The 54072-nt window shown below is 31.5% G+C and carries 51 protein-coding genes and 1 other RNA gene (2 of these 52 cut by a window edge); 22 read left to right on the top strand and 30 right to left on the bottom strand.

Annotated elements, in window-relative coordinates; all coding sequences use genetic code 11:
* On the bottom strand, nt 1-1274 hold the 5' portion of the coding sequence (locus tag D1815_RS08185; RefSeq protein WP_118386580.1) for an ATP-binding protein. 943 nt of this gene lie to the left of the window's left edge; 1274 of the gene's 2217 nt are visible here — the first part of the coding sequence; its start codon is at nt 1272-1274; the stop codon falls past the left edge of the window.
* A 202-nt stretch (nt 1275-1476) separates the two neighbouring features.
* On the opposite strand from D1815_RS08185, the gene D1815_RS08180 reads away from it, so the two are divergent.
* Nucleotides 1477-2103 (top strand): hemolysin III family protein, encoded by a 627-nt coding sequence (locus D1815_RS08180; protein WP_118386579.1) that lies wholly within the window; start codon nt 1477-1479, stop codon nt 2101-2103.
* 45 nt (nt 2104-2148) lie between these two features.
* On the opposite strand, the gene D1815_RS08175 is transcribed toward D1815_RS08180, so the two are convergent.
* The 4 genes from D1815_RS08175 to D1815_RS08160 all read right to left on the bottom strand — a co-directional run bounded on the left by D1815_RS08175 (nt 2149) and on the right by D1815_RS08160 (nt 4913).
* The gene (locus tag D1815_RS08175) at nt 2149-2949 is read right to left on the bottom strand and encodes a hypothetical protein (RefSeq protein WP_118386578.1); all 801 of its coding nucleotides are present in this window, start codon (nt 2947-2949) and stop codon (nt 2149-2151) included.
* A gap of 125 nt (nt 2950-3074) precedes the next feature.
* Nucleotides 3075-3503 carry a DUF4268 domain-containing protein gene (locus tag D1815_RS08170; RefSeq protein WP_027392945.1) on the bottom strand — a complete coding sequence of 143 codons (429 nt, stop codon included), beginning with the start codon at nt 3501-3503 and terminating at the stop codon, nt 3075-3077.
* A gap of 1 nt (nt 3504) precedes the next feature.
* Complete coding sequence (locus D1815_RS08165) at nt 3505-4182, bottom strand: ZIP family metal transporter (protein ID WP_342667683.1); 678 nt, start codon at nt 4180-4182, stop codon at nt 3505-3507.
* A complete protein-coding gene (locus tag D1815_RS08160; RefSeq protein WP_027392943.1) occupies nt 4182-4913 on the bottom strand; it encodes a cyclopropane-fatty-acyl-phospholipid synthase family protein in 732 nt (243 codons plus the stop codon). The genes D1815_RS08165 and D1815_RS08160 overlap by 1 nt, the downstream gene beginning before the upstream one ends.
* Before the next feature lie 71 nt (nt 4914-4984).
* Here D1815_RS08160 and D1815_RS08155 point away from each other — a divergent pair, with 71 nt between their 5' ends.
* Entirely contained in the window at nt 4985-6130 is a 1146-nt protein-coding gene (locus D1815_RS08155) for a class I SAM-dependent RNA methyltransferase (protein ID WP_118386577.1), read from the top strand.
* Nucleotides 6131-6149: 19 nt separating this feature from the next.
* On the opposite strand, the gene D1815_RS08150 is transcribed toward D1815_RS08155, so the two are convergent.
* The gene (locus D1815_RS08150) at nt 6150-6875 is read right to left on the bottom strand and encodes a DUF6048 family protein (RefSeq protein ID WP_027392941.1); all 726 of its coding nucleotides are present in this window, start codon (nt 6873-6875) and stop codon (nt 6150-6152) included.
* Nucleotides 6841-7344, bottom strand: a complete 504-nt coding sequence (locus tag D1815_RS08145) for a DUF6452 family protein (protein WP_027392940.1) — start codon at nt 7342-7344, stop codon at nt 6841-6843. Before D1815_RS08145 ends, D1815_RS08150 begins: the two co-directional genes overlap by 35 nt.
* 225 nt (nt 7345-7569) lie before the next feature.
* Between D1815_RS08145 and D1815_RS08140 the strand changes: the two genes are divergently transcribed.
* Together D1815_RS08140 and D1815_RS08135 are read left to right on the top strand one after the other, a co-directional pair.
* Nucleotides 7570-7770, top strand: coding sequence for a hypothetical protein (locus D1815_RS08140; RefSeq protein WP_118386576.1), 201 nt, complete (start codon nt 7570-7572; stop codon nt 7768-7770).
* 260 nt (nt 7771-8030) lie between these two features.
* Entirely contained in the window at nt 8031-8741 is a 711-nt protein-coding gene (locus D1815_RS08135) for a hypothetical protein (protein WP_118386575.1), read from the top strand.
* On the opposite strand, the gene D1815_RS24095 is transcribed toward D1815_RS08135, so the two are convergent.
* Nucleotides 8738-8869 carry a DUF4372 domain-containing protein gene (locus D1815_RS24095; protein WP_369899412.1) on the bottom strand — a complete coding sequence of 44 codons (132 nt, stop codon included), beginning with the start codon at nt 8867-8869 and terminating at the stop codon, nt 8738-8740. The two genes, D1815_RS08135 and D1815_RS24095, sit on opposite strands and share 4 nt — an antisense overlap.
* A gap of 224 nt (nt 8870-9093) precedes the next feature.
* On the opposite strand from D1815_RS24095, the gene D1815_RS08125 reads away from it, so the two are divergent.
* Entirely contained in the window at nt 9094-9981 is an 888-nt protein-coding gene (locus D1815_RS08125) for a hypothetical protein (protein ID WP_118386573.1), read from the top strand.
* Nucleotides 9982-10596: 615 nt separating this feature from the next.
* Nucleotides 10597-10896, top strand: coding sequence for a DUF4468 domain-containing protein (locus D1815_RS08120; RefSeq protein WP_147404337.1), 300 nt, complete (start codon nt 10597-10599; stop codon nt 10894-10896).
* 58 nt (nt 10897-10954) lie between these two features.
* Here the strand turns inward: D1815_RS08120 and rlmD are convergent, their stop codons facing one another.
* Entirely contained in the window at nt 10955-12367 is a 1413-nt protein-coding gene (gene rlmD / locus D1815_RS08115) for a 23S rRNA (uracil(1939)-C(5))-methyltransferase RlmD (protein ID WP_118386571.1), read from the bottom strand.
* Nucleotides 12368-12692: 325 nt separating this feature from the next.
* Between rlmD and rocD the strand changes: the two genes are divergently transcribed.
* Complete coding sequence (gene rocD / locus D1815_RS08110; RefSeq protein WP_118386570.1) at nt 12693-13970, top strand: ornithine--oxo-acid transaminase; 1278 nt, start codon at nt 12693-12695, stop codon at nt 13968-13970.
* A gap of 59 nt (nt 13971-14029) precedes the next feature.
* On the opposite strand, the gene D1815_RS24090 is transcribed toward rocD, so the two are convergent.
* Complete coding sequence (locus D1815_RS24090) at nt 14030-14464, bottom strand: DUF2752 domain-containing protein (protein WP_035085146.1); 435 nt, start codon at nt 14462-14464, stop codon at nt 14030-14032.
* Nucleotides 14451-14729: a CD225/dispanin family protein gene (locus tag D1815_RS08100; protein ID WP_027392936.1), complete on the bottom strand. Its 279-nt coding sequence runs from the start codon at nt 14727-14729 to the stop codon at nt 14451-14453. Before D1815_RS08100 ends, D1815_RS24090 begins: the two co-directional genes overlap by 14 nt.
* Before the next feature lie 159 nt (nt 14730-14888).
* Here D1815_RS08100 and D1815_RS08095 point away from each other — a divergent pair, with 159 nt between their 5' ends.
* A complete protein-coding gene (locus D1815_RS08095; RefSeq protein ID WP_158594485.1) occupies nt 14889-15092 on the top strand; it encodes a hypothetical protein in 204 nt (67 codons plus the stop codon).
* Between the two features lie 6 nt (nt 15093-15098).
* On the top strand, nt 15099-15650 hold the full coding sequence (locus tag D1815_RS08090) for a Smr/MutS family protein (protein WP_118386568.1): 552 nt from the start codon (nt 15099-15101) through the stop codon (nt 15648-15650).
* Between the two features lie 2 nt (nt 15651-15652).
* Here D1815_RS08090 and D1815_RS08085 read toward each other — a convergent pair whose 3' ends face one another.
* Nucleotides 15653-16213, bottom strand: a complete 561-nt coding sequence (locus tag D1815_RS08085) for a hypothetical protein (RefSeq protein WP_027392933.1) — start codon at nt 16211-16213, stop codon at nt 15653-15655.
* Entirely contained in the window at nt 16203-17336 is a 1134-nt protein-coding gene (locus D1815_RS08080; RefSeq protein ID WP_147404339.1) for a hypothetical protein, read from the bottom strand. Before D1815_RS08080 ends, D1815_RS08085 begins: the two co-directional genes overlap by 11 nt.
* Before the next feature lie 292 nt (nt 17337-17628).
* Here D1815_RS08080 and D1815_RS08075 point away from each other — a divergent pair, with 292 nt between their 5' ends.
* The gene (locus D1815_RS08075) at nt 17629-18777 is read left to right on the top strand and encodes a cysteine desulfurase family protein (RefSeq protein ID WP_027392931.1); all 1149 of its coding nucleotides are present in this window, start codon (nt 17629-17631) and stop codon (nt 18775-18777) included.
* A gap of 388 nt (nt 18778-19165) precedes the next feature.
* On the opposite strand, the gene D1815_RS08070 is transcribed toward D1815_RS08075, so the two are convergent.
* The 3 genes from D1815_RS08070 to D1815_RS08060 are packed head-to-tail and all read right to left on the bottom strand — an operon-like array spanning nt 19166 to nt 24136.
* Nucleotides 19166-19915 (bottom strand): GLPGLI family protein, encoded by a 750-nt coding sequence (locus D1815_RS08070; RefSeq protein WP_118386566.1) that lies wholly within the window; start codon nt 19913-19915, stop codon nt 19166-19168.
* Between the two features lie 29 nt (nt 19916-19944).
* The gene (locus D1815_RS08065; RefSeq protein WP_118389924.1) at nt 19945-22407 is read right to left on the bottom strand and encodes a TonB-dependent receptor; all 2463 of its coding nucleotides are present in this window, start codon (nt 22405-22407) and stop codon (nt 19945-19947) included.
* Nucleotides 22408-22420: 13 nt separating this feature from the next.
* Nucleotides 22421-24136 carry a M23 family metallopeptidase gene (locus D1815_RS08060; protein ID WP_240337550.1) on the bottom strand — a complete coding sequence of 572 codons (1716 nt, stop codon included), beginning with the start codon at nt 24134-24136 and terminating at the stop codon, nt 22421-22423.
* 153 nt (nt 24137-24289) lie between these two features.
* On the opposite strand from D1815_RS08060, the gene D1815_RS08055 reads away from it, so the two are divergent.
* The 4 genes from D1815_RS08055 (at nt 24290) to rny (ending at nt 26675) form a co-directional block, all read left to right on the top strand.
* A complete protein-coding gene (locus D1815_RS08055) occupies nt 24290-24580 on the top strand; it encodes a hypothetical protein (RefSeq protein ID WP_027392928.1) in 291 nt (96 codons plus the stop codon).
* 8 nt (nt 24581-24588) lie between these two features.
* The gene (locus D1815_RS08050) at nt 24589-24879 is read left to right on the top strand and encodes a cell division protein ZapA (protein WP_027392927.1); all 291 of its coding nucleotides are present in this window, start codon (nt 24589-24591) and stop codon (nt 24877-24879) included.
* Between the two features lie 55 nt (nt 24880-24934).
* A non-coding RNA gene (gene ssrS / locus D1815_RS08045) (6S RNA) lies at nt 24935-25054 on the top strand.
* A gap of 55 nt (nt 25055-25109) precedes the next feature.
* The gene (rny, locus tag D1815_RS08040; protein WP_027392926.1) at nt 25110-26675 is read left to right on the top strand and encodes a ribonuclease Y; all 1566 of its coding nucleotides are present in this window, start codon (nt 25110-25112) and stop codon (nt 26673-26675) included.
* A gap of 35 nt (nt 26676-26710) precedes the next feature.
* Here the strand turns inward: rny and D1815_RS08035 are convergent, their stop codons facing one another.
* From D1815_RS08035 to D1815_RS08020, 4 genes are all read right to left on the bottom strand, one after another.
* Entirely contained in the window at nt 26711-27127 is a 417-nt protein-coding gene (locus D1815_RS08035) for a hypothetical protein (protein ID WP_147404297.1), read from the bottom strand.
* Nucleotides 27128-27178: 51 nt separating this feature from the next.
* The gene (locus tag D1815_RS08030; RefSeq protein WP_027392925.1) at nt 27179-27550 is read right to left on the bottom strand and encodes an STAS/SEC14 domain-containing protein; all 372 of its coding nucleotides are present in this window, start codon (nt 27548-27550) and stop codon (nt 27179-27181) included.
* A 113-nt stretch (nt 27551-27663) separates the two neighbouring features.
* Nucleotides 27664-28050 (bottom strand): STAS/SEC14 domain-containing protein, encoded by a 387-nt coding sequence (locus D1815_RS08025; RefSeq protein ID WP_027392924.1) that lies wholly within the window; start codon nt 28048-28050, stop codon nt 27664-27666.
* Between the two features lie 266 nt (nt 28051-28316).
* Nucleotides 28317-30872: an ATP-dependent Clp protease ATP-binding subunit gene (locus tag D1815_RS08020; RefSeq protein WP_118386565.1), complete on the bottom strand. Its 2556-nt coding sequence runs from the start codon at nt 30870-30872 to the stop codon at nt 28317-28319.
* Between the two features lie 390 nt (nt 30873-31262).
* On the opposite strand from D1815_RS08020, the gene gyrA reads away from it, so the two are divergent.
* Nucleotides 31263-33812 (top strand): DNA gyrase subunit A, encoded by a 2550-nt coding sequence (gene gyrA, locus D1815_RS08015; protein WP_027392922.1) that lies wholly within the window; start codon nt 31263-31265, stop codon nt 33810-33812.
* Between the two features lie 25 nt (nt 33813-33837).
* The gene (locus D1815_RS08010; RefSeq protein WP_118389922.1) at nt 33838-35112 is read left to right on the top strand and encodes a tetratricopeptide repeat protein; all 1275 of its coding nucleotides are present in this window, start codon (nt 33838-33840) and stop codon (nt 35110-35112) included.
* 81 nt (nt 35113-35193) lie between these two features.
* Here D1815_RS08010 and D1815_RS08005 read toward each other — a convergent pair whose 3' ends face one another.
* From D1815_RS08005 to D1815_RS07995, 3 genes are all read right to left on the bottom strand, one after another.
* Nucleotides 35194-35604, bottom strand: a complete 411-nt coding sequence (locus tag D1815_RS08005) for a hypothetical protein (RefSeq protein ID WP_027392920.1) — start codon at nt 35602-35604, stop codon at nt 35194-35196.
* A 165-nt stretch (nt 35605-35769) separates the two neighbouring features.
* A complete protein-coding gene (locus D1815_RS08000; protein WP_240337549.1) occupies nt 35770-38781 on the bottom strand; it encodes a hypothetical protein in 3012 nt (1003 codons plus the stop codon).
* A 113-nt stretch (nt 38782-38894) separates the two neighbouring features.
* On the bottom strand, nt 38895-39617 hold the full coding sequence (locus D1815_RS07995; protein ID WP_118386563.1) for an outer membrane lipoprotein-sorting protein: 723 nt from the start codon (nt 39615-39617) through the stop codon (nt 38895-38897).
* A 91-nt stretch (nt 39618-39708) separates the two neighbouring features.
* Between D1815_RS07995 and D1815_RS07990 the strand changes: the two genes are divergently transcribed.
* The 6 genes from D1815_RS07990 (at nt 39709) to D1815_RS07965 (ending at nt 46972) form a co-directional block, all read left to right on the top strand.
* On the top strand, nt 39709-40599 hold the full coding sequence (locus tag D1815_RS07990; RefSeq protein WP_118386562.1) for a DUF72 domain-containing protein: 891 nt from the start codon (nt 39709-39711) through the stop codon (nt 40597-40599).
* A 207-nt stretch (nt 40600-40806) separates the two neighbouring features.
* The gene (locus D1815_RS07985) at nt 40807-41193 is read left to right on the top strand and encodes a hypothetical protein (protein WP_027392916.1); all 387 of its coding nucleotides are present in this window, start codon (nt 40807-40809) and stop codon (nt 41191-41193) included.
* An 82-nt stretch (nt 41194-41275) separates the two neighbouring features.
* Nucleotides 41276-42385 carry a DEAD/DEAH box helicase gene (locus D1815_RS07980; protein ID WP_027392915.1) on the top strand — a complete coding sequence of 370 codons (1110 nt, stop codon included), beginning with the start codon at nt 41276-41278 and terminating at the stop codon, nt 42383-42385.
* 219 nt (nt 42386-42604) lie between these two features.
* Nucleotides 42605-45085: an ATP-dependent Clp protease ATP-binding subunit gene (locus D1815_RS07975; RefSeq protein WP_162897348.1), complete on the top strand. Its 2481-nt coding sequence runs from the start codon at nt 42605-42607 to the stop codon at nt 45083-45085.
* A gap of 62 nt (nt 45086-45147) precedes the next feature.
* The gene (locus D1815_RS07970; RefSeq protein WP_027392913.1) at nt 45148-45597 is read left to right on the top strand and encodes a hypothetical protein; all 450 of its coding nucleotides are present in this window, start codon (nt 45148-45150) and stop codon (nt 45595-45597) included.
* Nucleotides 45598-45619: 22 nt separating this feature from the next.
* Complete coding sequence (locus D1815_RS07965; RefSeq protein WP_027392912.1) at nt 45620-46972, top strand: DUF5458 family protein; 1353 nt, start codon at nt 45620-45622, stop codon at nt 46970-46972.
* Between the two features lie 52 nt (nt 46973-47024).
* On the opposite strand, the gene D1815_RS07960 is transcribed toward D1815_RS07965, so the two are convergent.
* From D1815_RS07960 to D1815_RS07930, 7 genes are all read right to left on the bottom strand, one after another.
* Complete coding sequence (locus D1815_RS07960; RefSeq protein ID WP_118386561.1) at nt 47025-47399, bottom strand: response regulator; 375 nt, start codon at nt 47397-47399, stop codon at nt 47025-47027.
* The gene (locus tag D1815_RS07955) at nt 47396-49597 is read right to left on the bottom strand and encodes a PAS domain S-box protein (RefSeq protein WP_118386560.1); all 2202 of its coding nucleotides are present in this window, start codon (nt 49595-49597) and stop codon (nt 47396-47398) included. Before D1815_RS07955 ends, D1815_RS07960 begins: the two co-directional genes overlap by 4 nt.
* A gap of 152 nt (nt 49598-49749) precedes the next feature.
* Nucleotides 49750-50145 carry a hypothetical protein gene (locus tag D1815_RS07950; RefSeq protein ID WP_118386559.1) on the bottom strand — a complete coding sequence of 132 codons (396 nt, stop codon included), beginning with the start codon at nt 50143-50145 and terminating at the stop codon, nt 49750-49752.
* Between the two features lie 121 nt (nt 50146-50266).
* A complete protein-coding gene (locus D1815_RS07945; RefSeq protein ID WP_118386558.1) occupies nt 50267-50722 on the bottom strand; it encodes an Imm26 family immunity protein in 456 nt (151 codons plus the stop codon).
* A 123-nt stretch (nt 50723-50845) separates the two neighbouring features.
* Nucleotides 50846-51466 (bottom strand): hypothetical protein, encoded by a 621-nt coding sequence (locus tag D1815_RS07940; RefSeq protein ID WP_118386557.1) that lies wholly within the window; start codon nt 51464-51466, stop codon nt 50846-50848.
* 6 nt (nt 51467-51472) lie between these two features.
* Nucleotides 51473-52216 (bottom strand): hypothetical protein, encoded by a 744-nt coding sequence (locus D1815_RS07935; RefSeq protein WP_118386556.1) that lies wholly within the window; start codon nt 52214-52216, stop codon nt 51473-51475.
* A 2-nt stretch (nt 52217-52218) separates the two neighbouring features.
* Nucleotides 52219-54072, bottom strand: partial view of a DUF6531 domain-containing protein gene (locus D1815_RS07930; RefSeq protein ID WP_118386555.1) — the final stretch only. 2277 nt of this gene lie beyond the right edge of the window; the window shows 1854 of its 4131 coding nt (coding positions 2278-4131); its start codon lies beyond the right edge, outside the window; it ends in the stop codon at nt 52219-52221.

Here is a 54072-nt window from a genome sequence, read left to right as displayed (position 1 = left end):
GATTCCATTTTAGTTACTTGAAGTACATCATTAATTAGGTTAAGAAGATGATCAGCAGAAAATTTCATTAATTTTATAAATTTGTGATTTTCTTCATCCTTAATTCGTTCCATAAGAATAGATGACAAACCAACTACACCATATAAAGGTGTTCTTAGCTCATGACTTACTGTGGATATAAATTTTGTTTTTACCGCTGCAAGACGATCAGATTTTTCTTTTGAAATTTTTAATTCTTTATTTCTTAACGCTAATGATTCTCCAAGTACCTTTGTTTTTCTATGATTATAAATGAAAAAACAAAATAGGATTAAGCATAATAAAAGTAGTGATAAAGTAAAAATAGATACAGTTTGTGATTGTTTTGCTTTTTGAGTTTGAATACTGTTATTTTTATTGCTTACTACTAATTTTTCTTTGAATTGATTAGTTTCTAATTTCTCAGTTTCTAATGCTGTTTCGTGATGTTTGGTATATTTTTTAAGAATTGCGTACGCTCTATCTTGTCTTCCAATTTTTACAAGTAGTTCTTCATATTTTTTATAAATGGTCATTGCTTGTCTAAACATTTTGTTTTTTTCTGCAATGGTTGCAGCTTCTTCAAAATGCTTTATAGCACTATTGTAGTTATTATGAATTTTGTAATATTCACCAAAGCTGAGATATGTTATTAACAGTTCGTCAATATATTCGGAATTCTTACTGAAATATTTTTGGCATTTTTTTAATAACCGATAAGCTTTTCTATAATTTCGAGTTTTTAGATAGATATTGGCTAGATTTAATTCTAAACTGTGTTTGTAGTGACTGTTTAGATTCTCGGAATTTTCATAAATATGCTTAATTCTTTTTAATGCTCTAGATGGCTTATTAAATCCTTCTAGATAGACTAAAGCTATATTGTTATTGACATCGATAGTTAATTCAGAATGACCTTCTAACTCTTTTATAAATAGTTCTGCAATTTTATATTCTTTTAATGCTTTTTTATATTCTTTGTTTAGAAAGTGTATTTTTCCTAAGAGATTATAAGAATATCCTTTTAGATAATATTCCTGTTGTGTATTGAATTTAGAAGAAATGTCAATAATATTTTCAATTAGCATTACGCTATTAGCTCTGCCAATTGAATTTAGGTGTTCTTCTGTATGAGTAATGGTACACTCCAATTCTGGGAATGACATTTCTTCATATTGATAGGCATAAAGATTAGGGAAAAATAAGTTAAGACACAGGAAGCATATAAAATGCTTTACTATTTTAATACTTTTCATTATTCAATACGGATTTGGGGCGTTCAAATATATAAAAAAAAATGAAATTAACGGCTTAAATACATTTAATATACGTTTAAAGCTTATTATTTTTATTTTTAACTTAATAAAAATAAGTTTATTCCTACTTTTTTTAAAAATATTTAATATTAACTAATATTGGTTGCCCTCAAAATTGATCACTTTGTTATTTTTGTCATCTATGAAAGTACAATCAGCTGTAGAGGAAAGATGGAATTGGTTGACACACGCTGTTGGCTTTCTTTTTTCTTTTTTAGGTTTGATTTTATTGATGTTTAGTAATACTAACAAAACATCTTATAGTACATTTTCTGTTTTAATATATTCTATAGCATTGATAATTCTTTATTTTTCTTCATCTGCTTATCATTATACTAATGATATTATTCTCAAAAACAGGTTTAGAGTAATGGATCATGTTAGTATCTATTTATTAATAGCAGGAACTTATACTCCTATAACTTTGATTACTTTATTAAATAGTAAAGGATTGTTACTTTTTACCTTAGTATGGTCATTGGCTGGTTTTGGGACAATCTTAAAGCTTTTTTTTACAGGAAAATTCGAGATTGTTTCTGTGATGCTATACTTATTAATGGGATGGTTAATTGTATTAGATATATCTACTTTGATTGATATTGTTGGTTATGAGGGAATTATGTGTTTGATTTATGGCGGATTAGCTTATACTGTAGGTATAGTTTTCTATGCTTTTAAGAAGTTGTATTTTAATCATGTAATCTGGCATCTTTTTGTATTAGCGGGTAGTATATTTCATTATATATTTATTTTAGAGTATATCATATAAAAAATAGGATAAACCATATTTTTATGGTTTATCCTATTTTTTAAATCATCCTCTACATCCTCTGATTACTCCAAATACGTAATCATCAGCTGCTTCGTTAAATTCATCTCCACAGTTTCTATCACCACTTCCGCCGCTAGCATTATTTACATTACTGCATTGATCGTGATCCATGCAGTCTTTAGTCCATGCACTTGGAATCCACCATCTACCGCAATCTCCTCCGCATCTTCCCATACATCCGTAGTTGGTTCTTGGTTTACTTCCAACTTTAACTCTGTCTTTATGATTCCCTCTTGAATCGTCATATTCTGCATTTACATAGGTGTTTTTTCTTATACAGGTAATGCCTTCATTTCTGCTTTTTAGAGCATTAGAATTGGAGGTAGATTTAATCTCTCTTTTACTGTATACGTAATCTGATGGAGATTTACTCCAATACTCAATAAGAGCAAGTAATGTATACTCGGCCATAGATATTTCTCCTTTCTTTGTATCCAACAAATATTCAGAAATAACTCTTCCGGTATTTAATAAGCCTTCTTTTTGCGTTTCAGAAAAGTTGTTATTATGACCATCAATTGAGATACCTTCATTTTCATAGTTAACAGAAGCTTCGATTGTATTCTTGTCAATCATTAAGACAACCATAAATTGTAGTTCAGAAATTGCTTTTACTGAATAGTCGATGTTACTATTGTTAGTGTAAAGTTTACCCGAAAAATGATTTTCATTCTCAATTTCGAGCCCAATTTCTTGTGCTTGTGGAGAGATATTTTCTTGAGTACATTGTACAAATAATAGTGCACATAGCAAGATTGCTATAGAGCTAACATAATTTTTCATAATTATTGAGTTTGTGTTTTAGTTAATCCCAAGATATGAAAAACTATTCAAAATAATTATTTGATAATGTTTTAATACTAAAACTAAGAATTTGTTATAAATTAACCCTTGTAGTTATTATTAATCTAACTTTCAATAAAATCTTTGTATTCCAAAAAGAAAGCTTCAAGTTTATCCATGTGATTGTTTAGAAATACCATGGCTTCTTCCCAAGTTTTTCTATTATGGATACTTACGTTAGCTAATTCAATATATACTCTAGAAATAATTTTACCATTTTCTAATTCATATAATTCATCAAAAATTATATCGTTAATATACTCTTCTTTAATTATATTTTTTAAACTTAAAAGTTTATCAAAATAGTAAGCTTTTATTATGTCATCATGTGGTTCAATATCAATAGATACTTGAGCAAATTTTGTAGTAAAGGTAAATTTAAGGGTTACATCTTTGATTTTTGTGTTATATAGCAACCACTTTCTTGGATAGTTAGTACCAAAAGTGGTCCAAAATTCTTGTCTTATTTTTTTTGATTCTTCTTTACTAAACATTTTAAATAAAATATGCGCTAGCTGTAGCGGCTAGAATAACCATAAGTTTGGTGATATTAAATTTATGTCCTTCATTGCTTTCAAAAAGTATTGTGGTAGAAACGTGCAAAAATATACCGATAACAAGCGCTGTGATTTCTTTATAAAAGTTTTGAAGAGTTTCAAAATGTTCAGAGAGAAATGTTCCTAAAGGTGTCATTAATGCAAAGAGAAGAAGGATCAGTAGGATAATAGGTTTTTTTATTTCAGTATTGATTAAAAAGGTAGTCAATATCATCGCTATAGGAATTTTATGAATGATAATTCCAATAAGAATACCTTCTGTATGATGAATAGGAAATCCTTCTAAAACTGCGTGGATTCCTAAGCTTATAAAAAGTAGTTTGGGAATTTGAGTAGTTTCTTTATGAAGATGTATATGACCATGTTCGGCTCCCTTAGAAAAGTATTCTAATACTTTTTGAAGTAAAATACCAATCATAATCCAAACGCCAGTTTGTTTGGCATATTGATGATCTTCAAATACTTCTGGTAACAGGTTGAATATGGTTATCGCTAAAAGAAAAGCTCCGCTAAAAGCTAAAAGTAATTTTAACTTTTTTTGATTATTAGGCCTAAATATATATACTATTAAGGAACCAATAAAAATGGCTGATATGGATAATATATAATTATACACTATTTAAATATAAGAATAAGTCGAGGAGAAGTGGTTTTATGAAATTTTTCAAGTTGGTAATTACCAAAGATATCTAATAGATCAACTTTAGCTTCTTCAAAATAATTTTGAAAATCATTTAAAGTTAATGCTTTTACCCTTTCTGTAAAGAAAAACTCTTCATTATTATCAGTGAACTTTATTTCTTTAAATATATATCCTTCTTTTACATATCGTTTTATATGAAAAACAATACCCGAAACCTCTTTGGTTTCTTCTGGGATAAGATGATCAATAACATAATCTACATTCATAAAATCTATAACCCCTAATCCTTTTTCGTTTAGATCAGATTTTATAGCTTTAATAGTATTAAGATTACATTCTTCTTTTTCAAAATATCCAAAACTTGTAAAGAGATTAAAAATAGCTGAAAACTCTTTATTAAAAGGTTTAGACATATCGTGTACTCTAAATCTTAATGTTTCGTTTTCGAATTGACTAGCGTATTCAATACTATTTTTTGAAAGATCTACTCCAGTAACATCAAACCCTAGTTGGTTTAAATAAATACTGTGTCTTCCTTTTCCACAAGCGAGATCCAGAATCTTTTCATCTGGTTCTAAACTAAGATAACCACTTAGATTATCCATGAATTGTTGTGCCTCTGTATGACCTCTGTCTTTATATAGTATATGATAATATGGTGTATCAAACCAAGATGCATACCACATTGTAGAATCTTTTAGCATAGGGCGCAAAATTAATGTATTTTTGCGGTTTAATAATAGCGAATTAGAATATAGTGAGTAATTCATTTAAAATGGTAGCCAAAACCTTTTTTGGTTTTGAAGAAGTATTAGCAAAAGAACTACGAAACTTAGGAGCCCAAAAGGTAGAAATAGGTAATCGTATGGTTAGTTTTTATGGCGATACTGGTTTTATGTATAAAGCAAATCTTTGTTTAAGAACTGCTTTGAAAATATTAAAACCTGTTGCTGCTAAAAAAATAAGAAATGAAAAAGATCTGTATTCTTTTATACAATCCATTCGTTGGGATGAATATCTTGACACCAATGATTCTTTTGCTATTTATGCAACTGTTAATTCCACAATTTTTAGACATTCACAGTTTGTTTCTTTAAAATCTAAAGACGCTATTGTAGATAAGTTTAGAAAAGAAACGGGGAAAAGACCTAGTGTTGATACAGACTATCCCGATCTTACGATTAATATTCATATACAACAAGATTTGTGTACCGTTTCATTGGATAGTTCCGGAGGTTCATTACATCACAGAGGATATAGAACAGCCACTAATATTGCACCAATAAATGAAGTTCTAGCTGCAGGCTTATTATTACTGTCTGGATGGGATGGGCAGTGTGATTTTCTAGATCCAATGTGTGGAAGTGGAACATTGGCTATAGAGGCAGCAATGATTGCGTGTAATATTCCTGCTAATCTGAATCGAAAAGAATTTGCTTTTGAAAAATGGTTGGATTGGGATATGGATTTATTTGAAAAGATTGAAGCTGCTTCTTTAAATAAAACGAGAGATTTTAGTCATACAATTAAAGGGTTTGATAAAGCTCCTTCGGCTGTTAGGAAAGCAAAGAAAAATGTAGAAAATGCCAATCTTACTGATTTCGTTAAAATTGAAGATGCTAATTTTTTTGAAAGCTTTAAAGATGGAGATAATAAACTACATATGGTTTTTAATCCTCCTTATGGCGAACGTTTAGAATTGGATGAGGAGAAGTTTTATGCTCAAATTGGAGATACGCTTAAACAGAATTATCCAAATACTAATGCCTGGTTTATTACTTCAAACATTGAGGCGTTAAAATTTGTAGGGTTAAGACCTTCTAGAAAAATAAAGGTGTTTAATGGTAAATTAGAATCTCGTTTGGTTAAATATGAGATGTATGCGGGTAGTAAGAAAGCTAAATTTCAGAATAAACCGTAATATTTTTAGAAGTTAAATGTTACCTTTTTCTTTTAATAAAAGGAATCAAATAGCTTATCGTGTAGGTGTAACCTACACCAAATTCACTAAAATCATTAGTCCTTCCGTATCCTGGAATAAATAGATTCTCAAAACCTGCAGGATCTTCTTCATTTACCAATCTTCTTAAGGAAACGCTCGCTCCTAAATAAAGATTGTTTAGTACTTCTACTTTAAGCCCTAAAACAAATTCTATCCAACCAGCAGTTAGGTCCTTGGATTCTCGTCTTTCATTTCTGAAATTTTCAGGATTATTATCTAGATCGAAGAAATCCGTTCCGGTAAATATGTTGTAATTATTTAAAGTTTGATCAAACGTTGTAAATCCGTATCGAAGTCCAGCATAGATGTTGTTCTGCATTCCATACCAATTTTTATAGGTATTATAGTCAATTCCAAGTCTGATATAACTTCCAGACCCTTCTACTTCTATATTGGTTTCATCTCTTAATAAGGATTCATTACCAATTTCTGCAGCCAAATAATAGTTTTTATAAACTCTATAATCTGCATTTATTTCAAACCCAGAATAATCGTCATTGACAGCAGTTCTAATTAATCTACCAATATCTACTCCAACCCTTAATCCATATTTTTCTGATGGGGGCAACGTGTCTCTTGCAGAAATATTAGTTTCTTCTTGACCTAAAATAGTACCTGAAACCAGGAGACTAATGAAAAATAAGTACGTGTGCAGCTGTTTCATCTGTTACATTATCTTCTTCTATGATTATACTTTTGATCCAATTTTCATCACCATCTTCCACAGCAACACTAGCAGTAAGTCCATTATAGTTAACTTTAAAACCGCAAGCACTACTAACATATTCTTCTACAGGTGTATATTGAAAACTAACTACATCTGTATTAGGAGTATCAGAGTCAGAATCAATGATAAACTCAAAATCTGTTAATAAACCTCTTGTTCTTAGAGGAATCATTATGGAATCTTGATTCGTTTCGTAATCAATAATGTTAAGAAACCCAGGAGACCCTATTTGTAATTCATTTGGTTGTTTGATATCAGATACTGTACCGTCTTCAATAAATTTAATAATTAGTAGAGGGGTAGTTAATGTATCTTCGGCACAGATATCATCTCGTTCGCAGCTGGAACTAAGATATATACCAACGATTCCGAGAATAATAGGAATAAAAGCTTTATGTAACTTCATTTATGATCTTTTTTCTAATAAAACTACGTTTTCCACATGATGTGTTTGTGGCGACTATTCTAAAATAGAAATAGTCTTAATTTTTCCTTTTAAATCCTTTGTAAATGCGACTTAACAAAGGTTTGGTAAAAATATTTTTTGTTTAAATTGTCCTAAAAACCCTAAAAATAATTAGTTTTAGGGTTATATTTCCGCAATTTTTCCGCAATAACCCGCAATTAATAAATGAGAGCTAGAATAACTTTAGATGGACGTAAAAATGTCGAAACTACAAAAGGTTTCCCAATTATAATATACGTGACCAAAAATAAAAAAGAAAAACCAATAAGGACCGGTTATTTCTCTAAAAAGAAAGACTGGGATAATTCTAATGCGTTGCCAAAAAAATCACACCCTGATTACATTGGGTTGGTTAATTATTTGTAAATCAGAAAAATAGAGGTAATAAAACTTTTAGAAAATGATAGGGTTAATAATTTAGCATTTGATCGTATTATTGATATTTTAAAAAATAGTAGTTCTGGAGTTTTTTACAAAGACGGAATGGATCTAGCAAACCGATTAAATAATCGATCCTATAAAATAGCGTTAAATAGTTTTCAAAGCTTTTTTCCAGATTTCACTTACGAACAGATTGATACATCGGTCGCTAATGATTATAAAAAAGACTGCTAGTTACTCCAACATTGAATAGTAAAAAAACAAGAAGCCCTAATGGTGTGATTAGTTATTTAAATTCACTTATTACTATTTGGAATAAATCAACAGATCATAAAAATCCTTTTTCTGGTGTAAAGCCAAAAAAACAAAAAACAAAAAGCAAGGCTTTAACGGTTGATGACTTACTTAAGATTAAGAACAATGATTACGCATCGCATATGAATGCTAGAGGTGGAGGGATTAAGAATTATTTAAATTACCTTATGCTTTGTTTCTATCTTGGGAGAATTGACTTAGGGGATCTGGTTAATTTAAGATATGACGAACATGTATCTAATGGCAGAATCGAGTTTAATCGATTCAAAGGAGGGACAAATGTTTTGGTATCAAACTATATATTTCCAGAAGCTTGGGAGCTATTACAAAAGTATGATTGTAAACCTTATTTAATACCATTAGCTTTAACTAATAATTATAATACTTTTATTCCTAATATGAGTAGGTATTTCGCAAGTATACAAGAAAAGCTTAAGCTATCAAAAAAGCCCTATTCTAAAGCTCCTAGATATAGTTTTATAACTAGGGCTCAACAAATTTTAATAGATGAGCGTATAACTATAAAAATAGTGGGTCACTCACAACAGTCCACTCATAGTATATATAAGGATGAATTCCCTTTTCATGTTAGGGATGAGGCACATAAAAAGATTATAGATTTGAACTACAATCATCTTTAACATTTATTTAGCTGTCCGAAACTCATAGCTACTAATTGGTCATAAGTCGTATACTTACTGCAACTTTTGTCACTATTGTGTTGAGCGGTAGAACGATGAAGCAACCAAGGCGGAACTAAGTTTAAAATTTGACTAATGGCTGATCATTATTTTTAGTCCACCTGAAGAGTCCCATAAAATGTATTTTTTATTTCCAAATCTAAAATACTGGATTCTCAGGCTACTTTTTTAATACGACTTTCGGATAGTTGAGAACAATTTTATAGAAATTGAGGGGAATTTTTAACATTAATAAAGGGTAAAATTCTGTATATTAGGCCAGTAATGACATTAACCAATAAATTATTACACAATGAAAAACTTTTTTAGAATTAAAAAATTGACTAGTATTTTTTACTTAACGTTGATTATTAGTATTACTAGCTGTACTAAAGAAGAAGAAACTACCACAAATCCGGAAAATAATATTGTTCTTTTGGAGGGCAATGAAATAAGCCAAAAAACTATTGATGATATTGTTGCTGAAATGAAATCAATAGGAGATTCACAAGGAAAAACAATTGAGTTTGAGTTAAAACATCTTACTAAACCAGACTATCATAAGTATTTTAAGATTCAGGAATTGACTCAAAAAATTATGATATTTAATAATGCAGATAAACCAAAATCTTTTCTTGCTAAGTCAGGAGATAATTACACTGTAACATGTACCTATGGTGACGGATCAACAGAAACCACAGAATGCGGTGCAAGTGTTCGTTGTGCGGGCGCTGCTACTTGGGATTGCATTGATAACGGGGGTTGCGCTACTGTTTGTAATGCTATGATGACATATACTCCGGCTTGGAATAAAATCACTGCTGAAAAAACTACAAAAGAAAAATCTATAGATGAAGTCCTTAAGCAAGTGGAACAAAACACTATTGCAAAAAAATCAAAAGCAAAGGCAATTGCAGTTACAATTAATTTTGATGGAGATAAGTTCTGGTTAAAGCAACTTACAGAAGTTGACGAAAAATCAATTGAATTAAGTGATGGAGTTGCTGATGACGACCCAAAATTAGTAGGAGGCTGGCAAGTTGATTGTTATAATGGCGATGGACAATTGCAGTGGTCAGGAACTTATAATAGTAGAAATGATGCAGGGGCAGCGGTAATTTTGTGTACAGATGGTGGAGGATGTGCTAATGTTTGTTCAGTTCAAGCGATTTACTTTCCAGGTGATGATCTCACCTTATAATCTTAATTATAACCTAAAGACTGTCTTTTCATGGACAGTCTTTTTTATTTGAAAACATCTGAATAATTATAAGAAATATATATAAATTCAAATTTTTAACAAAAATCGAGGTAACAAACCTTGTGTTCTATACACTTATACTTGTAGAATACAATATTCGCTAGTATACAAGAAAAGCTTAAGCTATCAAAAAAGCCCTATTCTAAAGCTCCTAGGTATAGTTTTATAACTATGGCTCAACAAATTTTAATAGATGAGCGTATAACTATAGAAATCGTGGTTCACTCACAACAGTCCAATCATAGCATATATAAAGATGAATTCCCTTTTCATGTTAGGGATGAAACGCATAAAAAGATTATAAGTTTAGATATAAATCAATAAAGGTTTATATTATTCTTAACCCTTCACTTTCCAAATATTTTGAACAGGTTGATTTATTCGATAAAAATTTGAGTATTGACCATATACAACTAATGGTAAATTAATATAATTTTGGTTAGAATTTTCCCCGAATTATTAATTTAAAAAAATATAATGAAAGTTAAACACCTTTTTACCCTTCTAGTTCTAATTGGAAATTTAAGCTACGGACAAAGTAGAAAAACAAAAAAAATGATTCAGGAAATTAAAAAAGAATGGAGCTTAGATGAAAATGATAAAATATCATACAAAAGGATAGTGGAAATTCCTGAACTAACAAAGAAAGAAATCTATAATAAGGTACTTAGTTTTTTAGTTGAAAACCAAATTGAAAACTATGAGTTAATAACTCAAAATGATGATGCTGGATTAATATTAGACCAAGGAGTATACTCTGGTATTCATAACAATGGTAGAGGAGGTATGTTTTTAGTTGATATAGACTGTAAATATTCTATTAAAACTGAAATAAAAGAAGGAAGAGTTCGTTAGTTCTAGTTTTAATTAAAATCCGCAATATTTCCGCAATACAATAATGTGTAATTAGGCTTTAACTTCTCTTTTCAAGTAGTACCACATTTTCTACATGGTGTGTTTGTGGAAACATATCTACAGGTTGCACTTTAGTAACCTTATATGCACTATCTAATAACGACAAATCTCTAGCTTGTGTTGCACTGTTACAACTAACATACACAATCTTATTGGGAGAAATGTTAAGTAACTGTCCTACCACATCCTTATGCATTCCATCTCTTGGTGGATCAGTAATTACAACTTCTGGTTGTCCATGAGTAGCTATAAAATCCGAAGTAAATACTTTTTTCATATCTCCTACGTAAAATTCTACGTTATCGATATTATTATGCTTAGCATTTTCTTTTGCATCAGCAATAGCTTCTGGCACAGCTTCTACACCAATTACTTTTTTTGCCTTTTTTGCTACAAATTGAGCAATAGTACCCGTTCCTGTATATAAATCATATACTAATTCATTTCCCGTTAGACCAGCGAAATCTCGTGTTACTTTATACAATTCATAAGCTTGCTTGGAGTTGGTCTGATAGAAAGATTTCGCGTTAATTTTAAAACGTAAACCTTCCATTTCTTCTTCGATATGATCTTTTCCGTGATAACAGATTACTTTCTGGTCATAAATTGTATCATTTCCTTTAGAGTTAATTACATATTGTAATGATGTAATTTCTGGAAATTCAGAAACTATGTAATCTAATAATAAGGTTCGTTTTTCTACATCTTCATGAAAAAATTGAACTAACACCATAATTTCTCCGGTAGATACAATTCTCATCATAAGAGTGCGAAGGAAACCACTTTGCTTTCTCGCATTATAAAATGATAAATCATTTTCTGTAGCAAATGTTTTTATTTTATTTCGAATAGCATTACTAGGATCCTCTTGTAAATGACATTTGTCTATATCCAAAATTTTATCCCACATTCCAGGGATGTGAAACCCTAGAGCATTTCTATTTTTAATTTCTGTGTCACTTTGGATTTCATCTAATGTTAACCAACGACTATCACTAAAAGAAAACTCCATTTTATTTCTGTAAAGGAATTGATCTTCAGAACCTAGTATTGGAGTTACTTCTGGTAACTCAATTTTTCCTAATCTAGTTAGGTTATTTATAACTTCCTGCTCTTTATAGTTTAGTTGATGCTCGTACCCCATAAACTGCCATTTACACCCACCACAAGTACCAAAATGAGAACAAAGAGGTTGGACACGTTTGTCAGATTTTTTATGAAAAGTAGTTGCCGTTCCTTCATAAAAAGCTTTTCGTTTTTTAGTGGTTTGAATATCCACAACATCTCCAGGTACTGCGTTATTTAGAAATATGATTTTTCCATCAGGAGCTTTAGCAATACTTTTTCCTTTTGCACCAGCATCAATCACTTCTATATTTTCAAAAACTTGCCTTTTATTCTTTCTTGCCATAGCGCAAAAATAAGAATAGAAACTATATACTTATTAAATATTCAATATATCTTATGAAAAGAATAAAAAAAATGAACCAAATTGATATTTCCATGTCCATTATTCTAAAGACTTCTAGATTGTAAATTCTTCAATTAATAGCAATATTATTTTGAATAATTAAAAATAGAATCTATTCCAAGCCTTAAAATTAAATAATAAATAAAGATTTAGTAATTTGCGACTCTCTTAGGGATGATTTCTCTCCCACGCTGAATTTTCGAGTCTTTTCGAAAGGATAAAGGTATAGAAGGAATGGTTATTTTATCAATTTAAATTATTAAAAATGGCTGTTTTAGAAAAATTAACTTCTCAACAAGCAATCGATTTAGAAAACAAGTATGGAGCTCATAACTACCACCCTTTACCAGTAGTTTTAAACAAAGGAGAAGGAGTATATGTTTGGGATGTAGAAGGAAAGAAGTATTATGATTTCCTAAGTGCATATTCTGCGGTAAATCAAGGGCATTGTCACCCTAAGATAGTAGGAGCTATGATGGAACAAGCTCAGACATTGACATTAACTTCTCGTGCATTTTATAATGATAAGCTAGGAGAGTATGAGAAATTTGCTTCTGAATTTTTTGGTTTCGATAAGCTGTTGCCTATGAATACAGGTGCAGAAGCTGTGGAGACCGCTTTGAAAATTTGTAGAAAATGGGCATATGAGAAGAAAGGTATTTCAGAAAATGAAGCTCAAATAATTGTTTGCGAAAACAATTTTCACGGTAGAACTACAACGATTATTTCATTTTCTAATGATCCAGTAGCACGTAAAAACTTTGGACCTTATACATCTGGTTTCATCAAAATTGAGTATGATAACTTAAAAGCATTAGAACAAGCGTTAGAAAATAATAAGAATGTTGCAGGTTTCTTAGTAGAACCAATACAAGGAGAAGCTGGAGTTTATGTACCTTCTGAAGACTATTTGTCAAAGGCTAAAGGTTTATGCGAAAAATACAATGTACTTTTTATTGCAGACGAAGTACAAACTGGTATAGCTAGAACAGGTAGGTTGTTAGCTACTTGCGGTAATTGTTCTTGTAGTGATAAAAACTGTTCAGGTACACCAAATGTTAAACCTGATGTCTTAATACTTGGTAAAGCACTTAGTGGTGGAGCATATCCGGTTTCTGGTGTTTTAGCTGATGATCATATTATGGAAGTAATCAAACCAGGTAATCACGGAAGTACTTTTGGAGGAAATCCTGTTGCTGCAGCGGTTGCTGTTGCTGCTTTAGAAGTAGTAAGAGATGAAAAGCTTGCAGAAAATGCTTTTGAACTTGGTGAATTATTCAGATCAGAAATGAATGAGTATATCAAAACATCGAGTATAGTAAATCTTGTTCGTGGTAAAGGATTGTTAAACGCAATTGTAATCAATGATGATGAAGAGAGTGAAACAGCATGGAATATTTGTGTAGCTTTAAAAGAAAACGGATTAATAGCAAAACCAACTCATGGTAATATCATAAGATTTGCTCCACCATTAGTAATGACAAAAGAACAATTGCTAGAATGCGTGGCAATTATAACAAAAACGTTAAAAGAGTTTGAGTAAAACTTTTTTGATTGAATTAAAATAATAAAAAGAGTAGGAACAAGTTTTCTGCTCTTTTTTTATGGAGCTAGATGACAAAAAGGTGCACTACTAACATTACGCAATATCCAATAGGAAATAATAGAAATAAGAATGATATATGTGAAGTATTTGTTATAAGTCCAATCTTCGACTTTTTTATTTAAAAATCGTTTAGCTGTATAGTTATATAGTTTTATAAATAAAACTATGGCTAATATTACAAATAATAAATTATGTTGTAAAGCATGTAAGATTCTACCATTTAATAAATCATGAATTGCTCTTTGACTGCCACAACCGGGACAGTGGTACCCTGTTAGAGAATGGAAAGGACAACTGGGAAAAAAACCTTCACCAGCACTAGAGCCAGGATCATTTAAGTAGTAATATCTTATTAAAAAAAATATAGGTACTAACGCTAGTAAGTACCCATATTTTAAATATTTGTAATTTGTTTTTTTAGAAATTTCCATTAGCACCTAGAACACTAAATAATGCTACTCCATATACTAAAAACATTACAACCCAAATTAGAACTCCACCTATAATCCCTATAAGTCCCCATAATTTAGCATTTTTTGAGGCGGCAACAGCCCCTTCATAATCTCCTGCATCATATTTGGAATTTACTTGAGTTGAATAAATAATACTTACAATACCTGTGATTAGACAACATAAAATTGTAGAGATAATTGCTAAGGCAAGGTGATTGTTAGGTCTTGGTTGATTAGCTTCCATATAAATAAACTTAATTAGTAATTAATTTGTAATAAAAAAATGTAAAATGGGGTATTCGATAAATTTACGAGGTACAATATACACAATTTGAGTATTCCAGAAATTAATGTTTAGAAAAAAACTAATATTTGATACTTTTGCGTTATGAATAAATTGAAATTGAAAAAGATTATAAGTTTTCTTTTAATTTTAATAGGAGCGTTTCTTTTAATAAGTGAAATAGCTTCTGCAAAAAAGAATTATTATCTACAAGCCGGTGGTATCATTTGTTTGATGAGTGGAGTGTTTTTAATTAATGCAAAAGTTACATCTAGGTTTCCAGAAAATACTACTGAAAATCAAGAAATAAATGAAAAGGAATAGAAGGATATGATAAAAGTTGGAGATGTAGTTTCAGTGTTGGATGAACCGATATCAGGCAAAGTTATTTCAGTTGAAGGAAATGAGGTTACTATAGAATCTAATGATGGATTTGATATGATGTTTTCAGTAAATGAATTGGTTAAAGAAGAATCCGATAATTTGATCGTTCCATCTTATGAAGAAGTGCAAAAGAATCTTCAGCAAAAAGAGATTTTTAAAAAGAAATCTAAAAAAAAGATCTTAAAACCTAAAGAAAGAAGTGTTCCTTCGATGGAAGTAGATCTTCATATTCATAAACTAGTAAAGTCTACAAAAGGATTGTCTAACCATGATATGGTTACCCTACAGTTGGATACAGCAAAAAGACAATTAGATTTTGCTATAAACAAACGTATTCCTAGTGTTGTATTTATTCATGGAGTAGGACAAGGAGTGCTAAAAGAAGAACTACAATATTTATTTGGTAGATATGATAATATACGTATTTCTGATGCGGATTATAAGAAATACGGGTTAGGTGCTATGGAAATATATATCATTCAAAATCCAAGAAATTAACCCTAGTTTGGTATTATGACATTGTCTAAACCTAGTGTTAAAGATTGTTTTCTTATAGCAATTCCATTTCCCTCTAAGGTGATATCTTTTAGTGTTACTGTTCGAGAGTATGTTGTCTCTGTAGCAGAAGTAGTAAGTTCTTCATAACTGATTTCTGCAGTTCCATTAGAACTTATTAGCTCTTGTGTTACAGTAATGCCACTTACAGGAATACTATTACAAAAATATTCATCTCCGTCAATAGAAGTGTTAAATTCTCTATATATAAACTGATTGTTAGTAGTATTTAGTGTAATTACTGTAGCTTCATCTAATGATATCTCAGAAACGGCTGTAGGATTAATTTCAAAACTAGTATCTGTAAAGTTTAGAGATAAAGATCTATTTATACCTTGATCAATTACAAAAAACACAAAAGTATTGTCATTTTCATTAGAACAATTTTCTAGATCGCCAGTTAAATCATCAACAGAAACTTCTATTAGATCACCTTCGCTGCAACCGATTAATAGCAGTGAAAAAAATAAAAAATATAGTCTTTTTATCATCATTCTAATCTTCATTTTTTGGAGTGGTTATAGAGATGGTTTCATCTCTAAAACCAAAAGAGAATTCATCGTTAGTAAATTGGTCATTAACTTCATTTAGAATAAGATTATCTATTGATAATGTAGTTCTAAAAATAGTAATAACCGTATTGTCAAGAATAGATGGGTTATCCACGTTGGTATTTGCTTCGTCGTTATCAGGATTATCGGCATCGAGATAATTTGGGATTCCATCACCATCAGTATCTTCATTCAATGGGTCGTCATTTGCGCCACTAACTTCATCACGAGTCAAAATACCATCATTATCGTCATCTGGATCTAAATAATTCGGAGTTCCATCTCTGTCAGTATCGTCATCTCTGGGGTTTCCATTACCATCCACATCTTCATCTAGTGTGTTAATACCATCATTATCATCATCAGTATCAAGATAGTTTGGTGTTCCATCATTATCAGTGTCTAGAAAACTTTCATCATTAGGGTCACTATTAATTAACTCTACACTCGTTAACACGTTGTCATTATCATCATCTTGATCTTTAAAATTTGCGATTTGATCTCCATCAGTGTCATACCCGTCCTCAATCCCTAAATCATCAGGAGTTTGATCTTCATTTCCAATGGCGTTATTGTCGCCATCATCATCCAGATAATTAGGAACACCATCGCCATCTGGATCTGCTTCTGGGTCAATTCCGTCCGGGGACTCTTCGGTAGATTCTAGTCCGTCATTATCATCTTCACTAACAATTTGATTGATGATAGTGGCTTGACCACTTACGCTTAAAAGTTCTTCTGTTACTATAATGTTACTATCAGGAATATTACTACAATAATAATCCGAAGTAATCGTATTATTAAATTTCCTGTATATTAAACCATTATCAGTGTCTTCTAGATCAATAATAATAGGGTTTTCAGTTTCAGTAGTTTCAGAATATGTAGCATCAATAAAGTTATAGGATATAGATTCATTGATAGAAGTATTGATCTTAAAGAAAACAAACTCATTGGTTGTAGCTCCTTCACAAAGTTGAAGATCAACATCGTCAAATTCAAAACTTGTTACAATAATATCACCATCATCACAAGAAGCTAATACTAGAAAGGTAAAAATATATAAAAGCTTTTTCACTGTTTGCATTTTGAAAATTAATAACAAAGTAACGTTTCGTTATAGAAACAATAACGTATTAAAAGTTTTTCTTTTTTATAAAGACGAATGAAATTTATAAATGTTCATTCTAATATTATTTTTGTACGTTTCGACAAAAATAATGGAATTGAAAGATTATAACGCTCGGTGTGGAAAATAATTTTATTTGAATTAGATTTGCGTTGTTATAATAAGGATATAATAAAATGAGTACTCTGTTACTGTGATTATTGTATTTTTTCGCCAATCATCAACTAAATTTTTATATTTAATGCAAAAGGTTTATTTCGATAGTGCAGCAACTACACAGTTGCGTTCAGAAGTAATTGATAAAATGACTACTGTATTAAGAGAAGATTATGGTAACCCTTCTTCTACTCACGGATTTGGTAGGTCTGCAAAAAATCATATTGAGCAGGCTCGTAAGAATATAGCTAAATATTTAGGAGTGAAAGCTTCTGAAATTATATTTACTTCTGGAGGAACAGAAGCGGATAATCTTGCTTTGAACAGTGCGGTAAGAGATTTAAATGTAAAACATATTATTACTTCTAAGATTGAACATCATGCAGTTTTGCATACTGTTCAAGAGATACAAGCACATGCTGAGATTGCAGTTAGTTACGTAGATATTACGTCTGATGGATCAATAGATTATAAACACTTGGAGAGCTTATTGTCTAATGCTTCTGAAAAAACATTAGTTAGTTTGATGCATGTGAACAATGAGGTTGGAACAATTTTAGATATTAATAGAGTAGGTGGTTTATGTAAGGAACACGAAGCGCTTTTTCATAGTGATATGGTACAATCTATTGGGCATTTAGATGTAAATCTAGGTGATCTTCAGGTAGATTTTACTGCAGTAAGCGCGCATAAATTTCATGGTCCTAAAGGAGTTGGTTTTGCATATATTAAAAAGAATTCAGGGCTTAAACCATTGATTTATGGAGGAGAGCAGGAGCGTGGCTATCGCGGTGGAACAGAAGGAGTGCATAACATAGCAGGAATGGATGAGGCTTTGAGATTAGCGTATGCACATATGGATGAAGAGAAAGCATATATTTCTGATCTAAAACAATACTTTGTAGATCAATTAAAGGATCAGATAAAAGGAGTTAAGTTTAATGCTAATTGTTGTGATTTAGCTCATAGTACTTATACCCTCATTAATGTTTGTTTACCTATATCACAAGAAAAAGCCGGTATTTTGTTGTTTCAGTTAGATATTAAAGGAATAGCTTGTTCTAAAGGTAGTGCTTGCCAGAGTGGTAGTGGAAAAGGATCACATGTACTTGCCGAAATACTTTCTGAAGAGGATATGCAGAAACCTTCCGTTAGATTCTCTTTTTCCAGATATAATACAAAAGAAGAAGTGGATTATGTGATTAGTGTACTGAAAGAGTTTTTGGAAAGTTAATAATATTAAATATGAAAAAGGAGCGTAGTATTACGTTCCTTTTTTGTTTTAAACTACAATAAAGGAGATCCTGGGGCACAAATATTCCATTGAGGCACCCAACCAATACATAAGTATAATTTACCATCTAAAGAGGTTGCTTCTTCACAAGAATTTCTGTTACTACCACTATTAATTGATTTCTGAGAAGTTTTACTAATAACCTTAAAACTATTGTTTTTTAATAACTTTTACGTGAATAAAGTTTTTAATAAAATTACTATAATCCCCATATTTTAAATGCATTGGGAGTTCTTTTTTTGTTTAACAATGCAGAATATTCCCTAAATGTTACTGTGTGGTTTGCTTAAATTTTTGTTAAAAAAAATCATCTAAAATTATTCTTTTGTTAGTTTTCTTTATTGATAATTACTTCTCTGCCGTCTTTAAGTTTTACTGTTCTCGGACGTTCTAGTTTTTCTTTTAATAATATAAAATCTTCTTTATTTAGAATATTTTCTTGAGATGGTTTACGAATTGGTGGTTTGGTATTAAGCTGATTAGTATAAGTTGTGAATATTAATAATTGGTTACCAATCTCTACCTGAACAATAAGACCTGGAAGCCCCCAGTAACTTCTAGGGCCTGCTTTGATTGGAACTTCATTGGTGAACCAAACTAAAACCTTTTTTCCATATTCGTTAATCGTCTCAGCTGATTTACAATTAAAACCAAAAATGTTTTGTGTTTTTTCTGATAACTTCCATTTATAATTAGGTAAAGAATCTTTTACTAGAATATCTTTTCCGTATAATAACCCCCTGTAATTTTTGTAGTCCAATAGCAGTTCTCTTGTTTTATGGTTTTTATATCTTGAAGAAACTCTTTCTAATTTTGAATCTTTGTTGTGATCAGAAACATTTAGTTTATCATATAATGGTAAATCTTCTGTTTTGATATAAATAGATTCTCCATCTCTATAACGCAATATGAAGTCCGGGGTGATTTTTTTCTTACTGTTATTAATTTCTTCTCTTACGATATCTAATCCATGTCCAGCTAATGAATAATATTCTTTATAACCAATTTCGAATGTTTGAGCGGTCAAAAAGTAATTAGAAAAAAGTAAAAATATACTTGCTATTAATGTTGTATTCATTTTATTCGAGAATTGTTGTAAAATTTGTTTTAAAACTTCATCCCTAATCTTACATTGAAAACCCTTTGGGTTAAAAAGTTAGGAATAGCAAATTGACGCTGAGAAGCTGCATCTCTTACAAAAGTATTGGTAATAGAGTTAAGGTTGTCAAAAAGATTGAAAATTTCGAATCCGACATTCAATTCTCTAAATTTATTAAAGAAACTCCCTTCTTTACGTCTTATTTTTTGATCCACAACTATATATGAGATTCCTAAATCAGCCCTTCTGTAATCTCGCAATCTAGTCTGAAATTCATATGGATCTGCATTAGAAGGAGACCCGCCAGGTACACCAGTTTGGTATACTAAATTAAGGTACATTTTTAGGTTAGGAATTGTTGGTACATAATCCTGAAATAAAGCTCCTATTTTTACTCTCTGATCCGTTGGTCGATCAATATATCCTCTATTGTCAAGATTTTCTTCCGTCTTTAGAAGACCTAAACTAAACCAACTTTCAGTTCCAGGAACAAATTCTCCATTTAACCTAAGATCAAATCCTGCAGCATATGCCTCTGCGTTATTATTAGCACGATATCTAATTCTAACATTTTCGATGGTATATGAATTTACATCAGTAAGTTTTTTATAGTATAATTCTGTAGTAAGCTTAAAAGGACGATCCCAAATATTAAAACTATAATCATTTCCAGCAACAATATGTATAGATTGTTGCGCTTTTACATTAGGTTGAACAGTTCCTTGAAGATCTCTTAATTCTCTATAAAAAGGTGGTTGATGATACCATCCTCCAGAAAGACGAAATATCATGTCTGATTTCCAGTCTGGTTTAATGGCAACTTGTGCTCTTGGGCTAAATACTGTTTGAGAAGAACTACTTATACCATCCCCAGAGATATTCCAATTATGTGCTCTTACACCAACATTTGCCCAGATTTCATGCTCTTTTATGTTTGTTCTTAAGCTATATTGAACAAATCCAGAAAATCTATCGATATTTACCATATTAGTTGCTCTTACACTCGTAAAAGGGACTATAGGGCTAGCATTAGGATTGTAGGGTTGATCATTTACAAAAGTCCCAGGAGGACGAATTGAAAAACCTGCCGAATCAATAACTTCATATTCCTGAATTCGATCTCTGATATCTTCAGAAGTGTATTTTATTCCCCAATCAAACTGATGTTCATCGGCAGTATAGGTTCCTTTATGTTCTAGGTTGAAAATTAAAGCATCAAGGTCATTTCTTGCGTGTGTTAATTGTGAGCCAACACCTTCGCTAAATTCTACTTCGCCTAGGTCCTCTCCACCAATATCAGTGTTGACAGAACCTAAGAAATATGCTGCAAAAATATCAAAGTGTTCTTGCTCTTGGGTGTGATAAGCGGAACCAATTAATTTTAAAGTTAAATTGTCATTTGCCCTATATGTTCCTTTTAAAGCACCAAAATATGTTTCATAACGATCTTCTTCTTGCCCGTCATAAAAAACCGTTAAGGCAATAGGGTCTGTGATAGGTCCAAAATTAGTTTGACGTGTTAGTGGTTCGTAATCATATCTGTTTATTGCAATATTACCTAAAAAACCAAGCTCAAACTTTTTAGAAAAATTATATGAAAGATATGTCTGAACATCCGCAAATCTTGGTCTAAAATTGGTTTCCGTTTGTCTAGCATCTACGAGTAGACTATTGTCTCGATATCTTACTCCAACGACTCCAGCGAATTTTTTATCTTTTGTAATTCCTCCTGCAGATATGCTACCACCCAATAAACTTAGATTAGCTGATAAGTCAAACCGTGTTGGTCTGCGATAGGTGATATCTAATACAGAAGAAAGTTTATCTCCATATTTTGCTTGAAAACCTCCTGCAGAGAAATCTACATTTCTAACCAAATCGGTATTTACAAAACTTAAACCTTCTTGCTGTCCAGATCGTATCAAAAAAGGTCTGTATACTTCTATCTCATTAACATATACTAGGTTTTCATCAAAATTTCCTCCTCTTACAGCATATTGAGTACTCAATTCATTATTAGAACTTACTCCTGGTAAGGTTTTTAGTAAGCCTTCAACTCCTGCATTAGCAGAAGGGGTGATGCGTATGGTCTCTGGATCTAAAGTAGTAATACCTTCTACTATTTTTCGTTCTCGACCGGAAATAACCACCTCACTAATTTGTTCAATATCTGTTTTTAATATTGGATTTAACTCGTAAGTCTGATTTTCTTTTAGGTTTATAGTAAACGTAATGTCCTTTAGCCCTACGTGACTTATTTTAATGGTAATATCTTGATTAGAGGGTATGTTTAAGATGTATACACCGTTTTTGTCTGTTCTAGTTCCAGAATTTTCAAAAGATACATTGGCACCAGATATTGGTTGGTTGGATTCGTCCAAAACCACACCCTTAACAATTGCGTCTTGTGCTAATATATATTGATTAAAAGAGACTAGAAAAAAAACAAAAATAAAGAGGAGATTTTTCAAAGAGTATATCTGTTTATGGTTTTCTAAAGAATATTGTTTCAAATGTAGTATTATTTCCTACTTTATCTAACACAATAAGTTTAAATTTATTTTCTGTTTCTGAAATTATTTTATCTTCAAAATTATAAATAAGCATTCCTGTTTTGTAATCGTATTCCATTAAAATGAACTTTCCGTTAATGGTAGCTCTGTAACTTTTGATACCAGAATCGGTATCATCAATTTTAATTTTTAAAAAATTCGCTTTAGACATCCATTTTTTATTGGCCACATTTATAGGAACGATTGTTGGTTTTTCTAGATCTGTAAATAAGGAGTAGCTACCTAATGTTCTAGTTCTAGTAGAAAAACGATTATTTTTTTTGTTTGTTCTAACGTGGTAATGTTTGTTGTTGTATCCTAATCTTCCAATATATAATTTCTTCTTATCAGCTGGACTATAATTGGTGACATCAAAAACAATAGTCATATTTTTATGTAATGGAATTTCATCTTCATGAATTTTTATGGTATCGCCGTTAGTCTCAATATCTAAATACGCTTTTTCGTACAAACTACCTTTTGGAATATATAGGTCAAAAATCCCAGAGTTATACGTAAAATTTTCTGTTGGTTTCACAAGATGAGGAGTTTTGATAATCTCTTCTTTGGTGATGTGATCTATCTGTTCTCCTTTTACCGGAATGCTAATTTCTGTTGTATTGTTTTTGAAATCTTTAACGAAGACTTTTAATGTGTATGATAAGCTATCTTCAATAGTAAAAAAACCTTTATTTGTTACATTTTTATAGATGGAAAGTGGATTGTTTTTTTCAATAAAAAGTTTGGTTATTCTACTTCGATTCTTTTTGTAGTGCTTATAATCAATTAAGCGATTGATATAACGAGTTTCAGAAAAAGAAAACCGTTTCATTTCCATGGAAAAGTTTTCTTGCCCATTTAATTCTGTTGTTATCTTATAAACTCCATTTTTATTGGCAGCTAGATTTTGTTGATCTATTGTAGAGACACCAATCCCTATTTTTCCTAAAGCTTTTATTCCTTCAGCCTTAAAATCACCATTATCCATAGGTATTAACCTTAATTTAGTTGGTTGTTGGTTTCCATTGGAGTGCGAAGTGTCGTCTAAACTGTAAACCCATACACCATTGATTGTTGGTTTTTTGGTATCTTTTATGTCAATACCAAAGGACATTGGGTTCATAGGTCTTGCTTTAGCATCTCTTATTTCAAAATGCAAATGTGGTCCACCACTACCACCAGTATTTCCACTAAATGCCAGCACATCACCTTTTTTTACAGATAGTGTACCTGCTTTAGGAAAAAGTTCTATTTCATAGGATTCTTTAGCGTACTGTCTTTTTTTTATGTAAGCTTCTATTTCTGGGGAGAATTTTTGTAAGTGTGCATACACTGTAGTATATCCATTAGGATGCGCTATATAAATAGCTTTTCCGTATCCAAAATGAGAAATCTTTATTCTGGTAACATTTCCCGTTGCTGCAGCATATACTTTTAATCCCTCTTGACCTTCAGTTTTTAAATCTAAACCAGAGTGAAAGTGATTAGATCTTAGTTCTCCATAAGTACCCGAAACAGCAAGTGGGATGTCTAGAGGGTTGATGAAATAATCAGTTGGAATGTCTTTTTGGCAATATCCAATCGTAAAATTGAAGATTAAAAATAATATAATAACTCGCATAGAAGGTAAATGTAAATATTTAGACATTAAAATTAAAATGATGTTTAATTAAAAACTAAAAGGCTATAAACGAATTACTTGATTGACTAGATATTGTTGCTATAAAATTAGTTTAAAAACTATTGGGTTTTTTCAATTGGTATGTTAACTTTGTGTAACGAAGTATTGCGTAAAATTATAATGAGTGATTTAATTGAAATTGTTGATTCTCTTGAGAATAGGATAAGTAAGTTGCTTCATAAGTATGATTTACTTAAGCAGCAAAATGCCGATCTGAAGGGAAAGATAAAGAATTTAGAGGAAAATTCTGAACTCCAAGTTGATCAATTAAAACAATGGGAAGAGAAATTCAGTGCACTCAAAAATGCAAATGCGATGCTGGGCAGTGATAAATACAAAAGGGAAACCAAGCTCAAGATAAATGCCTTAATAAGGGAGATAGATGTGTGTATAGCGCAGTTATCAGAGTAATTAATACTATGGCGGATAAATTAAAAATCAAACTTTCGGTTGCGGATAGAGTATATCCATTAACGATAAATCCTGATCAAGAAGAGGGGTTACGTAAGGCAGCTAAAAAGATTGAGGCCATGATTAAACAGTTTGAGCAAAGTTATGCGGTGAGAGATAAGCAAGATGTATTGGCGATGTGCGCTTTACAGTTTGCTGCACAAGTAGAACAAAAGGTTATAGATAAAGATAGTGATGAAATAAATGTTTTGGGCAGATTAGGTGCTTTAAATGATTTGTTACAAGATCATCTATCTTAGACGTTCATTAAAATAAATAAGGTTACTGCCTGCACTAGTTATTATTTTTTGATAAACTCAACAAGAATTATTTTAAAAAGGGTGAGTTTAAGTTGTAAAAGCAAGCCGTGCTGATTTTTCAGTGTCACGGATCCTTGATCAGCTTGTTAGCCCTAAACCTGTTTTTACAGAGTTTATACAAAACCCAAACTAGTGCAGGCTTTTTTTATATATAAACACTAACTAGGATTATGGATAATATTATATTTTTGATTATTGCGGCAGTTGCGGGATTAGTGATTGGCTTTGTCATTGCTAAGGTATTAGAGCGCAATAAAGCTTCAGAAATTATCAAAAGCGCTAAGAAAACTTCTCAAAGTATTATAAGAGAGGCAAAGAGTGAAGGAGAGACAATTAAGAAAGATAAAATACTTCAGGCTAAAGAAAAGTTTATCGAATTAAAATCTGAGCACGAAAAAGTGATTCTGTCTCGAGATAAAAAGATGGCTGAGGCAGAAAAAAGAACAAGGGATAAAGAATCCCAGGTTTCTAATGAATTATCTAAAGGTAAGAAGCTTAATGCCGAATTGGACCAGAAGGTTAAGGATTATAATCATCGTAATGATTACCTTGAAAAGAAGCAAAGTGAATTGAAGAAACTTCATAAAAGTCAGGTGCAGCAATTAGAAGTGATATCTGGATTGTCTGCAGAAGAAGCTAAGGATCAACTTGTAGAGTCTTTAAAAGAGCAAGCAAAAACTGATTCTATGGCTCTGATTCAGGATACTATTGAAGAAGCTAAGCTTACTGCACAACAAGAGGCTAAAAAAGTAATAATAAATACTATTCAACGAATTGGAACAGAGGAAGCTGTAGAAAATTGTGTTTCTGTATTTAATATTGAGAGTGATGATGTAAAAGGTCGAATTATTGGACGAGAAGGAAGAAATATTAGAGCAATAGAAGCTGCTACAGGTGTAGAAATCATAGTAGATGATACTCCAGAAGCTATTATATTATCTTGTTTTGATTCTGTAAGACGAGAAGTAGCACGTCTTTCACTTCATAAATTAGTAACGGATGGTAGAATACATCCGGCACGTATTGAGGAAATAGTAAAGAAGACTAGAAAACAAATTGATGAAGAGATTATAGAAGTCGGTAAAAGAACCGTTATTGATCTCGGTATTCATGGGTTGCATCCAGAACTGATTAAAACGGTGGGTAGAATGAAGTATCGTTCTTCTTATGGTCAAAATCTTTTACAACATTCAAGAGAGGTTGCCAAACTATGTGGAGTAATGGCTTCTGAGTTAGGTCTAAACCCTAAATTAGCTAAAAGGGCTGGGTTGTTACATGATATAGGTAAAGTTCCAGATACGGAAACAGAAGTTCCACATGCTATTTTAGGAATGCAGTGGGCAGAGAAGTATGGAGAGAAACCAGATGTGTGTAATGCAATAGGGGCACACCATGATGAAATAGAAATGAATGCACTTATTTCTCCAATAGTTCAGGTTTGTGATGCAATTAGCGGAGCAAGGCCTGGAGCGCGTCGTCAGGTTTTAGATTCTTATATACAAAGACTGAAAGATTTAGAAGATATAGCGTTTGGATTTAATGGAGTTAAAAAAGCATATGCTATTCAAGCTGGTAGAGAGCTAAGAGTTATTGTTGAAAGTGAGAAAGTGAATGACGAAAGAGCGGCTAGTTTATCATTTGAAATTTCTCAAAAAATACAAACAGATATGACATATCCTGGTCAAGTAAAAATTACTGTGATCAGAGAGACTAGGGCAGTTAATATTGCAAAGTAGAAAAAAGTTTTATGTTAAAAAGAGCATCAATTGTTTTAATTGGTGCTCTTTTTTTGTTGGTCTATTAATAGTAGATCTTCTTTTTTTTGTCCTAGAATTTCATCTTTCCAAGTTAGTGCAGATTCTAAATTTTCAAATTGTTTAAAATCTTTTTTAAAAAAAGACTTTTCGTAACTAGTTAGTGTCTTTTGTTTTGGATCATTGGATACAACTGCAAACCCCATAAGATTGGTGACTTCGGCAGTTTTTATATAAATAATAGGGTCTACAGCATAGGAATGAACTCTATGGGTTATATAAACAAAAGGTGTTTTTTTAAAATGTTTCTCTGCTATTTTAATGAGGATTGAATTTTTTAAAGTACATACCACTATTCCTTCATTCATAACCGCAATCATGTAGTTATGATAAATATCCAGTTTACAAAAATCTAAATTATATGATCTAATCATTGGGGGAGTTTAGATGTTGGGTTTAACAAGGATAAAAGTATTTAATAAAATTTATTCCTTTTTTAATATTTCATTTTTCCACTCTAAAGCATTGTCGATACTGGAGAAATACTTCAGTTTCTTTTCGAAAAATTTACTTTCGAGTTCTGTTAATTTTTTTTGTCTATGATTTTTAGATACCACTGCAATACCAACAAGGGTATCTATCTTGGTAGTTTCATGGTAAACTGTGGGGTCAACTGCGTATGTGTTAACTCTGTTAGAAATATACACAAACGGTTTATCCTTGAAGTATTTTGTTACAAATTCCAATAGTAGTTTGTTATGTCTTGGCATAACTAAAAACCCTTCTGAAATGGTGTTTTTTAAATAATCTTCCCGGATTTCCACCAAAGCGAAACCTAAATCATAGTGTTTTGACATTTTAGGTAAAACGATACTATTATTTAAGTATGGTTAATTTTCCATTAAGTTACAATAAAAGTATTGTTTTTAAAAATTAAAATTTAACTACCCAATGTATCTTCGGGGAAATTTTAGTAAAATGATTTTTCGTATTTATCTAGTAATTCATTTTTCCATTGTAGCGCAGATTCTATATCATCAAAACGTCTAAGCTCTTTACTGAAGAAGGCTTTTTCAAGTTTTGTTTGTTTTATTTGAATGGGGTTATCTGACACAACTGCGAAACCGATTAAGTTTTCAATTTTAGCAGTTTCTAAGTATATGGTAGGATTTACTGAATAAGAATTGATTCGATGTGTTAAGTATAAGAAAGCTTTATTCTTATAGTGTTTTTCTACCATTTCTAAAAGAACATCGTTGTGCTCTGGTGATACTGTTACGCCTTCGTTTATAGTAACCTTTATATAGTCTTCGAATATTTCTATAAGACCAAAATCCAATAAATAGGAAGTAATCATTTTGGGGTATTTTTTAGGTAGAGCAAATATATATTTTCAGAAATTAAAAAGTAAGTGTTTTTTAATTTTATTTGGGATTTTTCCCTTGTCATTTTGTTTCTAATTTGTTCTTCAGGTGAACTTCTTGTATCTCCTTAAGAACGTGCTGGTTTTTTAATTGATTTTGTTTGATAGAAGTTAGTTAGCTATGTTGTAATTATTCATAAAAAAAACTCTGATATATCTATTATACCAGAGTTTTTTTATAAATAATTTTTAATTGTAACCTAAGATTCTGTCGACTCTTCAGCTTTCTTTATTTTTATAGTCAATTCATTGGAATCATCATCAAGATCCATAAATATACTGTCTCCTTCTTGTAGCTGAGCGCTAATAATTTCCTCAGCTAAAGCGTCTTCAATATATTTTTGAATAGCTCTTTTTAATGGTCTTGCTCCATATTGTTTGTCAAATCCTTTTTCCGTAATATAATCCTTAGCTTTTTCACTTAGAGATAGATCATATCCAAGACCTTTAATTCTTCCGTAAAGTTTTTCTAATTCTATGTCAATAATTTTATGGATATCCTCACGTTCAAGCGCGTTGAATACAATAACATCATCAACTCTATTCAGGAATTCTGGAGCAAAAGCTTTCTTTAAAGCATTCTCAATAACTCCTTTGGCGTAACTATCTGATTGAGTCTTCTTGGCACTAGTCCCAAAACCAACACCTTGTCCAAAATCTTTTAGTTTACGTGCACCAATATTAGAAGTCATTATAATGATCGCATTTCTGAAATCAATTTTTCGACCAAGGCTATCTGTTAGGTATCCGTCATCTAATACTTGGAGCATCATGTTGAATACGTCAGGATGTGCTTTTTCAATTTCATCTAATAGAATAACAGCGTACGGTTTTCTTCTTACTTTTTCGGTAAGTTGTCCACCTTCTTCATAACCCACATATCCTGGAGGTGCTCCTATTAATCTAGAGACCGCAAACTTTTCCATATATTCACTCATGTCAATACGTATTAGCGTATCTTCACTGTCAAAAAGTTCTTTTGCGAGTACCTTGGCTAATTGCGTTTTTCCAACACCAGTTTGGCCTAGAAATATAAAGGATCCAATAGGTTTATTAGGATCTTTAAGCCCTGCTCTATTACGTTGTATTGCTTTAACTACCTTAGATACAGCTTCGTCTTGACCGATGACTTTGCCTTTTATAAGATTTGGTAGTTCGGCAAGTTTATTGCTTTCGGTTTGAGCGATTCTATTAACCGGGATTCCTGTCATCATAGAAACTACATCAGCAACATTTTCTTCGTCTACAGTTTCTTTATGTAGTTTAGAATCTTTTTCCCATTGCTCTTGAGCTTGACTTAATTCTTTTTCAAGATTTTTTTCATCATCTCTTAATTTAGCAGCTTCTTCATATTTCTGCTTTTTGACTACGCTATTTTTTAACTCCCGTACTTCTTCAAGCTTTTTCTCTAAATCCAAGATTTTCTTAGGAACATCAATATTTGTAATATGAACTCTAGATCCAGCTTCATCCAAAGCATCTATGGCTTTGTCCGGTAAAAACCGATCAGTCATATATCTATTGGTAAGCTTTACACATGCTTGAATTGCTTCATCAGTATAACTTACATTATGATGTTCTTCATATTTTTCTTTGATGTTGTTTAGGATTTCTATAGTTTCCTCAATGTTAGTTGGTTCAACTATAACCTTTTGAAAACGTCTTTCTAATGCACCATCTTTTTCAATATATTGTCTGTACTCATCTAATGTAGTAGCACCAATACATTGAATTTCACCTCTAGCTAAGGCAGGTTTAAACATGTTAGAGGCATCTAAACTACCAGTTGCTCCACCGGCACCTACAATGGTATGAATTTCATCAATGAAAAGAATAATATCATCATTCTTTTCTAACTCATTCATTACAGCTTTCATTCGTTCCTCGAATTGTCCTCTGTATTTTGTTCCAGCTACTAAACTAGCTAGATCTAAAGTAACAACTCTTTTGTCAAATAAAATCCTAGAAACTTTTCTTTTAACGATTCTTAGAGCTAAACCTTCCGCTATAGCAGATTTTCCAACTCCAGGTTCTCCAATTAGTAGAGGATTGTTTTTCTTTCTTCTACTTAATATTTGAGAAACACGTTCTATTTCTTTTGTTCTTCCAACAACTGGGTCTAGTTTCCCTTCTTCTGCCATTGCAGTTAAATCTCTTCCGAAATTGTCTAATACAGGAGTCTTAGATTTTTTGTTAGTTTTAGCACCACCAGTTGGAGAATTAAATGGATTCTCTTTTGAAGTGTCTCCAGCCATATCATCATCATCAGAAAATGATTCGGCTTTTGGGTTTTCTATAAATTCTTCTTCGTTAGCAATCATAAATTTAAATTGATCTTTAACATTATCATAATCTACCTTAAGCTTGTTTAAAAGTTTGGTAGTTGGATCGTTTTCGTTACGTAAAATGCACAGTAATAGATGTGCAGTATTAATAGAGGAGCTCTGAAACAATTTTGCTTCTAAAAAAGTTGTTTTAAGGGCTCTTTCTGCTTGTCTAGTTAGGTGTAAATTCTTTTTTTCATTTGTAGCAACCGCTACATTAGGATTTGCGGGGCTGAGAATTTCAACTTTTCTTCTCAAATTTGTTAAATCAATATCTAACGCATCAAGTATACTAATTGCTTTTCCACTTCCATCACGTAATAGTCCCAACATAAGATGTTCTGTACCAATAAAGTCGTGCCCTAAACGAAGTGCTTCTTCTTTACTGTATGCAATTACATCTTTGACTCTTGGTGAAAAATTATCATCCATATAATTAGTTTCTTTCTTTTTCTGTATTTCTTTATTACTAAATATAGTAATTTTTTAAAATTAAACTGACAAAAACTATTCCTTTTAACCATCATTAACAGGAAAGCTGACATAATAGCCCTTAATGTCATATTTTCAGTAAGTCTAAAAATAAAATTAAAATCTCCCTCGAAATTTAGTAAATATAATCTTGGGTATTCAGATTTTTGAGTAAATAGACAAAAAATGCATTAATAATCAAAATCTATATTTATAGACTTATTAACCAAATTGGTCGTTTAAGTTGTTAATAAATTACGTATATTAGGAAGGGTATTGCCTGTTAAAACCGTCTTAATTTACTTAAATTAGCGCGTTAAATAAAATCAATTTTAGAATAAAATAATTTTTATGGCAGAAGGAGAAAAGCTAATACCTATCAATATAGAGGATGAAATGAAGTCTGCGTACATCGATTATTCGATGTCGGTGATTGTATCACGTGCACTTCCTGATGTTAGAGATGGTCTTAAGCCAGTGCATAGGAGAGTTCTATATGGTATGTATGAGTTAGGCGTTAAAGCTAGTAGTGCTCATAAGAAATCAGCGAGAATTGTAGGAGAAGTTCTTGGAAAATATCACCCACATGGTGATACTTCCGTATATGATACTATGGTACGTATGGCTCAAGAGTGGAGTTTACGTTATATGTTGGTTGATGGTCAAGGTAACTTTGGTTCTGTAGATGGAGATAGTCCAGCAGCAATGCGATATACAGAAGCAAGAATGCGTAAGATTTCGGAAGATATGCTTGCTGATATCGAAAAAGATACTGTAGATCATACATTTAATTTTGATGATACACTACAGGAACCAACAGTATTACCAAGTAGGGTTCCGGGATTGTTAATTAATGGAGCATCAGGTATTGCTGTAGGTATGGCAACTAACATGCCTCCTCATAATTTAAGCGAAGTTGTAGATGGAACTATTGAATATATCAATAATAATGATATTGAAATAGATGAACTTATACAGCATATTAAGGCTCCTGATTTTCCTACAGGAGGTATAATTTATGGTTATGATGGTGTAAGAGAAGCTTTTAAAACAGGTAGAGGTAGAATAGTAATGCGTGCCAAAGCTAGTTTTGAAGAGGTTAATGGAAGAGAGTGTATTATTGTATCTGAAATTCCTTATCAGGTGAATAAGGCAGATATGATTAAGAAAACTGCCGATCTTGTAAATGATAAGAAAATAGACGGTATCTCAACTATTAGAGATGAGTCTGATAGAAAAGGAATGCGTATCGTTTATATTTTAAAAAGAGATGCGATACCTAATATTGTTCTTAATCTTCTTTATAAGTATACAGCATTACAATCTTCTTTTAGTGTTAATAATATCGCACTGGTAAAAGGAAGACCTCAGTTGTTGAACGTAAAAGAAATGATTCATCATTTTGTAGAGCATAGACATGAAGTTGTCGTGCGAAGAACGAGATATGAATTAAGAAAGGCAGAAGAAAGAGCACATATTCTAGAAGGATTAATTATAGCATCAGATAATATTGATGAAGTAATTAAATTAATAAGAGCATCTTCTAATGCAGAAGAGGCTAGAGAAAAGCTTATTACTAGATTTAAGTTATCAGAAATTCAGGCAAAAGCGATTGTAGAGATGCGTCTACGTCAGCTAACAGGTCTGGAGCAAGATAAATTAAGAGCGGAGTATGATGAGTTAATGAAAACAATTGAAGATCTTAAGGATATTCTTGATAAAAAGGATCGTCGAATGGATATCATTAAAGAAGAACTTCTTGAGGTTAAAGATAAGTATGGTGATGCACGTCGTTCTCAAATAGAATATGCCGGTGGTGATCTAAGTATAGAGGATATGATTCCTAATGAGAAAGTAGTTATAACTATTTCTCATGCAGGATATATTAAAAGGACATCTCTAACAGAGTATAAAAAACAGAATAGAGGAGGAGTTGGTCAGAAAGGAAGTACAACTCGTAATGAAGACTTCTTAGAGCATTTATTTGTTGGTACAAATCATCAGTATATGCTGTTTTTTACTCAAAAAGGAAAATGTTTCTGGATGAGAGTATACGAAATACCAGAAGGAAGTAAGACTTCAAAAGGTAGAGCAATACAAAATCTTATCAATATAGAAAATGATGATAAAGTAAAAGCATTTATTTGTACACAGGACTTAAAAGATGAGGAATATATTAATTCTCATTATGTAATAATGGCAACTAAAAAAGGTCAGGTAAAAAAGACTTCTTTAGAACAGTATTCTAGACCACGTACAAATGGTATTAACGCTATTACTATTAAGGATAATGATGAACTATTAGAAGCTAAATTAACTGATGGTAAAAGTCAAGTTATGTTAGCTGTTAAATCCGGAAAAGCAATTCGTTTCGAAGAAGAAAAAACTAGACCAATGGGTCGTGGTGCTTCTGGTGTAAGAGGAATACGCTTAGCTGATGATAAAGATGAGGTAATTGGAATGGTTGCTGTAAATGACATGGAAAGTAACATTTTAGTTGTTTCTGAAAACGGATATGGAAAGCGTTCTAAATTAGAAGACTACAGAATCACTAATAGAGGAGGAAAAGGAGTAAAAACGATATCTGTTACGGATAAAACTGGAGAATTAGTAGCAATTAAAAATGTTACGGACTCTGATGATCTGATGATTATAAATAAATCAGGTATTGCTATACGACTTTCTGTAGAAGATCTTAGGGTTATGGGGCGTGCAACGCAAGGAGTTCGTCTTATCAATTTAAAAGGTAAAGATTCTATTGCTGCTGTAGCGAAAGTTATGCACGAAGAGGACGATGTTGAAGATATTGATGAAAATATTGAAGAAATTGATATATCTTTGCAAAATAATAGTGATGCTAATGATGGCACAACTATTGATAAAACAGAAGAAGAAGAATAAAAAGAATCCCGTAAAAACAAAAGTAATGAAAACTAAATTTGTCGTAGCATTTTTTTTAACTATCAGTGCTATTGGATTTTCACAAAAGAAAGCACTAAATGCGGCTAAAAAAGCATTAAAATCTGGTGATCTAGAAGTTGCCAGTGATGCATTAAAAGCTGCTGAAGGGCAGTTAGAAGCTGCAGATGATAAGCAGAAAGCACAATATTATTTTCTAAAAGGACAGGTTTCTTCGGCATCATCCGATAAGTCTTTAGATAAGATTGAGCAGGCAGCCAATGCTTATACGAAAGTATTAGAAATTGAAGAAGCTTCAGGTAGTAAAAAATATACTACTCAAGCTAATACAGGAATACAAACTTTGCGCCAGTCTTTAGTAGAACAAGCGGTGGCGGATCAGAAAGCAGGTAAGAATAAAGATGCTGCTGATAAACTGTATTTAGGGTATAAGACAAAAAAGAGTGATACGTCTTATTTATATTTTGCTGCTTCTAATGCAGTAAATGGTAAGGATTATGATACAGCACTTAAGTATTATAATGAATTAATTGAAGTTGGTTATAAAGGAGTTGAGGAACGTTTTATGGCAACTAATAAAGAGACAGGAGAAGTAGATCCATTTGATTCAAAAGAATTAAGAGATTTTTCTGTAAAAGCAGGAACGCATATCAAACCAGAAGTTTCTAAAACGAAATCAAGACAAGCAGAAATAACTAAAAATATAGCTCTTATTTATATAGCTCAAGGTAAAGATGAGGAGGCTATTAAGGCAATGGAATCTGCTAAGGCTCAAAACCCTAATGATCCTGCTTTAATGCAAGAAGAGGCTAATATGTTTTACAAATTAGGTAATTTAGAAAAATACCAAGAGTTAATGAAGGCAATAGTTGCAAACGATCCAGAGAATCCTAATTTGTTATATAATTTAGGTGTAAGTGCATCACGATTAGGAGATAATGAACAAGCAATTACGTATTATAAGAAAGCTTTAGAGATCAAGCCTGATTATTCTTCTGCTCAAATAAATATTGCTGCTATTATTTTAAGTGGCGAAACTGCTCTTAATGAAGAAATGAATAGTCTTGGTGGATCTAATGCAGATTATAAAAGATTTGATGTTCTTAAAAAGCAAAAGCAAGATTTATATAGAGAAGCTGTTCCTTATTTGGAAGGAGCTCTACAATCAAAACCTGATAATGTAGAAGCTGTTCGTACGTTAATGCAGATTTTCTATCAACTAGATGATCCTAAAGCGGATGATATGAAAAATAAATTAAAAGCTTTAGAAGGCGGAAACTAGGCTTCACTAAAGTATTTTAAATAATAAAAAAAGCGGATCAAAATTTTGATCCGCTTTTTTTATTAGAATAACACATATTGCTTAATATGTCGTAATTGGTTTGTCTAATAATTGAATATTACTTTGTAAACGTTCTCTAACGATATTCATCATTCTTTTGTTTAGGGATGACGAATTTTCAATGTATATGAGATACTCATCTACTGTAAATTGTCCAATAATCATTCCTTTTAAACTGTTTCTGAATTTCATGTCCTTTTGAACAGCATTCTCAATAAATAATAGTCGTTTTTCTATAGAAAGCTCAAAAAAAGTATTTTTTCTTTTTTTGATATAATTTCTAAACACTTCAATTAATAATTCATTTTGTAATTTAATGATTGGTCTAATTGTTTTGTTTTGAAATTGCTCGTCATTTGACATGTTTTCAGAAACTCTTGCATTTAAAATTTGTGGCCGTATAGCCAATAAATTTGATTCCCTGTTTTCCATAATAAAGAGTGTTTACTAAAAATACAGAATTGTTTCATCTAAATTTCAGAACACTTACCAGAGTTTTAAACCAGTTATGAACATTTTCTTATGAATAGAAATAATGTTTAGGTTTTATTCAAAAAAAATAAGACTTCCTAAATGGAAGCCTTACTTTTTTGAAATTTATTTTTTAAGGAATTCTGCTTTTGATTTAATATCTATGGGCGCAATTTCATTTTTTTCTAGATATTTCACAAGTTTAGATATTCTTTTATCCTTTATCTTTTGAAAATCTACAATTGCTTTTTTTAATTTCTCATTCAGTGTTTTTTGATTGTTTAATTGAGCACTTGACGGTTTTTCAAAATTATTTGTTACTGCATTATATAGATTAGAAATCTTTTCTCGCAATTCTGGTTCTGCTTCTTGAACATAATTATCTCCTGTAGTAATAACCAAAGACTCTTTTAATTCAGTTAATTCTTTGATAACAGGTGTCGCAATTTTTGAAGATTTTTCTTCAATTGATTTGGCTTTTTTTACTGTTTGATCAATTTCATGAACTAAATAAGCTAAATCTTCTATCATAACATAAAGTTCTTTAGAAGTTTTACGTTGCGATTTTCTTTCAGCTTCAGTCACTTCCGAATTTTTATCTTGTTCAACATCTATAGTATGTTCATAGGTGTTTTTACCTTTTGTGAGTACTACCTTGTATTTACCAGCAGCAACTCTTGGAGCAGCTCCTATTGAAAATGTTTTACCTGATGCAGATTTTGGAGAGATACTTCTGTAATTCCATCGAACTATATTAATTCCTTTTGCTTTTCCTGGAGGTAAATCAGTGATTTTATTTCCATTTAGATCCTGAATTTCCATGCTCATTTTTCCAAAAGTATGTCTCTTTTTTAGATAGTACATAATTTTTAGATTGCTACTTGGGTTCTGTCCTACGAACTGAGTTTCTGTGCTTCCTCCTCCAAACCCATTATTTTCTTTTATAATTCCAGGTTTAGTGTTGAAAAAATGTACATTTTTAGCCAATACTTCTTGATTGATCTGACGTAAAGAAGAAATGTCGTCCAATATTATTACACCTCTTCCATGAGTACCTAAAACAAGATCATTCGTTTTTTTATGAAGATCTATAAAATGTACTGCAGTTGCTGGCATATTATTAGTGAATCTAGCCCAATTTTTGCCACCATTAATAGTAACAAATAGTCCAAATTCTGTTCCTACGAACAATAAATCTTCTTGTTCATAGTCTTCTTGAATATTTCTGGCAAAACCTATAATATCATCAGTTGCAATAGATTTCCAGTTTTTTCCATAATCGGATGTTTTGTATACATATGTATTCATGTCTCCAGAAGTATGTCCATCAAAAACTGCGTATGCAGTTCCTGCATTATGAACACTTGCTTCTATATGATATACCCAAGTGTTGGCAGGTAAATTAGGAATATTACTAACGGTATTTGTCCAGTTTTTCCCACCATCTGTAGTGACTTGTACATTTCCATCATCAGTTCCAACCCAAATTACATTTTCGTTCACTGGAGATTCGGCTATGGTAAAAATGGTTGTGTGTGTTTCTGCTCCTGACTTATCTTTAGAAAGACCTCCAGATTCTTTATCTTGTTTAGTAAGGTCATTAGTTGTTAGGTCTGGAGATATTTTTGTCCAGTTATTACCCATATCTTCGGATTTATGAAGGTATTGGCTCCCCATATAAAAACGATCTGGTTTGTGAGCACTAATAGCCATTGGAGCATTCCAATTAAAACGTAGTTCTTCGTCACCATCAGGTATTGGTTCTACATTTTTAGTGGTGTTTTTCTCAGTATTTATTCTCCATACGTTTTGAGCTCCTTGCATTTCAGAATATATAATAGGTTTTGTAGGGTGCTTTAATACTCTAAAGCCATCTCCATAACCAATTCTTTTCCAATCTCTAGCTTCGATTCCTCCAGGAGAAGAGGAAGGACCATACCAAGAACCATTATCTTGTAATCCACCATATATATTGTATGGCTCTGCGTTGTCTAAACTAATTTGATAAAATTGTGATACAGGAAGATTTTCTACTATTTCCATAGTTGCGCCACCATCCCAACTTCTGTATACTCCTCCATCTGTTCCTGCATACATTCTATCACTATCATTGATATCAAAAAGAATATCATGAATATCAGCGTGCATGTTTCCAAGATTTTTAAAGGTTTTTCCTCCATCTTTAGAAATAGCTCCAAGAAAACCACCTTTTACAATAGTTTCAGGGTTTTTTGGGTCAACGACAAGACGAGAAAAATAAAATGGTCTTACTACTAATTCAAAATCATTATTTAATTGCTTCCAATTTTTTCCAGCATCGTCAGATCTATATAACCCTTTACTTTTATCATCTTCACTTTCAATCGCTGCGTATAATATTTTTGTATTAGATGGAGCCACTGCAATACCAATTCTACCTAAATTTCCTTCAGGAAAACCTGAATGAATTTTATTCCAGTTTTTTCCACCATCTATGGATTTATATAATGCACTGTTAGCACCTCCGGAGTTAAAAGACCATCCAGTTCTTCTAAATTCCCACATAGAAGCATAAAGAGTATTCGGATCGTTTGGATCCATTAAAAGATCAGAAATACCTGTAGATGTATTGGTATATAGTATTTTTTTCCAAGTCTCGCCGCCATCAGTGGTTTTGTATACACCACGTTCATCACTATCCCCCCATAAAGCTCCTAGTACACCAACATAAACTTCTTTTGAGTTTTTTGGATTGATCACAATACTACTAATGCGCTCGGATTTTTCAAAACCAATTTTATTCCAAGTGTCTCCTCCGTTAGTGGTTTTATAAAGTCCATCTCCAATAGAAACACTATTTCTTGTCCATATTTCTCCGGTCCCGACCCATATAGTTTTGTCTGGATCGTTTGGATCAACGGCTACAGCTCCAATGGATTGAGCGTGTTCGTCAAAAATGGGATTAAATGTTGCACCTCCATTGGATGTTCTCCATACTCCACCACCAGCTGTTCCGGCATAGATTACTCTAGCGTTAGTAGGGTGTGCTTCTAGATCAATAATTCTTCCACTCATTAAGGCAGGGCCTATATGACGTGCTTTAATATCACCAAAAAGTTCTTTCCCTTTTAATGATATTTCTTGTGCTTCTAAGCTCATGTTTATACATAATAAGCAGCATAAGATTTTAATGTATTGTTGCATAATAGTTGTTTGTGTGATTAAAAAAAAGCCTCAAACTTAGATGAGGCTTTTTTATAAAAGTATGTTTTTTATTTCTCTGCAGGAAAAGCGAATAAACTAGATTCTATTTCAGGATTTAGTACAATCTCTTTGATTTCAATAGGCTGTGGGCCTTGAGACATAGAGAAAGGGAAGTAAAGACCATCCACTTCCTGGTAGTCACTCATAGTAACAGTAGTTTTATTAGCGCCTTGAGTTGTTTCAATCATAATAGGTACATAGTTTTCAGTTTCAAAGTAGTAGTAGCTAATACTTGGAGACTCTACACCATTTAGAGATACAGGCTCAGTTGTTAATTGAATTTTGAAGGTTTCAGTACCTTCTTTTGTTTCTTTACCTAAATATTCTACCGTATACCCTTTTTCTTTATAATCTATAAAAGCGTTTGGAAAATCATTCGTTGATAATTTCATGTTATCGGTAGTTTCCTTGTCACTTTTTTCTGCTTTCATGGTCATAAAGTTCGTGGACCACATTGTTTCGCCATCAAAAGCAAATTGAGTGATTGTTTTACCTTGTAACTCAATAACTACGGCTTGTTCACCTTTGTTTCCAGAATATATAGTTACAGGTATAACCATTCCTCCTTGGTTTACTTGGGCTACCATTTTAGTACCAGTAAGCTTTTTCCAGTTTTCCTTACCTCCGGTATTTTCTAAATATGTATCGATAATTTCATCAGCAGTTTGTGCCTGTGTGGGAGTAATAATTGCTATAATTAGTACTACAATTAATGATTTCAAAGTATTCATTGTTAAATTTTTTATTATTGTTACTGCATAGTTAGTCATTCGAATCCTATTTTTGTTACACTATTTACAGTAAACTTTTTAAATAAATATTATGAAATTTGGTAAAGTAGAACGCCCAGAAAGTATAAACTTTGTATTGCCAGAGGATCATCAGGATACTTTAAAAGTTTTACAGAAAGGAGGAAGTAATGATGTTTCTGTATATGTTGGTTGCGCTAAGTGGAATAAACAAGATTTAAAAGGTTTTTACCCTAGAGGTACAAAAGATGAATTATTTTACTATTCTAGACAGTTTAATTGTATTGAATTAAATGCTACTTTTTATAGAATCTTTTCTGAAGATCAATTCAAGAAGTGGTATGATAAAACACCTGAAGGGTTTAAGTTTTTTCCAAAACTTGTACAAAATATATCGCATCTTAAGAGACTTAATGAAGATGTCCAGCCTTATGTAGATCAATATGTAGCAAATGCGGTTCATTTAAAAGAAAAACTAGGAACAATCTTTTTGCAAATGCATAGTAATTTTGCTCCTAAGTATTTTGAAAGAGTTATACGTTTTGTCGAAAAATGGCCAAAGGAATTATCATTAGCTATAGAGTTTAGACATACAGATTGGTTTAATGATGAGGTGGTCGCAAGCGAATTGTATGATTTGTTAGAGAGTTCTAATGTATCGAATGTAATTACAGACTCAGCAGGAAGGAGAGATTTGTTGCATATGAGATTAACTAATAAGGAAGCTTTTATTAGATACGTAGGAGCAAATCATGAAACAGATTACACTAGGCTGGAGGAGTGGGTGGTTAGACTGAAAACATGGAAAGATCAAGGGATTGAAGATATTCATTTTTTTGTTCATCAAAACATAGAAAAAGATTCACCTCTGCTTTCTAAATTTTTTATAGAACTAATAAATAATAGATTAAATACAAAGCTTAATTTACCGAACCATTCTTCTGACGGAACTACCTTATTCTAATTAAAAAAGGGTTGAATTACGGTTTTAACTTTCTTGTTGTAGTCTTAATCACTCGTAAATAGTGTTAAATGTGTAAAAAAAATTGCATTTAATCTTGCTTATATGTATTTTGCCGATGTTTTTAAATAATACTGCTCAGAAATACGCTACTTATTTTTAATGTAGAATTAAATTTGAACTTGTATTAATAAGCCAAAAAATATACATATGACTAAACTATTACGCCCCGCTTTATTATTTGTTTTTGTATTGTTTTCTTTTATTATTCAGGCACAGGAGGATGTTTTAAAAGAAACTATAGGCCAGTTTAGTGGCAGTATAACTACTTTTGATTTTTCAATTCATCAAAAAAATATAATCGAACAGAGTGAGAAAGTTTTTTCTTACGAAAATTGTAATCATGATCACTTGACTCATAATGATCATAATGAATTCCATTCCGAAAGTATTTCTCTTATGGATATTATATCTCCGGATGAAGGTGCAGATGTTAATTGTTCCGGTGGTTTTTGTATGCACGAATCGCACTTTCATAAAAAAGGATTAACTTTAAGAAGACAATTATTCGATTACTTCATGAAAATATCTTGCTAATCATCTAATTAATTTTATCTATTGATTGTTTTAGTTGGGCAATGAATTTATTCATCTATTTTTGCACTATAAAAAATAGAGGATGAAATTTTCAGAATTAGGTGTTCCCAAAGATCTAAATAAAGGTCTTAAAGAAATGGGAATAATAGTACCTACAAAAATTCAAGAGCAATCGATACCTGTACTTATCAATAATAAAGTAGACTTTATTGGTAAAGCTCAGACTGGAACTGGTAAAACAGCCGCCTTTGGTATTCCTTTATTAACTACTATAGACTCCCAGAAAAAAGAAGTTCAGGCATTAATCTTAGCACCTACAAGAGAACTAGGTCAACAAATTGCAAAACAGCTTTTTAAATTCACTAAGTATACTGATAAAATTTTTACAGAATCTGTATATGGTGGAGAAAAAATAGAAATTCAATTATCGAGATTAAAAAGGCCAACCCATATTGTGGTTGCAACTCCTGGTAGATTAATTGATTTAATTGAAAGGAAAGCAGTTGATATTTCCAAAATCAAAACGATCGTATTAGACGAAGCTGATGAGATGTTGAGTATGGGATTCAAAAAGGATCTTACTACTATTTTGAGTAAAACTAAGGGATATAGAAATGTATGGCTTTTTTCTGCTACAATGCCATCAGGATTAAATGAAATTATTAATTCTTATGTTGACAAGGATGCTGTAAGAGTGTCAATTGATAAAAATGACGCTGTTAATAAAGGTATTGATCATCATTTTGTAGTTGGAGAAGAAGTAAATAAATTAGATACACTTACTTATTTTCTTAAATCCCATAAGAATCAAAGAGGAATAATTTTTACTAAAACGAAAGCTGCGGCTCGTAAGTTATCTAAACAGCTTATAGCAAAAAATTATGAAGTCGGCTTACTAGAAGGTGATATGACTCAAAAAGATAGGGATAAAGTAATGCGTGCATTTAAGAAAGCTACTTTAGAATTATTGGTATCTACCGATGTAGCTGCTAGAGGGATTGATGTAGCAGATTTAGCATTTGTAGTGCATTATCAGTTGCCAGATCAAATAGAATATTATACGCATAGAAGTGGCAGAACTGCTAGGGCAGGAAAAACGGGGTTATCATTAGCGCTTATAGTAAAGCAAGAATTAAAAGTGATTAGAGATTTAGAAAAAAACCTTGGAATTAGATTTTCTCAGATCCGTTAAAGATTTTTAATTTTTTACCTGAAAACAGGGGGGGCTTTTACCCAGATACTAGGTAGGTATAATCGATATTTAATTATATTTTTGGTTAAGCTAAAGTATTTTTTACTTTTTGAGGGAAAAATCACTCATAATGCATAAAAATCGAATTTTATTTTCAGCAATTTGATAATTTTTTGCTAATTATTAGGTTATTTATTTACTTTACGAAAAACCAACTTCATGCAAATACTAGATTATACATTATCATCAAAGGTTGATAATGCGATTCACATAGCACAATCAATTGCAAAAGAGTATCATAATGATGAATACAATGCTGCACATTTATTGAAAGCTCTTTTACACAAAGATGTAGGGTTAAAAGATTTTTTTAATCAGATTGATGGCGATATATATTATTATGAAGAATGGTCAGAAGTTAGAATTGAGGCATTACCAAGAGTTGTAAATATTCCGGATGCTGTTCAAGGAGATAAATCTATAGAAGCAGTTTTTAATGAAGCGGATACCCTAAAACTTAAATTGGGTAAGGATGAAATAACGCCTCATGCAGTTTTAATTGCTTTGTGTACTCCAGGTGTAGGATTTTCTTATGAACAATTAAAGACACTACCGCTTAAGGCTGATGAAATTTTAATAGCAGCAACCCAAGGGAAGACTGGTGGTGGAAAAGCAGTTTCTACTAATGGTGGATCAACAACTTCTCAAGTGCAAAAAGGTGATTCAGGAATACTAGATGAATATTGTTTTGATAAAACTTTTGCTGCAAAAAATAAACAATTGGATGATGTTTTTGGAAGAGATGCGGAGGTAAAGATGATTACCGAGATCTTAGGAAGACATTCTAAACCAAATGTATTGATAACAGGTGAACCTGGTGTTGGAAAAACGGTTCTTTTGGATGGTTTTTCAGAGGCTGTTGTGAATGGGAATGTGCCTGATGGTTTGCAAGATGCTCAAATTTATGAGTTAGATTTTATTAACCTTGTTTCTGGAGCAAGTTATAAAAGTGAAGTAGAGGATCGTTTTAAAAAGATTTTAGTCGCATTAAAAGAATATGATAAACCTATCTTATTAATTGATGAGATTAATAATTTGACAGATAAAAATAGTGGGAACCAAGGGTTGGTAAACATTTTAAAATCTGAATTAGCAAAAGGAGAAGTTACGTTCATAGTTACTGCTACAAATGACGCCTTTAGAAAACATATCGAAACCGACGAAGGACTTACTAGGAGGTTTGAGGTTGTTGCGCTAGACGAACCTTCAGAAGAAGATGCACTAACCATGATTTCTAATACTATTAATAAGTATAAAGAACACCATAGTTTAGACATTATAGATGAAACGATTGCAGAAGCTATTAGACTTTCTAAACGATTTAATAAAGATAGAAGTCTACCCGATGCTGCAATAGATCTTATAGATAGAACAATGTCTGCTTCTAGATATATGATCGAGACAACAGCAAATAATGTAGAGTCTTTACTAAAAGATGTAAAAGATATAGGAGAGAAGAAATCCGAGGAAGCCGATAAAGTAAATGCAGTAAGTTGGATTTACAATAATCTAAAAAGTAAGTTTAGTTATCTTTTATTCAATGAACTAGGAGAGGATGAAATGGTCCTTGGAGAAGAAACATTTGATAATTATAAAACAAAGATTGTTTCCATTTTGGATCAATTTTTTAAGAAAGCTTCAGAAGAGAAAACCTTTATAGATAAGAATGATGTTTCTGCCACAATTGCAAATAAAACTGGAATTCCGGTAGGAAAACTTCAGGCTGATGAAAAAGAAAGGTTACTTAATATGGAAGATCATCTAAAGAAAAGAGTGATTGGACAAGATCATGCAATCAAAACAATTTCTGAAGCGGTACTGGAATCGAGATCGGGCTTGAGTAAACCGGGACTTCCGACAGGTTCTTTTTTCTTTACAGGTCCTACAGGTACAGGTAAAACGGAATTAGCAAAATCTCTTGCTGAGTTTCTTTTTCAGACTGAAGATGCTATTATTAGGTTTGATATGTCAGAATTTAAAGAGGAACACTCTGCGGCGCTATTATATGGAGCTCCTCCAGGATATGTAGGATATGAAGAAGGAGGGTTGTTAGTAAATAAAATAAGACAAAAACCATATTCTATCGTACTTTTTGATGAAATAGAAAAAGCACATCCATCAGTTTTTGACATTTTTCTTCAAATTTTGGATGAAGGAAAGTTGAATGATCGATTAGGAAAGACTGGAGATTTTTCTAATGCTGTTATTTTATTTACTTCTAATATTGGGAGTGAGCACGTTGTAAAATCATTTACAGATGGAGAAATTCCTAAATCATCAGATCTATTAGAATTGATGTCTAGACATTTTAGACCAGAGTTTTTAGGAAGGTTAACAGAAATTGTTCCTTTTGCACCGATTACAAAAGAGAATGTAGTAAAGATTTTTAATATTCAATTAAAAGATTTACACAAAGCCCTTAATAAGCAAGAAGTAACATTAGAGCTTACAGAGGCTGCACAAGAATATTTAGCTTATAAGGGATTTACCCCCAAATATGGGGCGAGACCTTTAAGAGGAGTTATTAGAACTGATTTAAGAGGTCCTTTGTCTAAAATGCTGATTACGGGTAAGATAGGTAAAGGGAGTAAAGTCAGTCTTGATATAAAAGATGAAAAAATGGAATGGTCCTACGAATAAAGAACCATATCCTGCAATAAAATTAGTATATTTATAATTCACAATCATTATTTAGAGAAAATATGAGCAATAACACATATGGATTAGGAGGAACAGAGGTAAAAACCGATGCTAGTGAAGCTATATTGGAAATCGGACAAAATAAAACACTTCTTGTTCAGAAATTAACTCAAGATCAGCCTATTAAGCCGCAGATTGTAAACGGTTTGACATCTATTGATCATGTATTTGAAAATTATAAGCCCGAAGTAGAGGTAGAGTTTGAAGATGCGGATGGAGTAGAAAGCAAAGAAACTTTGAAATTTAGCCATTTAGGTAATTTCGGAAAAAAAGGAATTATAGATCAGAGTAAATTTTTAAATGATTTAGATACTGAAAAGGATCAGTATTTGAAGGTGGTGAAACAACTTAAATCCAATAAGATCTTAAAAACTGCTTTAGCAGATCCAGATGCAAAACAAGCGTTGATAAGATCAATCGAATCATTATTAGCAGAATTACAGCAAGGTTAAAAGATAAAGACACATAAATCACATGGCAGCAGGAAAACAAGCTCAAGAGAGTGTTAAAATAGAAAATCCAGCAAAGGAATTAAAAATAAACGAAGAAAAGTTAGCTAGATATGGCGGTTTTGATCTTTTAGAAGCGTGTATCGATGATGTTCAGAATATGAACCCCGATCGTAAGGCCCGTAAAAAGATTTTTCTTACAGAATCAACCAAAAAGTTAGAAAGAGCTAAACTTCAAAAAACGTTAGAAATTTGGAGAGATGTTTTATCATCATCAGATGATATCTCTGAAATGGTTGAAGAATCAGAAAAACGTTCTGAAATTGCTGGAAAATCTTTGGAGAAAAACTTAGGTGCAGCATTAGAGCAGACTAGAGAACTTGAACAATCATATAGATCTGTGGCTTTATTCTTTAAGAATACAGAATCTCAAAAAGTTAAGAATATTAATATCATGAATGCTGAATTGGAGCAGTTAAAAGATCTAGATAATACTAGATTTATTGATGCAATCCAAGAAGAATTAGTTCAAGGGTATGACCGTCTTGATTTAAGAGATAATTATGGTATTTTAGTAATACCTGGTTACTTAGGATCTAACAAAGTAGTAGAAAAATGGGCTAAGATTGCTCATGAGAACAAGGTAATGATGATTACTGATTTCGAACATCTTGATGAGCCAGATGATGTTATGGAAATGTTTGAAGCTGCTAATCTTACTGGTGGAGATAAATACAGGTCTAATGTTATGATGGCTTGTAACTGGTTAGTAGGGAGAGGAAAACATGATGAAGTAGGAGAAGAAGACGATCTTTTTGTACCACCTTCTAGTGCATTAGCAGGACAGGTATATAGAACATTGATGTCTCAGGTTGCTGCGGGTAAGAAACATGGTGGGATTAATGAGGTAGATGGTGTTCGATTTGACCTAAAGAAAAGTGAGATTGCTCAGTTAGAGAAATTGGGATTAGTTCCTATGGTTAATGAGTATGGAAAAGTAATGGCGTTTTCTGCTAAAACGTTATTTAACGGAGATAATTTAGGATTACAGACATATTCTGTTGTTAGGGTATTTGATTATGTGACTAAAGTATTAATGGACTTCTTAAATAGAAGAGCTTTCGAAAACTTTAATGCAAGAACACGTAAGGAGTTGATGGGACAGATCGTTAAATTCTTAGATGGAATTACAGGTCCAGATCAATTAATTGAAGATTTTTCGATTAAGCGTTTCGAACAAGATCCGAACCAAAAGGATAGAGTATATTTAGATATACACATGAAACCTTATTTCCCAGCTAAAAACTTTATGATAAAAATGGATGGACAGAAAGGTGATGATGGTACCGATTGGGATTCTGATTATGAACAACAATAGTTATAACTATAATTAAATAAAAAAGAGCACTAATAATTATTAGTGCTCTTTTTTATTTAATTTTTGATTTTACTTTTGAAATAGCAGATATAAGTTTATCGAAATTAACAGGTTTAGAGAAGTATTTATCAAAGCCTATTTTGATGAATTTTTGAGCATCACCTGGCATGGCGTATGCAGTGACTGCGTATATAGGGATATTCTCTAGTACATCTAACTTTTTAAAACGTTTTAATAGTTCGCATCCATCCATTTGGTTTAGACCAAGGTTTATATCTACTAGAATTAGATCGAGGGTAGATTCATTAACCATCTTTAAAGCTATCGGACCATTTTCTGCAATAATTACATTAGATGAGTTTTTGGATAACATCCGATTCATAACCATTGCATTAATTTTATTGTCTTCTACGTAAAGTATATTCATATATTTTTTGGGATTGTAATAATGAATTTTGTTCCCTGATTCAATTTACTTATAACTTTTATTTTTCCTCCAAGGATTTCAATATATCTTTTTGATAAACTTAAACCAATTCCGGTTCCTTCGTATTTTCTACTCAGACCAATACTTTCCTGTATAAAAGGATCAAATATCTTTTTTAGACTGTCTTTTCCTATACCAATTCCAGAATCCTTTATTGTAATTTTTATTTTTTCTTCTTGTCCTTCTACTTTAACCAATACCTTTCCCTTATCCGTATATTTAATAGCGTTATGAATGATATTGTTTAAAGCAGTTCGAAAAATATCTTCATCTATAGAAGCAGATGGGCAATTTTCATCAAGTTTTAGAACGTAATTTAAATTTTTGGAGTTAGCAAAATGTCGATACTCTCTATAAGAAGTCTCTACAGTATAATTCATGTCAACTTCGACGTAATTTAGATTTTTCTGAATTGTTTCTATTTCACTAAAATGCGATAAATTGTTTATTGTTGCAAGAAGCCTTTCTTTACTTTCATCAAGATATGCACTTAACTTTTTTCGCTCTTCAGGGTTTTCTTCTCCTGATAGTAAGATATTACTTATCGTAACAATTCCATTAAGTGGTGTTCTTATTTCGTGACTAAAATTGGATAGAATGTTAGATTTTAGATTACTTAATTCCTGTTCTTTTATGTGAGCTTCTTTTCTAGCAATTTCTGCAGTTTTTTGCTCCGTTATATCGTGAAAACTAACTAAGATAGAATTTACTTTATTTTCTCCATCTTTAATAGGAGTGTATTTGGATTCTAACCATTGAGACGCCCCTTTATATGTGGTTCTTTCTATTTCTTTTTTTACAATATTGCCTTTTAAAGCTTCATTAAATTCGTGAAAAAATGTAGTTTTAAAATTTACAGGCATTACTTCTATAAAAAGAGTAGGTTCTTTTGTTGGATCTACGTTAAAATCTCTTTTTATAATTTTTAAAGAATCTTGATCTGCCATTAATATTTCCCCCGAAGTATTTAATAAAATGGTATAAGCAAAACCATTATTGATCATAGCTAATAATCTACTATGATTTTCTGTTATCGTATGCTCGTTTAGTTTTCTTTGATGAACATCGATAAGGTTACCTATCATTCTGGTCGTTTTGTTGTTTTTATCCTTTTTCCGGTATCCGTGGATTTCGTAATATCTATAATCTCCCTTTTTATTTTTTATTCTATAATGATTAAAATAATGATTCCCCGTTTTTTTTAATCCCTCTATATGTCGCTCAATAGAATCTTCTATATCATCTGGATGAATTAATTTTTGTAATAAATCAGTTGATATAAAATCTTTATCTAGTGGTAAACCTAACATTTTTTTAAAATCCGTACTATAATATGTAGCATTTATATCAAAGTGATGATCAAATAAACCAGAACGTATACCTTTTAATGCTAGACGTTTAGTTTCTTCGTTATATTTTAATTTTTCTAGATAATTCTGTCGTTCTGTTATATCTGCAAAACTTCCATTAATAAAAACTACTTTATCATTATGAATAATAGGTTCTCCTAATACTCTAATCCATTTTTCTGTACCTTTTTCGGTAATTATTTTTTCTGTGTAATCTGTTGGTTTTTTGTTGATTAGATCTTCAAGAAACTTCCAAATTTTTGGTCTTGATTCTGGGCGATAATAACTTATTGCTTTTTCCATTGTAATAGGAGTCCCCGGTTCTAAGTCATGTAAGTTGTAACATTCTTTAGAAAAAAACATTTCTTCACTAATGGGGTTATAATACCAAGCACCAGTTTTAGTTAATTTTGATAATGAAATAAGTGAATAGTGTTCTTTATTCTCCTCAGTAATATCAATTCCAGAAGCATAAATAAGATCTTCATAGAGAATGAAATCAAATTTAAGAGTAAGTATTCCTGTATTTGACTTAGGAGAAAATCTAAATGTATAGTTCTGCGGAGATTTAAGGTTACAGCATTTAGATATAATTTCTTCAAATTTACTTTCTTCTTCATCGATAATATAATCTCTAATCGATGACCCTATTATTTGATCATTAGGTAACTGAAACAATGCTTCACAGCGTTTATTGGCATAATGTACGTTCCCTTCTTTATCCATAATAATAAGATAAAGCATTGTTTTTTCTGTCAAAGTAACAAATTCTTGTCCCGTAAATGCCATAAATAATGTAGGTGATTAGCTTTTTAAAGTTACAAAAATGATTTATATAAAGAAGCTTTAGACTTCTTTATATCGAATTACAATTTTTTTGTAGGTTTTTAATTATTGTTTTTTTATAATTAATATGGGAGTATTGATATATAAAGAGGTACTTATTTAGGTCTTTTTATAAATCTATAAATTAGAATAATTACTCCGATCAGTATAAGTATGTATAATCCATAAGATTGCCAAAAGGAATTACTTTTGGTAGTGAGTAGGAGTGGTGTTTCTTTGTTGTATAAAATTTTAATTGTATCTCCTTCATTGTCTAATGGACCTATAAACGGGATATGCATTAGTTTTACGGTACTTGTGAGACTATCACCTTCTAAAGTTTTATAAGCAACTTTGGCAGTTGCAGAAGATCTTCTAGATCTAACTTTGAAATTAATTTCCTGGATTACCGCCTCGGTTTCAATATATTCTGTAGTAGTATCTTGAGCTATTAGTGAAAAAGAAGAGCAAATAAAAAAAATATGGATGTAATAGATTTTAAAATTTTTCATTGTTGGTCAATTAGAATTCTAAATATACTACATCGATATTGGATTAAGAAATGATACTTGTAAAACGTCTTTTTTATTTAAATAAATTAAAAATATAATCTAAATAATAGTTCTAGTGATATCAACTTTTCTTTGCTCTCCAAAACTTAATTATTTTTTTGATCTGAATATCACCTTTCGGAATATATGGTGGATATCTATTATCATCGGTACTATATTTTTCTTCTTTATTACCAAAGATATCTATTAAAGTAGGATTACTTTGATCTCCATATTCAAATTTAGTCGTTTCATTTTCTGGAGGTATGAAGTTCTTATTTTTATCTTTTACATCCCAGTTGCCCTCTTTACCAAGCCAAAACAGAGAATGGGAATCAATAATTTGAGGTTGAAGAAATCTAGAATCATAATTTATATTTAAATATTCATTCGGGTTATCACCAATATGATTAAAGATCTCTATGCAATGACCTATGCTTAGTTTAGATAATACTCTTGCAAATGCATATTCATTATTACCTAAATCAATACTTAAAATATCACCGTTTTCTAATTTTATTTTTTTTTGCTTTGGCATATTTTGTTTCTGAATATTTATCTCAAAAAAACTATTAATCTTGTATAATTTTTATGTTGTTGCCTTTAGCTGTAGCTGAAAATATTTTTTTTTCAATTTTCTTGTAGGTTATCATGTCTTAAACTACCAACTAGCTTCCATTTTTTTTATGATTTCTGGTTTTGATTTTTCAGTATCTAGCGAGTTTTCTTTAAACCATTGTATAGCAGTACTTTTATCAGTAACAAGAAGATGCATTGCAGAAATTCGTACTTGGCGTCTTATTTTTTTAAACTTATGGTAATCATTAAGCCATTCATGTTTGTTGTCAATTTCTTTTAAAATACTTTCTAGTGTTGGAAACTTGTTGAATAAATTAAAACCACCATCTTTAATATTTTCAATAATTTCATTGGCAACACTTTCTACTTGATCCGAATTATTAATAGGGATTGAAATAAAGTTGTTATCCGTATCTTTAAAGTGACCGATAGATCCAGTAATTATAGGATAAGAATTTAGAAAATCCTGAATTATCTTTTTGTCTAAAGAATTCACTTCCATATAATAAATACCCGATGTGACACCTATATATGTTTGATCTGTATGCGGAGTTCTTCCTTTTCTGGAAGAAAAAGAAATCACTTCTTCTCTTTTATGAAGTTTTTCTTTCTTAATAAAATCGTTTTTACCTCTTTTTGTATATCCTTTATCCATTAAAAAAAGGCCTACTTTATCTTTTATTGAATCTAGCAGTTTATTCATTTTTAATTAGATACAATATTTTTCTAATTCTGGATAATCTCCGAACCAGAAATTGAAAGCTTCTTTGTTAATTCCATTTTTCCCTAACCACCAATCAACCGGATAATTCCAATCAGAACTATGAGTTTTCGTCGGAGCAATAGCCAAATTAGTATATTTATTTAATAAACCTTTATGTTTTTCTGTTTCTAAAATACTACAGTAACCTAAAGTTTCTAGAAGTACCTGCCTTTGTTCAGAATCAGATTTAAATCCTTTTATTTTAGAGATTTTTTTTTGTAACTCTTTTTTTACAGTATCCTTGTCGTTTGCATTTTCTAATATATCTAATATTTCTAAAAATATTTTATAATCTTCTTTTTTAGGTTTGATACTTTTTAATTCATTCGTTTTCTTAAGATAATAAAAATAGTCTAAGAGATCAAAGCCTGTTAATCCTCCAATTTCCTCAAAGGACTCTTCCACTAATTCAGTATCGAGCTCAATTTGTTCATAATTAGAACAAATATCACATGGTGATATTCGTGATGGTTTTTGATTTTTTACAAGTTTGAATTTGTGTTTCGGGAATGATTGTAATATTGCAAAAACTGGTAAGCCGCTTCTGAAACTTAAATCATTTGAACTCAAACTCGATAAGAATGCAGATGTGTATTTTGTTTTATCTGCTTTTTTATATTCTACGAAAATTCCTTCTATTAATTCATCGTGACTTATGATATCTTTTTCTAATAGTTTATCAGTATTCATAATTATTTACAGCCTAAATCTTTAAAATTTAATTCATCTAATGTTGGTAATTCACTTACTTTTTTACCATTTAATAGCTTATCAGCTGCTTTGAGTCTTCTTTTACCTTTAGTCTTTTTCTGTTTTGCTTCAGACATACCATTTATTTTATTTCCTCTAGCTTTATCGCTATTCTTGCCCAGTAAATCATTTTCAGCAACTCCCCGTTGTTCAACACCTCTTACCGTATCCTTTGGAGTTTTAACTGGTGTTTTTCTTTTCAAAGTATCTCCTTCACCGAATCTAGCTCCATCTGTTCCTGTAGTTTTAGAATGCCTCCTTCCTACATCTTTCATACTTTGATTGTCAGAGGCTCTACCGTGATAATATGCATTACCATTTGAATCTTCTAAAACGTAATTCCAGTCTAATCCAAAAACATCAATTATTGAGTTAGTGTCTGAAACATAATTATATAAATTATATTCTCTACTATTAATTCCTATAGGATCTTGTGATATATACACTCCTTCATCAGCGGAATAATGCCTAAATCGGTTGTAATACAACCCAGTTTCTAGATCTTCATATTGTCCCTGGTATCTAAAGGGACAGTCATTCAACGAACCTTTTACAAGTTTACGTACTTTTCCATAAATATCATACTCGACTTGCCAGGTTTTTTCTCCTTTACTATTATACATCTCTACAGGAGTACCTAAGTAATCTGTTATGATAGAGTAGGAGCCTTCTGCTGTTATCTTTGCAGCAGGTTTAAAGGTGTCTTCATCAAATACCCAAGTAATTAAATTTTCAACGGGTTCTGGTTTACTTTCTTTAAGCATACCATATTCATCTACTACTAATTCGGGTCTTTGATTGAGATCATATTTCCATTCATGGAGAGGTACGTTGCCGTCCCACACAAACCTTGTTATTTGCTTATTGGCCTTAGACAGGCTCAGGCTGACATCCTTTATCTTAGCGGTACGACGACCAAGTGCGTCGTATTCAAATTCAGTAGTGCTATTTTTTGGATCAGTAACTGATCGTAGCATTCCGTTGCCGTACCAAGAATATTCAAATGTGCCAGTGGCACTGATTTTGATAATAAGATTTCCTTCGGCATCGTACTTAAATTTATTTCCATTGGCTTCCAGTAATTGTCCTCCAGTTCCATATTTTCGATCTCCTTTACTCTCAGTTCTGTATAAATTACCTACTTCGTCTGGTAGTTTATAGTCAAACTGTTTGTTTTCATATCGTGCTCCTGCCAAATTATTGAACTCATCATAGCTATAGGCTACAGTTCCATTGGTTAATTGATCTACCATTTTGGTGAGTCGATCATTTACGTTCCAGGTATAGGTACGATGACGCATTTCTTTATTGGCAGAGGTTACTTTGTATTGTATTGGTCTGCCCGCTTGATCATATTCGATATGATTAATGACACCACCAGGAAGCATTCTTTCTACTTCCATCCCTAGGCTATTGTGTGCAAATTGTGCATTCCAAGCTTTAGTTGATTCTTCAGTTTGAGATAGATTGCTAGCATTTATTTTTTCTACCAATCCAAGTTTATTTCTTGTCAACGCAATATTGGCTCCAAGACTACTTGTAATGTTAGTTCGATTGCTTAAAGAGTCGTATTCACTTTCTACCAGGTGTCCGTCTTGATTTTCAGCGATTATGCGTCCTGCAGTATCTCGTATGAGTTGCACACGACTATTTTCATTTACAGCTTCAATCAGATTACCGTTAAGATCATAACTATAGGTTTCCCATGTACCATCGCTGTATTCTGCTCTTGTAATTCTACCGTTAAAATCATATTCGTACTCCGTGTATTTATCATCGGGTCTATTTACTTTTAA

The sequence above is a fragment of the Aquimarina sp. AD1 genome, from assembly GCF_003443695.1.
Lineage (GTDB): Bacteria > Bacteroidota > Bacteroidia > Flavobacteriales > Flavobacteriaceae > Aquimarina > Aquimarina latercula.
The sequence above is the reverse complement of the archived record's forward strand: the minus strand, read 5'-3'. Positions and strand labels throughout refer to the sequence as shown.

Coding starts and splice junctions, on each gene's coding strand:
- D1815_RS08180 (WP_118386579.1), top strand. CDS start 1,477: ATGAAAGTACAATCAGCTGTAGAGGAAAGATGGAATTGGTTGACACAC.
- D1815_RS08175 (WP_118386578.1), bottom strand. CDS start 2,949: ATGAAAAATTATGTTAGCTCTATAGCAATCTTGCTATGTGCACTATTA.
- D1815_RS08170 (WP_027392945.1), bottom strand. CDS start 3,503: ATGTTTAGTAAAGAAGAATCAAAAAAAATAAGACAAGAATTTTGGACC.
- D1815_RS08160 (WP_027392943.1), bottom strand. CDS start 4,913: ATGCTAAAAGATTCTACAATGTGGTATGCATCTTGGTTTGATACACCA.
- D1815_RS08155 (WP_118386577.1), top strand. CDS start 4,985: ATGGTAGCCAAAACCTTTTTTGGTTTTGAAGAAGTATTAGCAAAAGAA.
- D1815_RS08150 (WP_027392941.1), bottom strand. CDS start 6,875: ATGAAACAGCTGCACACGTACTTATTTTTCATTAGTCTCCTGGTTTCA.
- D1815_RS08145 (WP_027392940.1), bottom strand. CDS start 7,344: ATGAAGTTACATAAAGCTTTTATTCCTATTATTCTCGGAATCGTTGGT.
- D1815_RS08140 (WP_118386576.1), top strand. CDS start 7,570: ATGAGAGCTAGAATAACTTTAGATGGACGTAAAAATGTCGAAACTACA.
- D1815_RS08125 (WP_118386573.1), top strand. CDS start 9,094: ATGAAAAACTTTTTTAGAATTAAAAAATTGACTAGTATTTTTTACTTA.
- D1815_RS08120 (WP_147404337.1), top strand. CDS start 10,597: ATGATTCAGGAAATTAAAAAAGAATGGAGCTTAGATGAAAATGATAAA.
- rlmD (WP_118386571.1), bottom strand. CDS start 12,367: ATGGCAAGAAAGAATAAAAGGCAAGTTTTTGAAAATATAGAAGTGATT.
- rocD (WP_118386570.1), top strand. CDS start 12,693: ATGGCTGTTTTAGAAAAATTAACTTCTCAACAAGCAATCGATTTAGAA.
- D1815_RS24090 (WP_035085146.1), bottom strand. CDS start 14,464: ATGGAAATTTCTAAAAAAACAAATTACAAATATTTAAAATATGGGTAC.
- D1815_RS08100 (WP_027392936.1), bottom strand. CDS start 14,729: ATGGAAGCTAATCAACCAAGACCTAACAATCACCTTGCCTTAGCAATT.
- D1815_RS08090 (WP_118386568.1), top strand. CDS start 15,099: ATGATAAAAGTTGGAGATGTAGTTTCAGTGTTGGATGAACCGATATCA.
- D1815_RS08085 (WP_027392933.1), bottom strand. CDS start 16,213: ATGAAGATTAGAATGATGATAAAAAGACTATATTTTTTATTTTTTTCA.
- D1815_RS08075 (WP_027392931.1), top strand. CDS start 17,629: ATGCAAAAGGTTTATTTCGATAGTGCAGCAACTACACAGTTGCGTTCA.
- D1815_RS08070 (WP_118386566.1), bottom strand. CDS start 19,915: ATGAATACAACATTAATAGCAAGTATATTTTTACTTTTTTCTAATTAC.
- D1815_RS08060 (WP_240337550.1), bottom strand. CDS start 24,136: ATGTCTAAATATTTACATTTACCTTCTATGCGAGTTATTATATTATTT.
- D1815_RS08055 (WP_027392928.1), top strand. CDS start 24,290: ATGAGTGATTTAATTGAAATTGTTGATTCTCTTGAGAATAGGATAAGT.
- D1815_RS08050 (WP_027392927.1), top strand. CDS start 24,589: ATGGCGGATAAATTAAAAATCAAACTTTCGGTTGCGGATAGAGTATAT.
- rny (WP_027392926.1), top strand. CDS start 25,110: ATGGATAATATTATATTTTTGATTATTGCGGCAGTTGCGGGATTAGTG.
- D1815_RS08035 (WP_147404297.1), bottom strand. CDS start 27,127: ATGATTAGATCATATAATTTAGATTTTTGTAAACTGGATATTTATCAT.
- D1815_RS08030 (WP_027392925.1), bottom strand. CDS start 27,550: ATGTCAAAACACTATGATTTAGGTTTCGCTTTGGTGGAAATCCGGGAA.
- D1815_RS08025 (WP_027392924.1), bottom strand. CDS start 28,050: ATGATTACTTCCTATTTATTGGATTTTGGTCTTATAGAAATATTCGAA.
- D1815_RS08020 (WP_118386565.1), bottom strand. CDS start 30,872: ATGGATGATAATTTTTCACCAAGAGTCAAAGATGTAATTGCATACAGT.
- gyrA (WP_027392922.1), top strand. CDS start 31,263: ATGGCAGAAGGAGAAAAGCTAATACCTATCAATATAGAGGATGAAATG.
- D1815_RS08010 (WP_118389922.1), top strand. CDS start 33,838: ATGAAAACTAAATTTGTCGTAGCATTTTTTTTAACTATCAGTGCTATT.
- D1815_RS08005 (WP_027392920.1), bottom strand. CDS start 35,604: ATGGAAAACAGGGAATCAAATTTATTGGCTATACGGCCACAAATTTTA.
- D1815_RS08000 (WP_240337549.1), bottom strand. CDS start 38,781: ATGAGCTTAGAAGCACAAGAAATATCATTAAAAGGGAAAGAACTTTTT.
- D1815_RS07995 (WP_118386563.1), bottom strand. CDS start 39,617: ATGAATACTTTGAAATCATTAATTGTAGTACTAATTATAGCAATTATT.
- D1815_RS07990 (WP_118386562.1), top strand. CDS start 39,709: ATGAAATTTGGTAAAGTAGAACGCCCAGAAAGTATAAACTTTGTATTG.
- D1815_RS07985 (WP_027392916.1), top strand. CDS start 40,807: ATGACTAAACTATTACGCCCCGCTTTATTATTTGTTTTTGTATTGTTT.
- D1815_RS07980 (WP_027392915.1), top strand. CDS start 41,276: ATGAAATTTTCAGAATTAGGTGTTCCCAAAGATCTAAATAAAGGTCTT.
- D1815_RS07975 (WP_162897348.1), top strand. CDS start 42,605: ATGCAAATACTAGATTATACATTATCATCAAAGGTTGATAATGCGATT.
- D1815_RS07970 (WP_027392913.1), top strand. CDS start 45,148: ATGAGCAATAACACATATGGATTAGGAGGAACAGAGGTAAAAACCGAT.
- D1815_RS07965 (WP_027392912.1), top strand. CDS start 45,620: ATGGCAGCAGGAAAACAAGCTCAAGAGAGTGTTAAAATAGAAAATCCA.
- D1815_RS07960 (WP_118386561.1), bottom strand. CDS start 47,399: ATGAATATACTTTACGTAGAAGACAATAAAATTAATGCAATGGTTATG.
- D1815_RS07955 (WP_118386560.1), bottom strand. CDS start 49,597: ATGGCATTTACGGGACAAGAATTTGTTACTTTGACAGAAAAAACAATG.
- D1815_RS07950 (WP_118386559.1), bottom strand. CDS start 50,145: ATGAAAAATTTTAAAATCTATTACATCCATATTTTTTTTATTTGCTCT.
- D1815_RS07945 (WP_118386558.1), bottom strand. CDS start 50,722: ATGCCAAAGCAAAAAAAAATAAAATTAGAAAACGGTGATATTTTAAGT.
- D1815_RS07940 (WP_118386557.1), bottom strand. CDS start 51,466: ATGAATAAACTGCTAGATTCAATAAAAGATAAAGTAGGCCTTTTTTTA.
- D1815_RS07935 (WP_118386556.1), bottom strand. CDS start 52,216: ATGAATACTGATAAACTATTAGAAAAAGATATCATAAGTCACGATGAA.